Below are 56,426 nucleotides of genomic sequence, written 5' to 3'. Positions count from 1 at the left end.
CCCGCGGCCATCTGAGAAGCGCCCGCGGCCATCTCACAAGCGCCCGCGGCCATCTGAGAAGCGCCTGCGGCGCCGCGCCGCCCTGTGGGCCGGGGCCCTCGCCGGCCTGGCCGCCCTGCCCTGCGCCGGCGCGCCGGCCCAACCGGCTCCCGCCCCGGTCCCCGCCCCTGCGCCGGCCCCTGCCCCGCCGGAGGCGCCGCCCGCCGCGCCGGGTCCGGGCGGCTTCCCGGCGCTCCCGGCGACGCCCTTCTTCCGGGTCGTGCCCATGAACGAGGCCCGGGCCATCGGGTTCTTCACCAGCCTGTTCCCGGATTGCTCGGTCCAGGGGCCGGTGGTGGCCCGCCTCGTCGAGGGGCCGAAGCACGGCAGCGTGCGCTTCACGGCGGAAGCCTCGTTCCCGCGCTACGCCCCCTCGTCGCCGCTCGCCCCCTGCAACACCCGGAAGGTCGAGGGCCTGAAGATGATCTTCGAGGCCGCCGAAGGGTACGAGGGGCTCGACGCCTACCGGGTGCTGCTCATCAACCCCGACGGCTCGGCCACCACCCTCGACGTCAAGGTGTCGATCCGCTGACCTTGCCGCTGACCTCGCCGCTGACCTCCCGCAGGAGATCGTCCACGCAGGCCGGCACCGCCTGCGTGGCCGGGCCGTAGGTGGCCTCCGTGAACAGGCCGGCTGTGTCGGAGGGGGCGAGGTTGATCTCGTGGGTCGGGATCCCGGCTTCTCGTGCCCGCGCCACGAAACCCGCCGCCGGGTAGACCGCCCCGGAGGTGCCGATCGCGACGAACAGGTCGGACTCGTCGAGGGCCGCCGCGATGGCCTCGAGATGGCGCGGCACCTCGCCGAACCAGACCACGTCCGGGCGCATCCCGCCCCGCCGCCCGCAGGCCGGGCAGGCCGTGTCGACGGAGAGGTCCTCCGCCCAGGGGCGGCCCGCGCCGCAGGCGGTGCAGCGCGCCCGCATCAGCTCGCCATGCATGTGGATGACCGCCCGGGAGCCGGCGCGCTCGTGCAGGTCGTCGACGTTCTGGGTGCACAGGAAGAGCCGGCCGCCGCTCGCGGCAAGGCCCGCCTCCAGGCGCGCGAGCGCCGCGTGGGCGGCGTTGGGCGCCGCCTCCCGCACCCCCTGCCGGCGCAGGTTGTAGAAGGCGTGGACCTCCTCGGGCTCGTCGGCGAAGGCCTCGGGCGTGGCGAGCCGCATCGGGTCGAATCGCCGCCACAGCCCGCCCGGATCCCGGAAGGTGCCGAGCCCGCTCTCGGCCGAGATCCCGGCCCCGGTAAGCACGAAGACCTTCACGCGCGTCCCTCCCGCCCGGGTCGCGATTCGGCCGATGACTGGGACACGATTGTGTCAAAGCTCGCGCCGGCATTGTTCTGGCGGGCACGAGACCATCGCCATGCCGTCACTGTGACCTCCGTTGAGACTTTATCAATTCTTGGCATGGACAATTCCCGTCACCCATCCTAAGTGAGGATCGTGCCCGCGCGCATGGCCGCGGGCGACTGATTCCGAACAGATCGCTTCAGGACATTCAATGACGCGCCACCGCGCGAGACCGTCATTCACGGTCGAGATCAAGCGCAGCCGCACCTCACCCCTGCCCGACGGCGAGCGGCCCCAGAGCGAGCGCCCCGCCAGCAAGCCCCCGGCGGGCTTTTCAAAGCCCCCGGCGGGATTGCCCAATCCGGCAGCGGGCCTCTTCAAGGCCCCGGCAGGCCCCTCGAAGCTGTCGGCGAACGCGCCCGCTCCGAGCGAGCCCGAGAGCCGGCCTCCCTCCCCCGGCCGCAACCTCTGGGCCGGGACCGGCCTCCTGGAGGAGGCCGCCGCCGCGACCCAGTCCGGCCGCTTCGACCCGCCGGACCTCCCGATCTTCGGCAAGGCTCCCGCCGACAAGGTGGCGGCCGACAAGGATGCCGCACCGCAGGCCACCGCCAAGCAAGCCGCGGCGAAGCAGAGCACGGCCAAGCGCGTCCTGCCGAGCCTGATCGCCCCGCCGGAGCCCGAGCCCGAGCCGGAGGTCGCGCCCGAGCCCGAGCCCAAGCTGCCCCGGGTCCGCCGCTACCGCGCCGCCGAGCCGGCGCCCCGCCGCACCGCCGGCCCGCGCCCGGCCTTCGTGTGGCCCGAGGACTGGCCCGACGAGGCCCCGATCCAGACCCCCGCGCCGATCACCGTGCCGCCCCGGTCCCAGGACCGGATCGAGCTTCCGAAGACCGAGGCTGCGCCGCAGGCCTCGGACGATGGTGAGACTCGGGATGGCGAGAACCGGGCCGGCGAGATCCGCCCGCGGGTGAAGCGCCGCGCCGGCGACGAGGACCTGCGCATCGGCCAGCGCTGGAAGCGCCGGCTGCCCCGCGTGTGCTGGTAACGGACCGGATCGCGAGTCGGGACGATCGTCTCGCGGGGCTGGACGGTCCGCCGTACCGGCTCGTCATCCTCGATTTCGACGGCACCCTCGCCGACACCTTCCCGTGGTTCGCCCGGGTGCTCCCCGGCGTCGCCGACCGCTACGGCTTCCGCCGTCCGGCCGCGCACGAGGTCGAGTCCTTGCGGGCGCTGGAGGCGCGGGCGGTGCTGCGGCATCTGGGCGTGCCGGGCTGGAAGCTGCCGCTGATCGCCCGCCACATGCGTGCCCTCGCCGCCCGCGACGCGGCGGAGCTCGCGCCCTTCCCGGGAATCCCCGCCCTGCTCGCCCGCCTGCGGGCCGGCGGACTCACCCTGGCGCTCGTCAGCTCGAACCGCGAGGATGTGGTGCGCCGGGTGCTCGGGCCGGGCGGCGCCGGCCTGATCGACCGTTACGCCTGCGGCGCGGCCCTGCTCGGCAAGGCGCGGCGGTTCCGGGCCGTGGCGCGGGACAGCGGCCTCTCCCCGGACCGGATCCTGTGCCTCGGCGACGAGCTGCGCGACCACGACGCCGCGACGCGGGCGGGGCTCGCCTTCGGGGCGGTGACCTGGGGCTACACGCGGGCAGAGGCCCTCGCCGCGGCGGGGCCGACCCACCTGTTCTCCACGCCCGAAGCGGTGGCGGCGGCGCTCCTGCCCGGGATGGCGTGACGCCCACTCGTCGGACTCTGATCGGAAGCCTGGTTGATGGGCTCTCGAAGATTTCGCACCCACCGCGTCATTCCAGGCTCCGCTGTCACGGCCCCGGAATGATACCGCCGCGCCTTCGAACGGACTCGTCCGAAGGCGCTGGCTAAGCCCGAATGGGCGCCGGCGCTGATGCGCCGGACGCTTTCGCATCGACGTGTCGATGCGAAAGCGCGGTGGTATGACCTGGCAGGTGTCAGCCGGATGAGATCAAGTGAACGTCAGTAATGCGGCACCGTCCGGTGCTCGATCAGCGGTGCCTCCATGCGGAAGTGCAGGCCGGTCGGCTTGAAGTCGAAGCCGATATCGGCGCCGCACTGCATGGTGAGCACCCGTTGCAGCAGGGTCGAGCCGAAGCCCTTGCGGGTCGGCTCCGCGGTGCGCGGGCCGCCGCGCTCGGTCCAGTCGAGCCGCAGGCGACGGCCGGTCTCGCCCTGGTCGACGGCCCAGGCCACGGTGATGCGCCCCTCGGGCACCGAGAGGGCGCCGTGCTTGGCGGCGTTGGTGGTCAGCTCGTGGATCGCCATGCCGGTCGGCACCGCGAGGTCGGCGGTGAGCTCGACATGCGGGCCTTCGAGGGCGATGCGCCGGCCGGCCTCGTCGTTGTAGGGGCCGAGCTCGTTCTCCAGCATCTCCTGGAGCGAGGCCATCTGCCAGTAATCCTCCGTCAGGAGGTTGTGGGTCTTGGCGAGCGAGATCACCCGGGCCGAGAAGCCCTGGTAGAACTCGTCGACGCTGGTGGCCGACCGCGCCGAGGCGCCGAGCAGCGCCTGCACGGTGGCGAGCGTGTTCTTCACCCGGTGGTGCAATTCGCGGATCAGCAGGGCCTGGCGCTCGGCGGTCTGCTGGCGCTCGTGCAGGAAGGCCGCCGCCTCGCGCTGGCGCCGCCGCGCCCGCACGGCGAAGCGGGTGGCGGTGACCAGGGTGGCGGGGTGGAACGGCCGTTCCAGCAGGGTGACGTTGCCGAGGGAATCCATCAGCCGCGCATCCGGCGGGGTGCCCCGCAGGGTGAGCAGCACGAAGGGATAGTCCGACCACGGCTCCTGCCCGGCCAGGTAGGCGGCGAGCCCGTGCCGGTCGGAGGCGCGCAGGGCCTCCTCGGTCAGGACCGCGCAGCTGCCTGCATCGAGCCGGGAGACGAGGGCCGGCAGGTCGGCGCAGATCTCCGAGCGCAGGCCGGCCTCCTCCAGGATGCTGCCCGCCACCGCGGCGTCGCGCCCGGCGGGGGCGAGGATCAGGACCGGGGGATCACTCTCTCTCATGCTTGTCCCGGTTTGGCCGATCCCGCTCCGCGTCCTCGCGCTCGGCCAGGAGGCGGCCGGGCGCGCCGTGATAGCTCGGCACGCCCGTGAGGACGCCCCGGAAGCCCGTCAGCGGCTCGCCGACACGCAAACCGTCGCCGTCGATCCGAAGTTCCCGGATGGTGTCCTCGTGCGGCCCCACCCTCTTCTTGACGACCGACACCGCCCGGCGCAAGTGCCCATCCGCCTCGAAGAACCGAAACAGCATCACGGTGTCGCTGAGGTAGGTGAGATCGACCACCGTCGACATCTGCCCGACGAGCCCGTGCTGGGCCAGCACGAGCAGCGTCGTCACGCCCTGCTGGTTCAGGTAGGTCAGGATCTCGTGCATCTGGAGCAGGAGGTATTGCTCGCCCGGCATCGCGTTCTGGTAGCCGGTGAGCGAGTCGATCAGCACCAGGCGCACGCCCTCGCGCTCGACGGCGTCGCGCACTATCGCGGCGAGTTCGCCTGGCGAGATCTCCGCCGGGTCGATCTGCTTGACCTGCAGGCACCCGTCCGCGACCGCCGCCGTGATGTCCATGCCGAGGCCGGCGGCCCGGCGCATCAGGATCCCGACCGGCTCGTCGAAGCTCAGGATCAGCCCGCGCTCGCCGCGCGCGAGCGCCGCCGTCACGTAGGCGAGCGCGGTCGAGGACTTGCCGACCCCCGAGGGGCCGAGCAGCATCGTGCTGGTGCCCCGGTCGAGCCCGCCGCCGAGCAGCGCGTCGAGGCCCGCATTGGCGCTGCCGAGGCGGTCGGCCTCGTAAGGGTGGCCGTGCTCGGCCGCGATCAGCCGCGGGAACACCGTCAGGCCGCCGCGGCGGATGACGTAGTCGTGATAGCCGCCGCGGAAATGCGTGCCGCGCATCTTGATCACCCGCAGGCGCCGGCGCTCGCCGCCATAGAGGGGGGCGAGCTGCTCGAGCTGGATCACCGCGTGGCAGAGGCTGTGCAGGTTGAGGTCGTCCTGCTCGGCGGTGAGGTCGTCGAGGAGGAGCGCGGTGGTGTCGTGGATGAGGAGGTAGTTGCGCAGGGCCAGCACCTGGCGGCGGTAGCGCAGCGAGCCCTGCGAGAGCAGGCGGATCTCCGACAGGCTGTCGAACACGACCCGCTGCGGCTTGACCCGGTCGATCTCCGCGATGGCCAGCCGCACGGTCTCGCCGAGCTCCAGGTCGGAGGAATGGACGAGGCTCTGCTGCTGGCGCGGGTCGAGGCTGAGCTCGGGCGGCACCAATTCGAAGATCTCGATGCCGTCGAGCGACCAGCCGTGGCGGGAGGCGACGGAGACGAGCTCGCGCCGGCTCTCCGAGAGGGTGATGTAGAGGCAGCGCTCGCCGAGCCGCGCCCCGTCGAGGAGGAATTGCAGCGCCAGGGTGGTCTTGCCGGAGCCTGGCCGCCCCTCGACCAGGTGGGCGCGGTTGGCCGCATAGCCGCCCTCCAGGATGGAGTCGAGGCCCGGCACGCCGGTCGGGACCGGGGCCGCATCGTCGGTGGGGGAAAGGACGGGATCGGGCATGGCGGGCAGGCTGACTGTCTCGGCGGGCTGGTCTTCGAATCGGCGGCGCCGGCTCGCGGTACCCGGTGGGGGCTGTCGGCAGGGACACCCGGCTTGTGGCAAAGAATTGCGGCGAGAACAAACGGGTCTGAGCGCCCGGGGCTGTGCGTTCAGGGGGCGAGACGCGGCCCCGCGTCCGCAGCGGGAAAAAGCGCGCCGAAAAGCGCATCCCGGCTCTTGACGCGGCGGGGGTTCGCACGCATGTGGCCTTAGTCCGTGGGCGGCCGACGAATCGGCCGCGCGCGGCGTCACCGGAATCCTTCATCCCCCATGCCCAGCGACAGTAGTCGACGGACCGTGCCGCCTCGGTACCGCCTCGCGTGACCCGCGCCTGATCGCTGATCGGGCTCGCCCGCGACCGGCGCCGATGCGGCCGGTCGAACGAGGTGAGCCATGACCCTGATGACGACGGGCGCCCGCTCCGGCGCCACCGCCACCCGCGACCGCAGCGTCGTGACCGTGCTTCTCCTGATGCTGGCCCTGGTCTTCGGACCCGCCATCGGCCTCCACGTGGCCGTCAACCTGCTCGGCGCCGGGCCTGCCCCGGACGGCCTCGTCTCGGCCGTCTCCGCCGAGGCGCCCCGGGGCGGCCGGGGCTGACCCCGAGGGGGTGCAGGCCACCCCCATCATGTCGGGCCGGCCCCCATCCACTCAGGCCGGCCCGCGCCCCCGCAGGATCAGGACCGCGCCGGCGAGCAGCAGCGCGGCCCCGATCCACGTCTGAAGGCCGAGGGAGCCGTCCGGACCGAGGCCGCCCTTGCGGCCGGTCAGGCCCATCGCGTCGCCGGCGATTCCCGCCGCGAGCTGGCCCGCCACCACCATCGCCACCGTGACGGTCGCGCCCTGCTGGCGGTAGCCGTAGAGGCTCGCGGCCACGACCAGCGTGCCGAGCAGGCCCGGCACCAGGAACCAGGGCTCCGCCCGCTCCGCCAGGCGCAGCGGGAAGGCCGGGCCGCTGCGCCAGACCTCGACGAGGCCGAGCAAGGACAGCCCGACCAGCGAGTTGCACAGGAGCGCCCCCGTCAGGCCGGTCCCCCGCGCCACGATCGCCCCCATCACGGCGTTCTGGATCACCAGAGCCGCTCCCGCGACGAGGCAGAGGAGCGCCGCGCCGGTCATCGGGCGGCCCCGGCGGGGCGGGGCGAGGGGATCGGGACGGATGGCATCGGGGACAATGGCATGGCGCGGCTCCTGTCGGGCCGCGATCATCTCCCATGATGGACGTTTGTCAAATATAGGAAACAGAACGGGGCAACCGGAACGGCGCGTGGAGCGCCCCGGCCGGGATCAGGAGATCAATCCCCGCCGCAGGGCCACCGCCACCGACTGGGCGCTGTTGAGCGTGCCGAGCTTGGTCCGGGTGGTGCGCAGGTGGTGCTCGACGCCCTTGGAGGAGATCGCCAGGATCTCGCCGATCTCCCAGCTCGTCTTGCCTTCGGCCACCCATTGCAGCACCTCGCGCTCGCGCGGCGACAGGCGGATCTCGGCGCCGGCCTCCGACCGCAGCAGCACGAGCTGGGCGAAGGCGTAGGTCGCCACGAGCTGCAGCGTGCCGAGATCCTCCGGCGAGACCTCGACCCGCGCGCCCGAGAAGCTGAACGCCGCGAGCTGACCGTCCAGGGTCAGGAGCGGCACGGTGACCCCCTGGCGCAGGCCGTGCTCCCCGGCCTCGTGCATGATGCGCAGGGCCGCCGGGTCCTCGCGGTACTGGTCGGCGATCTCGGACCAGGCGAAGGGCGCGCTCGCCCCGGCGAGGTGGCGCACCGTCGCGTCCCGGAAGAGGTAGCCGCGGGACAGGTAGCGGGTCTTCCAGTCCGGCGGCATCGCGTCGAGGAGGGAGTGCTCGTATTGCTGGCGCGGCGGCGCGCCGATGACCGGCAGGGTTCCGGCCAGCGCGTGCTCGATCCCGAAGCGGCCGAGGAGCCGCAGCAGGAGATCGGAGACGTCCTGCGCGCTCGCGGTCCGGTCAAGGGAGCGCAGGAAGGCGAGGGTCAGATCGAGGCGCTTCCGGCTCATGCAACCTGCCTAACGCGGAGAGCATTCAGAAACATCTGTGATTGTAGCCGCGGCACGGCGGCAGAGAGGCATGATGTCGCGGATTTCCGGGAGGGCGGCAAGACCTGACCTGCAAGACCTGCCCCGCAAGACCTGCCCCGCAAGGTCTGCCCGACTAGACTTGCCCAGCCTGCCCGCGCCGCGGGGGGATGCCGGCCCGGGCCCGCGGCGCCCGTTTCCGGCATGGTTCGCCACAAAGGCCGCCGGTTTCTGGGTCGGACATCGCCGGCATGGAAACCCGCCATCACGAGAATCTGGCACGAGAAGCTGGCACGAGAAGCTGGCACGGGAATCTGGGCGGACGACGCGGCGGCCTGCCCCAGTCGATCCGCCCGACCTGTGCAGCGGTTGCGGACCGAATCGAGGGCTCGGCTCGAGATCTCTGCGTCAGGCGAGCCGCAGCGCAGCGATGATCCGGCGAGGGAGCGGGGAAGGATTGAGCAGGACGGCCTTGCGGCGCCCGTGACCGCCCGCCATCTACCGGACGCGCCTGCGGTTGGGCGCTCTTCGGAGAAGATCATGCCGCACCACGACACCACCGCCCTCTCGGGCACGATCCAGCACGTCTTCGCGCACCGCTTCACCCTGGAGGCGGACGGCGCGGTCCATCTCGCCGATCTCGGGCCCAAGGGGGCGGAGGCCTTCCCCCTCGCCGCCGGCCTGCAAGTGACCCTCGAGGGCGAGCGCCGCCCCTCGGAGATCAAGGTCGCGCGGATCGCGGCCGAGGGCCGCGCGCCGGTCGAGATCCATCACAAGAAGCCGCATCACCCGGGCAAGGCCAAGTCCGATCCCAGATCCGGCGCGCCGGTCGATCCCGCCGCCGCCCTCGCCGCCGTGACGGCGGCGGGCTGGACGCCCGCGGGCGAGCCGCGGCGCAAGCCGAAGCACGTCGAGGTGCTGGCGCGACAGGACGGCGGAGCCTGGACCGAGCTCCACGTCGACGCCACCGGGACCATCACCAAGGAGAAGGCGCCCGGCGCCGACACGTGGGGCGCCGCCCTCGCCTGACCTCGCGGGGGTCGCGCGACGCGCGGCCCCTCACCCCCGTCCGACCGGCTCCATGCCGGTCCGCCGGATCGCCGCCGCGGCCTGCGCCGAGACGAGGTGGGCGATCAGCCGCTCGGCCGGTGCAACGGCCTGCGCGCCGGCGACGATCGCCGCCGTGAAGGTCTGGACGAGCTGGACCTCGTCGGGGAGCGGCCCGACCACCTCGATCCCCGGCACGTCGACGAGTTCGCTCACCGGCCCGAGGGCGAGGTCGGCCTCCCCCGCCGCCAAGGCGGCGGCGGATTCGGTGCCCCGCGACAACACCCGCTTGCGCACGGTCTCGGCGATGCCGAGACGCGGCAGCACGCTGTCCTGGATGAACAGCCCGCTGGTGCTGCCCGGCATCACGACGAGGCGGGCCGCCCTCAGGGTGCGGGCGAGGGCCGCCGTGGTGCCGATCTCGGGATGCGGCGCCCCCGCCCGCACCGCGGCGGCCAGCGGCGCGGTGGCGAGCTCCGCCGCCGAGCCTTCGACGATCCGGCCTTCTCCCGTCAGCTCGTGCAGGCCCTCGTTCGAGAGGATCACCACGTCGACCTGCGCGCCATGCGCGAGCTGGTGCCGGATGGTCCGCGGCCCCTGCCCCTGCGAGGCGCCGGACAGGGTCCGGACCCTCAAGCCGGTCGCGCGCTCGAAATCCGGCAGCGCCGCCTCGTAGGCGAGCGCGAAGCCGCCCGAGATCATGACGGTGAGGTCGGCGGTTTCGTTCGAAAAAATCATGCTGTCGACCGCCTGATGCGTTCCGATGATGGGCCGTTCACGAATAGCCGCGGGACCGCCCCTCCCGCACATCGCAGCGATCCCGGGCTCGCCCGGCGATCGCCTGGAGAGGGGAACCGCGCTCCATCCGGAAGCGCAGTGGCGCAGGACGGCACGCAGGCACAAGCCACCTCCTATTCCCGGACCGGCGCCAAATCCTCTAAGGCCTTCCCCGGACAAGCGATCAGGGGGGACAACCATGGGACCGGAGGAACGGACACGGGAGCGGGGCTTTCCGCGCTGGCGCCTCGCCCGCGGCGCGGTGGTGCTGCCGGACGAGCGGCCGCCGCTCGGGCAGGTGGTGGTGCTGGCGCTCCAGCACGTCGTGGCGATGTTCGGCTCGACGGCCCTCGCCCCGCTGCTGATGGGCTTCGATCCCAACCTGGCGATCCTGTTCTCCGGCATCGCCACGCTCCTGTTCTTCGTCGTGGTCGGCGGGCGGGTGCCGAGCTATCTCGGCTCCAGTTTCGCCTTCATCGCGGTGGTGATCGCCGCCACCGGCTATGGCGGCAGCGGGCCGAACCCCAACCTCCCCGTCGCCCTCGGCGGCATCATCGCCGCCGGCGCCGTCTACGCGCTGATCGGGATCGCGGTGATGCGGGCCGGCGATGCCTGGATCGGCCGGCTGATGCCGCCGGCGGTGACCGGGGCGATCGTCGGGGCGATCGGCCTCAACCTCGCGCCGATCGGCGTGAAGGGCATCTCGGGCTCCGGCCTCGATGTCGGGATCGGGCTGTTCACGATCCTGGCGGTCGGCCTCGCCGCCTCCTACCTGCCGGGATCCGCGCGGCGCCTGCCGCTCCTCATCGGGGCGGTGGCCGCCACCCTGCTCTACGGCGTGCTGGCCAACGGCCTCGGCCTCGCCGAATCCTACGGTCTCAAGCCGCTCGACCTCGCGCGGATCGCCGAGGCGCCGTGGTTCGGCTGGCCGCATTTCTCCACGCCGGTCTTCGAGGCCTCCGCGATCTGGCTGATCGCCCCCGTCGCCCTGGTGCTGGTCGCCGAGAATCTCGGCCACGTGAAGGCGATCGGCGCGATGACCGGGCGCAACCTCGATCCGTATCTCGGCCGCGCCTTCCTCGGCGACGGGCTCGCCACGATGCTCTCAGGGGCGTTCGGCGGCACCGGCGTGACGACCTATGCCGAGAACATGGGCGTGATGGCGGTGACCCGGATCTACTCGACCCTGGTCTTCGCCGTCGCCGGGCTGGTCGCGATCCTGTTCGGGCTGTCGCCGAAATTCGGCGCCGCGATCCTGGTGATCCCGGGGCCGGTGATCGGCGGCCTGTCGGTGGTGGTGTTCGGGCTGATCGCCGCCGCGGCGGGGCGGATCTTCGTCGAGAACCGGGTCGATTTCTCCCGCACCCGGATCCTGCTCACCGTCGGCACCGCCCTGGTGCTCGGCGCCGGCGACTTCACGGTCAGCCTCGGCAGCTTCAAGCTCGGCGGGATCGGGACGGCCACGGCGGCCGCGATCCTGCTCTACCACCTGCTGCGCGACGATCCGGCCTGACCCGGACAGCAGACCCGAACACCGCAAGGCTCGACCACGATGATCGAGCAGCGTCCGGTCGCGGGCCGACCGGACGCTGCTTCTTTCCGACATCCCCGGACCTTGCCGCCTCGCCAGCAACGGAACCAGACGAGATGTTTGCGCCGTGTCAGCACATGATCGGCATGTCGGCGAGAAGGTCCGCGATGATCCGCAGCAGAGATCGGCCGTTCATATCGACGATCAGTTTATCTTGTCTGTGAAATTCACAATGACTTAAAGTCAATCGCGCATCGTGGACATGACCGTATTCGACTGGAGCTCCGGATCATGGTGACGACGACAGCGGCCCAGAGGACGGCAGCAGCGCGATCCGCGACATCGTCGAAGAATTCGGCCATCGGCAGGGCCGTGCCCAAGGGAAAGACCGCGGCGAGAGCCGGCAGGCGCGCGACGCCGGCCTCGTCTGCCAGGCTGAGACCCGCCGCAACGGTCAATTTCAGCGCCGCCGCGACGGCGCGGCTGGCCGAACTGGTTTATGGAACCCGTTAAGGTCCGGCACCGCGTCGCTCGACGACCGAGCGAAGGATCGTCGCGGATGCGTGCGCGTCGCGGCTGAAAGGCCTGGGCGTCCCGCTCGACAGACGCTCCCCCTCGCGCGAACCATCCCGGGCCGCCTCCCCGAAGCTCGATCGGATCGGACGGGCCTCGATACCCGCATGACAGATTCGAGAAAGCTCGCGTCTCGGCTGGATCAGATCAGCCCCAGTAGCCGCCCGGCCACCGCCATGCTCTAATCAGGCCTTTCTCCGCCCTATCCGGAGCGACAGGAGGCCGGCATGCAGCCAGGATTGCGCTTGCAGCAGGATCCGTCCCGTAAAGCCGCCGCGGTCACCGGCCCACCGGCGGGCGCCGGGGCGGACCTCCTCACCGATCCCCTGGCCGGTTCCCTGGTCGCCCCCCTCGCGGGCGATCTCGTCGCCGGGCTGATGCGCCGCCACGAGGTCGCGGCCGAGCGGCTGATCGGCTGGCTGCGGGTGGGGATCGGGGCCTGCGTCTTCGTCACGGTGATCGCCGCCAGCCACCTGCTGCACGAGCTGGCCGGGGTGTCGCTCGGCCTCTTCGAGCACAATGCCTGGATCGCCGCCCTGGGCTTCCTGGCCATCGGCGCGGCCAGCATCGCGCTCGCGGTGCCGCAGCGCTGGCGGCACGCCTACGCCTACCTGTTCATGGTGCTGGATGTCGGGCTGGTGCTCGCCATCACGGTCCTCGCCCTCGGCGAGCGCGGCCTGCCCGGCAACGCCCTGCCCTCCGCGCCGATCGTCTGGGCGATCCCCCTGGTCCTGGCGGTCGGGGCTTTGCGCTACGACGTGAAGGTCCAGCTCTCCGCCGTCGCGCTCCTCACCCTCGGCCTGCTCGGCATCGCGGCCGGGCTCGGGCACCGCCTGGTCCTCGATCCGGCCTCCGCCGGCACGCCGGCCTGGACCCAGCTGGTCTCGATGCCCGTCAACGTGATGCGCCTCGCGCTGATCCTGCTCGCAGGCGCCGCCACGGCCCTCGGCATCGTGCGCTCGCGCCGGCTCCTCGCCTCCGCGGTCCGGGACGCGGTCGGGCGGGCCAGCCTGTCGCGCTTCCTGCCGGCCGAGATCGTGCCCCGCCTCGCGGCGGGGGACGCCGCGCTCCGCCGCGGCCGCCGCCAGCGGGCGGTCATCGCCTTCGTCGACATCCGCGACTCGACCGGGATGGCCGAGGGCATGGACCCGGAAGGGCTGTCGCGGTTCTTCACCGCCTTCCGCACCCGCATCCTGGCCTGCGTGCGCCGGCATCACGGCTTCGTCGACAAGTTCATCGGCGACGGCGCGCTGATCCTGTTCGGGGTGCCGGACGAGGGCGGCGACGACGCGGCCCGGGCGCTCGCCTTCGCGCAGGACCTCGCCGGCATCGTCGAGGCCTGGAACGAGACCCGGGAACTGCCCCGCGCGGTGCGGATCGGCATCGGCATCCATGTCGGCGAGGTGTTTTGCGGCATCGTCGGCGACGAGGAGCGGATGGAGTTCACGGTGCTGGGCGATGCGGTGAACGTCGCCTCGCGCCTCGAACAGGCGACCAAGCGCTACGGCGCGGTGGTGCTCGCCTCCGAGGCCGCCGTCGCCGGCTCGTCGGACCCGACGGCCTGGCGGGAGGTCGGCCGCGAGCCCCTCGCCGGCCGCACGCAACCGATCACGATCTTCGCCCCCGTCCTGCCCGCGTGAGGCTCCGGACGACGAAGGCCCCGCTTGCGGCGGGGCCTTCGTCTCTCTCTCTCGGGTTTCCGTGACGGGGCCGGGGGTTACTCCGGCGGGCGGGCCGGCCGCAGCCGCACCGCCTGGGCCAGGCGGATCAGCTCGCGGGCGGTCAGGCCGCGGCTGTCCTGCTGCGACCAGATCTCCCCGACCGGCCGCCCCCCGGCCGGGCCGGGCCGGGCCTCGCCGCCGCGCGTCTCGCAGGATCGATCGGACCGGCGGGGCTGCCCGCCCATGAACCGGTAGGCTCTCGCTGCCGTTCTCATGCGTGCTCCCATGCGAACTGGGCGCATGGTTAGCGAAGCGTGGCCGTTTCCGGAATTCTTGAACTTGCGCGGCGGCGCACTACCCGCCCCAGCGGCCCGCCGCCTCGGGCGAAAGCCCCCTGTCGCAGGGGCGAATGTGTGGGCCATCAGCCGGCGACGCGGTTCCTGTTCCCCGCTGCGCCGACCCTCCCGCAACCACCCGGCCCACTGAGCCTCACAGGCTGGCGGGGAGAACTGGTCCACCGCCAACTCGTCGTCACGAGCTCCCTCACGGTCCAGCCTGTCGGCGGAGCCGGAGCGCCACAGGGTACGTCCACGAGGGAGACCTGTCGTCTAACAGGTCGGGATCGCGGGGCAAGGGGCGGTTTGACGCCCTCCGGGGCCGCCGCCCGACGCCGCGAGCCCGATCCATGCGCATCAAGCATGACCGTTGTGCGCTGCAATCGATTGCTGTGTGCGATGCAGCATGAGAGAACGGCGTCGCACCGCAGCGATGGCGTCGCGGCGGTGCAGCCCTCTTTGGGCGTTTCCTCCCTAGACTTCGGGCCGCCTCGCAAGGGCGGCCTTTTTTTCTGTTGCGCGCCTGCCCGGCGCGGCGACACTGGCCGGCCGCGGGCGGATGTCCGGGCATGCGCGAGAGGTCATCGATGGAACGCCCACGGAGCGTCGGCATCGCCTGGTACGAGCCGGGCGACTATCCCCGGATCCGGGAGGCGATGGCGGAGTCCGGCCTGCCCGAGAGCTACGCCGCCTGGCAGATGTCCGCGATCCAGGTCGAGCGCGAGGTGTCGCGCAGCGGGGTGGCGGTGGCCCGCATCCGGATCGAGCCCGATACCTTCCTGGCCTGGTGCCGCGCCAGGGACGTCGCGCCCGACGCCAAGGCGCGGGCCGCCTTCGTGCGCGAGACGCACGAGGCCGGCGGGGATTGAGCCGACCGCCCTAAGCGGCCTCCCCGGTCCGATCGACGCGTGCCAGCGCCGCCGCGAGCGCGGCCTCCGTCTCCGGCCGCGGCCGCACCAGGGGCAGGCGCAGGTCGGGCGCGCTCCTCGAGTGCAGGAGCGCGAGGGCGAGCTTGACCGGGCCCGGGTCGGTCTCGAGGGACAGGGCTGCGATCAGCGGTCCCAGCCCGGCCTGGATGTCCCGGGCGCGGGCATGGTCCCCGGCCCGGATCGCCCGCTGCAGGGCGGCGCAGGGCCCCGGCACCAGGTTGGCGACGACCGAGACGCAGCCCTGCCCGCCCATCGCGCCGTGGGCAGCGGCCGTGGCGTCGTCGCCGGAGAGGAGCAGGAAGCCCGGGCCCGCCGCCCGCCCGATCGCGCTGAAGGAGGCGAGGTCGCCGGTGGCATCGACGATCCCGGCGATGCCCGGCAGCGCGGCGAGGCGGGCCACGGTCTCGGGCAGGAGGTCGGTCCCGGCGCGGGCCGGGACCCTGTGGAGGAGGAGCGGCCGGTCGGCCGCGGCGGCGATGGCGGCGAAGTGCCGGGAGAGACCCTCCTGCGTCGGGCGGTTGTAGAAGGGCGTGACCGCCAGGGTGGCGGCGGCCCCGGCGGCCTCCGCCGCCCGCGTCCGGGCGATGGCCGTGCGGGTGCCGTTGCTGTCCGTGGCGGCGATCACCGGGATCCGGCCCCCGGCCGCCGCGAGGACGACGCGCAAAATCCGATCGCGCTCCGGCTCGGTCAGGGTCGGCCCCTCGCCGGTGGGACCGCCGACCACCAGGCCCTCGGTGCCCGCCGCGACTTGGCCGGCGACGAGGTCGCCGAGCGCCCGTTCGTCGAGCCGGGTCCCGCCCGCGGCGAAGGGCGTGACGAGGGCGGTGAGCGCGCCGCCGAGCGCCGGTGCGCGCGTCACGGGGCGAGGACCAGAATGGTGTCGGCGAGCCGCACCGCGTCGGGCCGGCGGCCGGTCTCGGCGGCGGCGTAATGCAGCGCGTCCCGGCAGGTGCGGAAGAGGCCGCCGCCGAGGCCGTGCGTCTCGACGGCGATCCAGTGGCCCTCGGCGCTCCGGCCGACGAGGAAGGCGAGCGGGAGACGGGCCGGGCTCAAGGCCGGCGCGGGGACAACCACGGGTTGGGACATCGCGGGTTCGGGGTTCGCGCGGCCGTCCAGCGGCCGCACCCTCACGGTGTCCCGATCGGCGTCAAGGATCGAGGCGGACGGACCCGTCCCGGCATCAGGATCCCGTAGGGTTTCGCCGTGAGGCCCCGCGCGCTCTCCCAGGCGGCGACGCCCCCGCGGAGGACCGCGAGGGCGAGGACGAGAGCGACGAGGAGGCGGATCGGGCCCCTGCCCCGCTTGGTTCCGGTCATGGGGTCATGGTCAGGACGACGCCGTCACGGCCTTGAGCTCGAACCGGCGGATCTCGCCGACCACCACCAGGTAGCACAGGCCCGCCACCAGGGCGTTGAGGCCGACGAAGACCAGGGCACCGTTGAACGAGCCGGTCTCACGGACGATGTAGCCGATGACGATCGGCGTGGTGATGCCCGCGAGGTTGCCGAAGGTGTTGAACAGGCCGCCGCTCAAGCCGCCCGATTCCTTCGGCGAGGTGTCCGAGACCACCGCCCAGCCGAGCGCGCCGATCCCCTTGCCGAAGAAGGCGAGCGCCATCAGGCCGACCACCAGGGCGTCGGCCTGGACGTAGTTGCAGCCGATGATCGCCATCGAGAGCAGCATGCCCGACACGATCGGGATCTTGCGGGCGGCGGTGAGAGAATAGCCGCGGCGCAGCAGCTGGTCGGAGATCACGCCGCCGAGGATGCCGCCCAAGAACCCGCACAGGGCCGGCAGCGTCGCGGCGAAGCCCGCCTGCAGGATCGACAGGCCGCGCTCCTTCACCAGGTAGACCGGGAACCAGGTGAGGAAGAAGTAGGTCAGCGTGTTGATGCAGTACTGGCCGACATAGATGCCGAGCAGCATCCGCTCGCCGAGCAGCTGGCGCAGGGTGCGGCCGGCGCGGGAAGCGGTCTCGGCCGGGCGCCCGTCCATGTCCATCATGGCGCCGCCGGCTTCGAGATAGTCGCGCTCGGCCGGGTTGATGGCGGGGTGCTCGCGCGGGCCGTGCACCACCTGGGTCCAGAGCAGCGCGAAGGCGATGCCGAGCGCCCCCATCACCGTGAAGACGTGGTGCCACCCGAAGGCGTGGACGATCCAGCCCATGAGCGGGGCGAACAGCACGGTGGCGAAGTACTGCGCCGCGTTGAAGAAGGCCGAGGCCATGCCGCGCTCGTTCGCCGGGAACCAGGCCGCGGTGATGCGGGCATTGGCCGGGAAGACCGGCGCCTCGGCGAGACCCACCGCGAGACGGAGCGAAAAGAGCACCGCGACGGCGGCGAAGCCGGAGAGGAAGCCGACCGCCCCCTGCATCAGCGTGAAGGCCGACCACAGGAAGATCGCCGCGGCGTAGACCCACTTCACGCCGTAGCGGTCGAGCAGCCAGCCGCCGGGGAGCTGGGCGAGGACGTAGGACCAGGCGAAGGCCGAGAACACGTAGCCCATGGTCACGGCGTCGAAGCCGAGATCCTTGGCCATGGCCGGGCCGGCGATGGCGATGGTCGCCCGGTCGGCGTAGTTGATGGCGGTGGCGGCAAACAGCATCGCCAGGATGACGAGGCGGATGCGGCTCCGCTTCGCGGCCGCAAGGCCGAGGACTGCGCTCATGGATCTCCTCCCGGGCGGCCCGGCAACCACGATCGAGCATCACGATCGTGTCCCGGTCGGCCGCGACGGCGTCTTGTTCGCGCCCCGCATTCCCGCAGGGGCGTTCCGGGACGGGACCCTAGGGGCGGCTCCGGGGCGAGGTCCAAGTCAAAGGCTGAATGGGTCGATGCGCGTGCCGCATCGACCAGAGCCTGACAGCCGATCCGGTCGCATCGATGCCGGGTTCAGGTCGCGAGCCCGTAGACCGCGTCGCCGAGGCGGCGGAAGACGGTGCCGCCTTTCGCGCGCTTCCACAGCCGGGTGTTGAGGGCCGCCACCGGATCGTGGCCGGGCAGGGTCAGGCCGCGGGCGGCGAGCCGCTCCCAGATCTCGGCGGCATGCATCGGCCGCCCGGCCTCGGCCAGGATCTCCTCCGCCTCCTCCATCAGCCGGCGTCCCTCCTGGCGCGCCGTCGTGCCGGCGGGGGGCTCCTCCTGCGGCCGGGCGGCCGCGGGGACGGGCTCTGCGACGGGACGCGGGGCGGGCTCCGCCCGGGGCGTTTCAGGTGAGACTCGCGGCGCCGGATCCGGGCGCGGCGGCTCCACCGGCGCGGTCCGGACCGGCTCGGCGGCGGCCGGCCGGGCGAGCCGGCGGCCGAGATCGAGGTAGAGCTCGTGCTCGGCGATGGCCCGGTCGAGGGCGGCGCGCTGGCGCCGCAACGCGTCCAGCCGGGCCTCCGTTTCCGCTTCCGACAGGAACATGCTGGCCTCTTGGAATATTCCATTCTCCCGGACGAGCGAGCATCCGTCATGGGAATACGTAGAATAGGAATATTCCACGAAAGTGCAAGCCCGTTGCCGGACCGTTCGGCCGCGATCCACTGCGCAGCGGCATCCCGCGCCCGGATCTTCCCTCCCGCACGGGGCCGCAGGAAGGGGGATGGCGCTGGAATTCTCCTCTCCCCGCCCGCTGGGCGAGGAAAATTCCAGCGTCCTTCCCTGTTTTCCGACGATGCTGCCTCACAGGGGGGAAGGCGGTGCCGGGCGAATCGCAAGCCTGACCGACCCTCGCACTGCTTCGAATGAATGCGAAACATTCCATGGGCCGGAGAAGGGCATATTCCCTTTATCGCGACGCCGGCCCGCAGGGAGGACCCCGACATTCACGATCGTCGGCGGGTCGGGACGGAACATCGCCGCTGCGCCCGACGACACCGGCGGCCCTTCGTCCCGGGCATCCCGAAGGCGCGTCCCGGAACGCCGCGCGCCGATGCCGGGCGGGCGGGCGTCCCCACCCTCCCCTCAGGCCGCTCCCGCCCCCGCGGCGGCCGCCTTGCGGCGGGCGGGCTTCGGCGGCACCAGGAGGGTGCCGGGATCGGTCGGCATCAGCTGCAGGCCGGCCTCGTCGAGGCTGATCGGCAGCTTCGGAAACACCTCCTTGACGTGGGCCACGTCGGCCTTGAACGCCTGGCGGAAGCTTCTGAGGGAGGCGTTGTCGGCGCCGAACTGCTTGTGGACGATGTCCCAGCTCAGGCGTAAGGGCCGCTGCAGGCTGCGCAGGCGGTAGCCGATCCAGAACAGCAGGTCGAGCTTGCGCGCCGAGCCCGAGAAGGCGCGGGCGGCCCTGATGTCGACCGGCAGGGCGTGCTGGACCAGGTTGTCGTAGAAATCCTGGTGGAACTGCACCGTCTTCGACCAGGCGATGCCGTCCTGGCCGCCGACGCGCCAGAGGTCGAGCTGGCGGAAGGGCGGCATGGTGATGGTCGAGGAGCGCGACTGCCCGTCCCAGAGGCCGATCTGCATCGTGCAGGCGGCCAGGCGGTGGAGCTGCTCCTTGAACTGCCGGATGGTGCCGCGCTCGCCGCCGGTGACGGCGAACCCCATCTCGCGCATGAAGCCCGACAGGCTGTCGGCGACCTCGACCGTGGGGCTGCGCTGGCGCACCGCCTCGGTGCAGAGATGCAGCAGCACCAGCCGGGCCTTGGGGCCGTAGGGGAGCCCTTGCAGCTCCATCTGGCCGGTGGCCGGGTTCTTCAGCCGCCCGGCCAGGATGCTCAGCGTGTTGCGGCCGTATTCCCGAAAGAACTCCCGTTCCTCGCCGGGATCGCGGTAGGGCAGGCCGCAGAGCGCCAGGACGGAATGGATGTGCTGGATCGTGTCCGGGGTGACGGGCTCGGCCTCGATCACCATCCGCACCGCGTCGCGCCGGCGCTGGTCGCGCCCCATGGCGGCGCGGGCATCCTGCTGGCGGCCGGCCTCCGCCCGCTCGGCGTCGCGCAGGGCCTGGCGGTGGGCGATGTGCTCGACGATGACCGCGAACAGGAACCCGCCCCGGGCCGCTTCCAGCTCGGCCAGCAGGTCCTCGTCGTGGATCGCCGCGATCCTGGCCTCGATGCTCATGCGTGACGATCTTGCCTGACGCTGAACGGCGCTCCCGCCGGTGACGGGCCGGACCGGCCCTCCTTGCCCAGCCCGCTTGCCCAAACCTTCATGCACGATTCCGATCCCGGGATTCCGGGGGTGGGGCCGGGTTATCCCAAGATTCCCACCACTCGTCCCCGTTATCCCGCCCAGATTCCGGCGCCCGCCCGTCCCGGGACCCGTGCGGGCCTGCCGGGAGCCCCGGAGAGGGCCCCGCCGCTCCGGCTTCGAGGGTGATGCCTGAACCGCTCCGGGTTTTTCGGAGGCTTGTTGGCTTGGGTCAGGCGGCCGAGGCCTGGTCGCCGACGTGAGCATAGTAGCGCGCTTCGGCCTCGGCGGGAGGGACGTTGCCGATTGGCGCGAGGAGGCGACGGTGGTTGTACCAGTCGACCCACTCCAGGGTGGCGTACTCGACGGCCTCGAAGGAGCGCCAGGGTCCGCGTCGGTGGATGACCTCTGCCTTGAACAGGCCGTTGATCGTCTCCGCCAAGGCATTGTCGTAGCTGTCGCCGACGCTGCCGACCGACGGCTCGATGCCTGCTCCAGCCAGGCGCTCGGTATAGCGTAGAGCCAAGTATTGCGAGCCGCGGTCCGAGTGATGCACCAGCCCGCTGCCCTGACCAGGGCGACGCTCGTGCAGCGCCTGTTCCAGAGCATCCAGGACGAAGCACGCGTGAGCGCTGCGTGAGGCCCGCCAACCGACGATGCGCCGGGCGAACACATCGATGACGAAGGCCACATAGACGAAGCCCGACCACGTCGGCACGTAGGTGAAGTCGCTGACCCACAAGGCATTCGGCCGGGGAGCCTTGAAGTGGCGGTTGACGCGGTCGAGAGCGCAGGCAGCGGCCGGGTCGGGGATCGTGGTGCGTACGGTCCTGCCACGCACCACCCCCGCCAAGCCCAATCGGCGCATCAGCCGCGCCACCGTGCATCGCGCGGTCACGATCCCCTCCCGGGCCAGTTGCCGCCAGACCTTCCTCACGCCGTAGACGCAGAAGTTGGCCTCGAACACGCGCTGGATCTCGATCATCAACGCGGCGTCGCTGCGCGCACGAACCGGCTGCTTCTCGGGATCGGCACGTCGGGCCGCATGCAGGTAGTAGGTCGACGGGGCGATCGGCAGCACCCTGCAGATCGGCTCGACCCCGTAGACCTCCCGGTGATCGTCGATGAAGCTGATCATGGCCGTGACCGGCGGTCGAGCTCCGCCATGGCGAAATACGCCGACGCTTTGCGCAGGATCTCGTTGGCCTGGCGCAGCTCGCGGTTCTCTCGCTCCAGCGCCTTGATCCGCTCGCGCTCGTCCGTCGTCTGCCCGGGTCGCACGCCCTGATCCCGCTCGGACTGGCGCACCCAGTTCCTCAGCGTCTCGCCCGAGCAGCCGATCTTGGCGGCAATCGACTGGATTGCCGACCACTGCGAGCCGTGCTCGCCCTCGTGCTCGCGCACCATCCGCACGGCACGTTCACGCACCTCAGGGGAAAACGGGGCTGTTCGTTTCGTCATGGCTCCATCCTCTCAGAAGTTGGAGCCTCCGAAAAACCCGGAGCGGTTCAGCCCCCTGCCTCGACCCAAGCCTGTGGGCGGCCTGTGCACGGCCCTGTGGGCCTTCCCGGGACAAGGAGGTGACCGGGCCCGGCCCGGGCCTGTGGGCGAGCCGGTGGACGGGCGGTGGATGAGCGGGCGCAGAGTTCGATACGGGGCCGGATCGCGGGATCGCGGCCTGCGCAGAGTTCGATACGCGGGGGCCTCGCGAAACCGGCCGGTTTCCGAGGGCCTGGGCGGGGCCCGACGCCGAATCCGATGCGCGGCCACGCCGAATCCGATGCGCGAACCCCCGGAATCCCCGCAGAATCCGATGCGCCTCCACGCAGAATCCGATGCCGATCCACGCAGACCCGTATGCGCGACCACCCCGTAAGCCCCTGTCGGATCGGCGGAATTCGCCCCTCCATATAATCCACATAACTGACTCTCTGAGAATCCATGACTGATAAGTCACCTATAGGCCCGAGAGAGGGTTCGTTTTGAAGAACGCTACGACGCGCCTCCGGCGCGGATTGGATCCAATCGGACATCGGTCGGGAATTTACGGAATAATTGAGGAATATCAGTCCCCTGCCCCATCCGCCGGGGCGCTTTCCCGGACGCCCGGGGGGGCCTATGAGCGGGGTCGAGGCGCCGCCGGAGGCGGCGCGGGCGGATGGCGAGCGAGCATGAGCACCCCCCGATCGCGCGGCTTCTCGGGATCATGGCGCGGCTGCGCGATCCGGACGGAGGCTGTCCCTGGGACCTGGCCCAGACCCATGCCAGCATCGTCCCCTACACGATCGAGGAGGCCTACGAGGTCGCCGAGGCGGTGGAGAGCGGCGACCCGGAGGAGCTGCGCGACGAGCTCGGCGACCTCTTGTTCCAGGTGGTGTTCCAGGCCCGGATCGCCGAGGAGGCCGGCACCTTCGCGTTCGACGACGTGGCCACCGCCATCGCCGACAAGATGGTGCGCCGCCACCCCCACATCTTCGGCGAGGTCCGCGGCCTCGATCAGGCTGCGGTGAATGCCCAATGGGCGGCGATCAAGGCCGAGGAACGGGCGGCGAAGGGCCGCCCGGCGCCGCAGGATACGCTCGCCGGCGTGCCCCTGGCGCTGCCCGCCCTCGCCCGCGCCGAGAAGATCTCCCGCAAGGCGGCCTCCGTCGGCTTCGACTGGCCGGACGCCGCGGAGGTCATCGCCAAGGTACGCGAGGAGACCGACGAGGTGGCCCAGGCGCTCGCCGGAGAAGGCCCGGAGGCGGTGGCGGAAGAAATCGGCGACCTGCTGTTCTCGGTCGCCAACCTCGCCCGCCATGCCGGAATCGATCCCGAGGAGGCGCTGCGGCGGGCGAACCTCAAATTCCAGCGCCGCTTCTCCGCGATGGAGGCCGAGGTGACGAAGGACGGGCGCAGCCTGCCGGAGGCCGGCCTCGCCGCCATGGAGGCGGCCTGGGTCGCGGTGAAGAGGCGGGAGCGCTGAAGCGGGCGCACCCAACGAGAGGCATGGCCGGCCGGGCTTGACCGGCGATCGAATAAGAGAGAACTTCTCAAGAATGAGAGATTCCCTTGCGCTGGGCCGCGCTTCCGGCCCCTCGCCCGAGCCCCAGGCCTCGGAGATCGACCTGCGCCTCGCTGCCCGGCTCGCCGCCTTGCGGCAGGAGCACGGCCTGTCCCTCGACGCGCTGGCGAGCGCCAGCGGCATCAGCCGGGCGACCCTGTCGCGGCTGGAGCGCGGCGACACCAGCCCGACCGCCTCGCTGCTCGGCCGGCTCTGCACCGTCTATGGCCGGCCGATGTCGCGGCTGCTGGCCGAGATCGAGGCCGACCCGGCCCGGCTGGTGCGCGAGGCCGAGCAGGGCGTCTGGGTCGATCCCGAGACCGGCTTTCGCCGCCGCATCGTCTCGCCCCCGGCGAAGGGTTTTTCCGCCGAGCTCGTCCACGGCACCCTGCCGGCGGGGGCGGCCATCGCCTACGAGGCGCCGCCGGTCGGCGGCCTCGAGCATCACCTCTGGATGCTGGAGGGCCGGCTCGACCTCACCCTCGACGGCGTCACCCACGCCCTCTCGCCGGGGGATTGCCTGCGCTACCTCCTCGCCGGCGCCTCGCGCTTTTCCTGCCCGGGCCCGGAGGCCCGCTACCTCATCGCGATCTGCCGGCCGTGAGATTCCCCATGTTCTCGATCGATCACCTCTCGCCCGAGGCGGCCGAGGCCGCCCTGCCCGACCTCGCCGCCCTGCTCCATGCCTGCGTGCTCCAGGGCGCCAGCATCGGCTTCGTGCTGCCCTTCACTCTCCCCGAGGCCGAGGCGTTCTGGCGCGACGGGCTGCCGGCCCTGCGCAGCGGCGCGCGCCGGCTGCTGGTGGCGCGGCAGGGGGGCCGGCAAGAGGGGCGCCAAGAAGGGCGCCAAGAGGGGCGCATCGTCGGCAGCACCCAGGTCGGACTCGCCGCCCCGCCGAACGGCCGCCACCGGGCCGAGATCACCAAGGTGCTGGTCCATCCGGAGGCACGCCGCCGCGGCCTCGGCCGGGCCCTGATGCTGGAGGCCGAGGCCGTGGCCCGGGCCGAGAGGCGCTCGCTCCTGATCCTCGACACCCGGTCCGACGATGCCGGCGAGGCGCTCTACCGTGCGCTCGGCTACGCCGTCACCGGCGTGGTGCCGGACTATGCCTGCTCGCCGGAGGGCGTGCCGGAGCCCTGCACCTTCATGTACAAGCGGCTCCAGGCCTTTTCGCGCCAGATTGGAACCTGACGGATTTTTGATGCGCCGATCGCTTGCGCGCAATCGAATCCTCGGGTCATGTCGCGCCGGGCCGAATCGGCCCTGTGAGGGGATGACCGACGATGACCCACACCACGCTCCGGCGCGCGCTCCTCGGCGCCGCGCTGATGCTCGCCGCGCCCGCCGCTGTCGCGCAGAAGGCCCTCGCGCAGGACGCGTCGTCCACCGCCGAGCAGACCATCGCGGCGATGACCAAGATCTTCGGCGACCATCCGGGCAAGCGCTCGAACCACGCCAAGGGCGTGGTGGTCGAGGGCAGCTTCACCCCCTCGAAGGAGGCCGCGACCTTGAGCAAGGCGAGCGTGTTCTCCGGCGCCGCCGTGCCGGTGACGGTGCGCTTCTCCGATGCGACCGGCCTGCCGCAGATCCCGGACGGCGCGCCCGAGGCCAACCCGCACGGCCTGTCGATCAAGTTCAAGCCCGCCGACGGCGCCGAGATGGACGTCGTCACCAACTCGCTGAAGTTCTTCCCCGTGGCGACCGGCGAGGAGTTCCGGGATCTCCTGGTGGCGATCACCAGGAGCGGCCCCGACGCGCAAAAGCCCAGCCCGGTCGAGCAGTTCATGGCGGCGCACCCGGCCGCCCCGAGGGCGCTCGCCACCGCCCGGACCCCGTCGAGCTTCGGCCGCCAGACCTACAACGGCGTCAACGCCTTCGTGCTGATCGATGCCGCCGGCAAGCGCACCCCCTTCCGCTACCGCATCGTGCCGGTGGCCGGCGAGGAGATCCTGAGCGCCGACGACGCCAAGGCCAAGGGCCCGAACTACCTCGTCGAGGAGATGCCGGCGAGCCTCGCCAAGGCCCCGGTGTCGTTCCGGGTGCTGGCCCAGATCGCCCAGCCCGGCGACGCGACCAAGGATGCGACGATTCCCTGGCCGGAGGACCGGCGGCTGGTCGATCTCGGCACCCTGACCGTGACCAAGGCGGTCCCCGACAGCGAGACCGCCGAGAAGGCGCTCTTGTTCATGCCCAACAACCTGCCGGACGGCGTCGAGGTCTCCGACGACCCGCTGATCGACGCCCGGGTGCAGGCCTACGCGATCTCGTTCGGTCGCCGCTCGCAGTGAGCGACGGGCGCGCGCGGTTCGGGCCGCGCGCCTCCCTCACGCCGCCTCCCGTGCCAGGGGCTGGATGCGGTCGATCTCCGCCCCGATCTCCCTCTGGGCGCGCCGAAGCTCGTAATCCCCCCGGAGGTTGGTCCACACCTGCGGGTTCATGCCGAAAGTGCGCCCGAGCCGGAGCGCGGTGTCGGCCGAGACCGGCGTCTCCTCCCGCACGATCCGCTCGATCCGGGTGCGCGGCACCCCGCAGGCCTTGGCGACCGCGTAGGGGGTGAGGCCGAGCGGCACCATGAACTCCTCGCGCAGCACCTCTCCGGGATGGAGAGGCGGAAGCAGGTCTTCGGTTTCCAGTTCGATCGCCATGGGGTGATCCGTTACGGTTCTTTCAAGCAGTAAAACGAGAAGATCAGAATATCTGATTCTGCTCGACGGTCTTGATACATTCCGCGTCATTCCGGTCTCCGCTGTGTGCCCCCGGAATGATCTGGAGAGGCGGAAGCGAAAGCACTCGGGCAGATCGTCGTTGCGGCAATCACGCCTCGCCGCTACTCCCACCCCCATGACCCCCTTCCTCAAGGCCAACCTCCGCTGGCTCGCGGCCGGGTTCCTGCTCCTGTTCTGCGGCTGCTTCGGCCAGACCTTCGTGGTCGCCCTGTCGGGCGGGGCGATCCGGCGGGAATTCGGGCTGTCGGACGGGGCGTTCGGGGCGCTCTATGCCGGCGTCACCCTGGCCTCGGCCGTCGCGCTGGCGGGGCTCGGCGGGCTCATCGACCGCTGGCCGGCGTCGCGGGTGGTGAGCCTCGCGGCCGGCCTGCTGGCGGCCGGCGCCGCCGGCCTCAGCCTGTCGCCGAACCTCCTCGCCCTCGCCCCGAGCCTCTTTCTGCTCCGCCTCGCCGGCCAGGGGCTGATGCTGCAGACCGCCTACACGCTCCTCGGGCGCTGGTTCTCGGCGGAGCGTGGCCGGGCGGTGTCGCTCGCCGCCCTCGGGCTCAATGCCGGCCAGGCCTGCCTGCCCCTCGGATTCGTCACCGCGACCGCCCTCCTCGGCTGGCGCGGCGCCTGGCTCGGCATCGCCCTGCTCCTGGTCCTCGTCGCCCTGCCCCTCGCCCGGGTCCTGGTGCGGCGCGAGCGGGTGCCGGAGGCGACGACCCGCTCCGGCCCGGCTCACGGGGCGACGCGGGCGCAGGCCCTCGCCGACCCGTTCCTCTACGGGCTGCTCGCGGCGATGCTGCCGCCCTCCTTCATCAGCAACACGATCTTCTTCCACCAGGTGCATCTCGCCGAGAGCCGGGGCTGGTCGCCGGAGGTGCTGGCCGCCGCCTTCCCGCCCTACGCGGTGGCGGCCTTCCTCTGCCTGCTCGTCGCCGGCCGCCTCGTCGACCGGTTCTCGGCCCTGGCGCTGCTGCCCTTCTACCTGGTGCCGTTCGGCCTCGGCTGCCTGATCCTCGGCGGGATCTCCGCTCCTTCCGCCGCCTTCGCCTTCATGCTGCTCTACGGCGTCACCGACGGGATCTCGCTGACCCTGTTCGGCGCCCTCTGGCCGGAGGTCTACGGCACCCGCCATCTCGGGGCGATCCGCGGCGCCATCGTGGCGATCATGGTGCTGGGCACGGCTTTCGGCCCCTTCCTGTCGGGCCTGCTCATCGATGCCGGCATGCCCTTCGCCGGCATCGTCACCGGGATGGGGGTCTATTGCCTGGGTGTCTCGGCCGCCTTCTGCCTGGTCCGGCGCCGGCTCGCCGCGCATCTGCGCGGGCGCCGCTTCGCCGCCGCGTGACACACCGCTTGGGCCGGATCGACCGCTTCGGGGGGATCGCCCTCTTGGGCGGGATCGCCCTCTTGGGCGGATCGACCGCTTCGGCGGGATCGCCCTCTTGGGCCGGATCTACCTTCTTGGCCAAGTCCAGGACGGCGGGTCGTGGTCCGGCGCCAGGGTCTCGCCGAGGCGCTTCTCCAGGGTGATGCGGGACGCCCCCTCCCGCTCCAGGGCCGCCACCAGGGCGGCGGCATGCGACACCACCAGGATCTGCGTGCGCTCCGAGGCCCGGGCGATCAGCCCGGCGAGCGGCGCCAGCAGTTCGGCATGCAGGCTGGTCTCGGGCTCGTTGAGCACCATCAGGTCGGGAGGGCGCGGCGACAGCAGGGCCGCGGCGAGCAGGATGTAGCGCAGGGTCCCGTCCGAGAGCTCGGCCCCGCGTAAAGGACGCAGCAATCCGTGCTGACGGAGTTCGAGCGCGAAGTGGCCCTCGCTGCTCGCGACCGCGAGGGACGATCCCGGAAAGGCCTCGGCGATGGTCGCGTCGAGGGCATCCCGGTCGCCGATCTCCAGGATGGTCTGGATCGCCGCCGCCACGTCGGCGCCGCCGGCGGCGAGCACCGGCGTGCGGGTGCCGATCTGCGGCCGGCGGGCCGGCGCGTCCCGGTCGGTGCGGAAATGGTCGTAGAAGCGCCAGGCCCGCATCCGCTCGCGGAGCATCAGCACGTCGAGGGCCTCGCGGGGATCGGCGCCGTGGGTCATCAGGCTGTCGAAGGCGGGCAGGTCGCTAAGGGCCTCGATCCAGGTGCCGGTGCCGTCGCGCAGGCGCACCAGCGGCCCGCGGCGCTCGGCGAAGACGTTGGCCCGCCCGACGATCGGCCCGTTCCAGACGCTCTCCGCCTTGATTTCGGGATCGTGGGCGAAGAACGTGTCCTCGTAGGACGGCGCCGGCAGGCCGAGCGCGATGGCGTAGCCGACATCGTCGTCCGAGAAGCCGAGCTTCACCTCGACCGGATGGCGCCGTACCGTGCCCTCGACCCGGTGCGTGCCGTCGAGGACCCGGCGCCCGAACGTCTCCGGTCCCGCCCACAAGGCCGAGGCGAAGCCGCCTTCGTGCGCGAGCGACGGGATTGCCCGCCCTTGAGCGACCTCGGCGAGGAGCCGCAGGGCGCGGTAGAGGCTCGACTTGCCGCTGCCGTTCGCCCCCGTCACCACGGTCAGCCGGTCGAGGCCGAAGACGACGTCGCGGATCGAGCGGTAGCCGGAGATGGCGAGGCGGTGGATCGGCATGGAGTCTCGCCTGTTCCCTTGGGGAGCGATGCGCACGGGGCCGTGCAGCCGGGCCTTCGCAGGCCCGCCGCGCAAGGTCATGACATCTGACCGGGCGGCAGGTGGCAAGCGGACAGGGATCGCGTCAGTATTTCAAGCCCGTGTCGCAGAGCACGGTCACCGCGGTCGCGTCGGCGGGGAGGCGCCCGGAGCGCAGCAGCGCGGCGGCCGCGGCGACGTTGGCAGCGGCCGAGTAGCCGACATGCAGGCCCTCCTGCGTCGCGAGCGCCCGGCGCCAGCGTTCGACCTCCTGATCGGTCACGGCGAGGGACAGGTCCATCAGGCCCTCTGACCAGTGGGGAGGGACGCTCCCGTAGCTCGTGCCCTGGATGAGGTGGCGGGGTTTCGTCACCGCCAGCCCCGCCAGGGGCTGGCACCCGTCGGGCTCGACGGCGGCGCAGATCACGCGAGGATTGCGGGCGCGCAAGGCGGCGGCCACCCCGAGGAAGGTCGCCCCCGTCCCCACGGCGGCCAGCCAGGCATCGATCCGGCCGGAGGATTGCGCCCAGATTTCCGGCCCGGTCGTCTCCGCATGGGCGCGCACGCCGTCCGGAGCATGGAACTGGTCGACGTAGAAGCCTCCCCGCTCCGCCGCGAGGCGTCGGCCGCCGCATTCACGTCGGCGCCGGTGACCTGCCCGGGAGCACCGTCCACCTGGGCTACCAGCACGACCTCGGCCCCCAGGGCTTCCAGCATCCGCGCCCGCTGGGGACTGTTCCCGGACGACATCGTGACCACGAGCGGATGGCCCAAACCCGCGCAGGCCACGGCGAGGCCGGCGCCCATGTTGCCGCTGGTCATCTCCACGACGGGCGCACCCGGGGCCAGCCGCCCGTCCGCGCGCGCGGCGAGGATGATGGCGCGGGCCGCCCGATCCTTGACGCTCCCGCCGGGCTGCATGAACTCGGCCTTCGCCAGGATGCGGCCGGGTCCCCGGTGGACGCGGTCGAGGGCGAGCAGCGGCGTGTTGCCGATCAGGCCGAGGGCGGACGGCGTGACCGTCGCGGCCGGGGACGCTTGGCGTGGCGACGATGGATCCATCGCGCAACTCTAGCAGGCCCGTCGTTCCATCGGGAGAGGCGTGGTTCCGCCGAGGGACGGGAGGTCGACCAGGGTCCGCCCCTGGGATCGCCTCATCCTCCGGCATCGGCGGTTCCGGCCCTTCGACGCCCCCGGGACGGTGGGGGCGCCTCCGTCACGGGTTCGCGCACGAGTTCGCGCGGGACGCCCTACGCAACTCCCTTCAGCCGCCGCGCCGCGCCGAACCGGTTGAGGAAGCGGGGCTCCTTCTCCGGCGCGACCCGGACCACGAGGTGCATGGCGCCGGAGGCGTCCTCGCGGCGGTCCAGGACCTCGGCGTTCTCGTAGAGCCAGTGCAGCTCGGCGCCCTGCGCCGGCTCCAGGATCACCGCGAAGCTCGTGCGGGCGGCGGCGATCCGGGCCTCGATCCGGCTCATCAGGCGGTCGATGCCCTCGCCGGTCAGCGCCGAGAGCAGCACGGGCTTCGGCCCGTCCTTGCTCCCGTTCGGCCGGCTCAGGTTGAGCAGGCGCTCGCGCTCGGCGTCGTCGAGGAGGTCAGCCTTGTTCCAGACCTCGATGATGCGGTCGGCATCGGGCTCGATGCCGAGCTCGGCGAGCACCTCCGCCACGTCGGCGCCCTGCGCCTCCGCGTCCTCGTGGGCGATGTCGCGGACATGGAGCAGGATGTCGGCCTCGATCACGTCCTCCAGCGTCGCCCGGAAGGCGGCGATCAGCATGGTCGGCAGGTCGGAGATGAAGCCGACCGTGTCGGACAGGATCGCGGTCTCGCCGTGCGGCAGCTTGATCGCCCGGGCGGTCGGGTCGAGGGTCGCGAACAGCATGTTTTCCGCCAGGACCTCGGCCCGGGTCAGGCGGTTGAACAGGGTCGACTTGCCCGCATTGGTGTAGCCGACGAGCGCCACGATCGGGTACGGCACCCGGCGCCGCGAGCGGCGGTGCAGGCCGCGGGTGCGGGTGACGGTCTCGAGCTCGCGCTCGATCCGGGTCATCCGCTCCTGGATCATTCGCCGGTCGGCCTCGATCTGGGTCTCGCCCGGGCCGCCGAGGAAGCCGAAGCCGCCGCGCTGGCGCTCGAGGTGGGTCCAGGACCGCACCAGCCGGCTGCGCTGATAGGCGAGATGCGCGTGCTCGACCTGGAGCGTACCCTCGCGGGTCGAGGCGCGCCGGCCGAAGATCTCCAGGATCAGGCCGGTGCGGTCGATGACCTTGACGCCCCAGGCCTTCTCCAGGTTGCGCTGCTGCACCGGCGAGAGAGCGCAATCCATCACCACGAGGCGGATCCCGTCGGCCTCGATCCGCCCGGCGATCTCCTCCACCCGGCCCTTGCCGAGGAAGGTCGAGGGCCGGATCTGCTGGACGGTGACGAGGAGCTTGTCGGCCACGTCGAGCTCGATCGCGGCAGCGAGGCCCACCGCCTCGTCGAGGCGCGCGAGGGCTGGGCGGGGTTCGCCGCCGGCATCACGCCTTGTCTGGTAGGGGCCGATCACCAGCGTGCGGGTCTCGGCCGCGATCGCGGCCTCCGGCTCGGCCTGGCGCTGCAGGCGGATCTCGCCCGGTATCCGCGGTTCCATCGTGTCTCCGGCTGCTCCCGTATGGTCGGGAGTCCATCGGACAGAGGTTGGATGGCGGCTCGGGAGAATCAAGCGGCAGGGCGCGCCCGCGGCCGGGATTTGATGGCGTCGGCGAACGAAAAAACAGGCTGCGAAAAAACAGGCCGCCAAAAGACAGGCCGCCAAAAGACAGGCCGCCAAAAGACAGGCCGCATCGTGCGGCCTGGACACTGGCATGGGGACGACGGCACGGGCGCGTCCGCGGGGCGCACGGGCCCGCGGCTGAGTGCACCTCACGAAACTCCCGCTGCGCCGCCGCCACAGCGAGCGACGACGGTAATCGGGGGTTTTGTGAGAGACACTTAGTCGCGCAGGCTTGGCCGCGCGCCTCTTCCTTCGGGCGGGTTCAGGCCTTCTCGGCCCCCTCCTCGCCCTGCTCGAACAGCTGCACGGGATGGCCCGGCATGATCGTCGAGATCGCGTGCTTGTAGACGAGCTGCGAGTGGCCGTCGCGCCGCAGCAGCACGCAGAAGTTGTCGAACCAAGTCACGACACCCTGCAACTTCACGCCGTTGACCAGGAAGATCGTCAGCGGAATCTTGTTCTTGCGAACGTGGTTGAGGAAGGTGTCCTGCAGATTCTGAGCGCGTTCGCCCGCCATTCTTCTTGTCCTTTGAACCCGCTGCCAGTCCCGGTTGACGGGTCGGTCCGTGTTGTTGTGCTGCGGGAGGCGCGGCGCGCCGCCCGGGGAACCGGCCGCCCCATTACACGGTGAAGCTCGCCCGGGCGCAAGTGCAGACTGGCCGCAGGGGAAGTCCCCGGGCCGCCGAACCTGCCGCATCCGGCCGTGCCCGCGATCCTGTCGCGCTCCGGCCACAGGCCGCCCTAGCAGAAAGGCCCGAGCTTGGCACTCACAAATGTGCGGCCGGGCCGGTCCCGATCGCGGGTCTTCGTCCGGCGGGCGGTCGTCAGGCGCCGATGCCGAGGGACTTGAGCTTCCGGTGCAGGGCCGAGCGCTCCATGCCGATGAACTCGGCGGTGCGGGAGATGTTGCCGGAGAAGCGGGCGATCTGCGCCACCAGGTACTCGCGCTCGAAGATCTCGCGCGCCTCGCGGAGCGCCAGGCTCATCAGCTTCTCGCCGCCGGCGCCGCTCGGGGTGGTGGGCACGAGCGCCCCGACCTCGCTCGGCAGCATCTCGGTCGTGACCTCGGTCTCGGGGTCGCCCTGCGTCAGGATCATCAGCCGCTCGACGTTGTTGCGCAGCTGGCGGACGTTGCCGGGCCAGTCGTGCGACTGCAGCACCGCCATCGCGTCGGCGGCGATGCGCCGCTGCGGCAGGCCGGTGGCGGCCGAGATCTGCTCCATGAAGAACGCGATCAGCTCCGGCACGTCCTCGCGCCGCTCGGCGAGCGAGGGCACCCGGATCGGGACGACGCTCAGGCGGTGGAACAGGTCCTCGCGGAAGCGCCCGCCGGCGATCTCCTCGGCGAGGTCGCGCGACGAGGACGAGATGATCCGCACGTCGACATAAACCCTCGTGGTTCCGCCGACGCGCTGGAAGTTCTGGTCGACGAGGACCCGCAGGATGCGGTTCTGGGTCTCGCGCGGCATGTCCGCGACCTCGTCGATGTAGAGGCTGCCGCCATGCGCCTCCTCGAGCGCCCCGACCCGCCGTGGCTTGCCGTCCTGGGCCTCGACCCCGAACAGCTCGGCCTCCATCGTCTCGGGGGTGATCGTGGCGGCGTTGATCACCACGAAGGGGCCGTTCGCCCGCGACGAGGCGGCGTGGATGGTGCGGGCCGAGAGCTCCTTGCCGGAGCCCGGCGCGCCCGAGATCATCACCCGGGCATTGGTCGGGGCGACGCGCTCGACGGTCTGGCGCAGCTGGTTGGCCGCCACGGAGGCGCCGACGATGCGGCTCGCCTGGCCGGAGCGCGCCTTGAGGTCGCGCACCTCGCGCTTGAGGCGCGAGGCCTCCAGGGCCCGCTCGGCCACCAGGATCAGCCGGTCGGCCTTGAACGGCTTCTCGATGAAGTCGTAGGCGCCCGCCTTGATCGCCGAGACCGCGGTCTCGATGTTGCCGTGGCCCGAGATCATCACCACCGGCAGGTCCGGGGCCTGGGCCTTGATCACGTCGAGCACCTGCAGCCCGTCGAGGCGCGAGCCCTGGAGCCAGATGTCGAGGAAGACGAGGTGCGGCCGGCGCGCCTCGATCGCCGCCAGCGCCTCGTCGGAGGAGCCGGCGGTACGGGTGCGGTGGCCCTCGTCGTCGAGGATGCCGGCGACGAGCTCGCGGATGTCGGCCTCGTCATCGACGATCAGAATGTCGGCGCTCATGGCTTCAGGGCCTCCCCGCGATGCGGGTGGCAGGCCTGACGGCCCCGCGGCACCCCGTGCTGTGGCGAATGTGATGATGACGATGGCTGTACCGGCGGCGCCGGGTCCGGCAAGGGGCGGGCCGCCTCACGCCGCGGGCTCCGGGGAGATCTCCGGAGAGGTCTTCGGGCTCTCGGCCGGCCGTGCGGACCGGCTCGCGCCGCCCGGCGGCTCGTCGCGCCGCACCTCCCTGAGGACCCGCATGCGCACCTGCCCGCCGCGCCCGCGCGGGTTGTCGTTCAGCTCGATGCCGCCGCCGTGCTCTTCCAAGACCTTGCTCACGATCGCCAATCCGAGGCCCGTGCCCCCCTCGCGGGTGGTCATATAGGGTTCGAGCAGCCGCTGGCGCCCTTCCTGCGGGAATCCCTTGCCGGTATCGGTGATCTCGATCACCGCGGCCTCGCCCTCCTCGTAGAGGCGCACGGCGATCAGGCTCTCGCCCCGGACGTCCTCCGGCACCGCCTGCACCGCCTCGACGGCGTTCTTGAGGATGTTGGTGATCGCCTGCGACAGGAGCCGCGTGTCGAAGGCGGCGCTGATGCGGTTGATGCCCTCCTCCAGCGTGAAGGTCACGTCGGGATGGGCCACCCGCATCATGAACAGGTTCTGCTTGACGATCTCGGTCAGGTCGTTCCGGGCGATGGCCGGCTTGGGCATCCTGGCGAAGGACGAGAACTCGTCCACCATCCGCTTGATGTCGTCGACCTGGCGCACGATCGTGGCGACGCACTGCTCGAACACCTCCTTGTCGGCGGTGATGACACGCCCGTACTTGCGGCGGATACGCTCGGCGGAGAGCTGGATCGGGGTCAGGGGGTTCTTGATCTCGTGGGCGATGCGGCGGGCGACGTCGGCCCAGGCCGAGGTGCGCTGCGCGCTCACCAGGTCGGTGATGTCGTCGAGGGTGACGACGTAGCCGCGGTTGCCGTCCTGCGACTGCTCGCTCGTGGTGCGCACGTCGATGGTGCGCTCGCGGCCGTTGCGGGCGATCTGGATCTGCTGCTGGGTCGGGCGGGCGCGCGAATCCCCCGGCAGGGCGCCGAGCTCCGGCATCACCGCCTCCAGGGGCTGGCCGACGAGGTCGGCCGCAGCGCGCCCGAGCATCCGCTCGGCGGAGGGGTTGGCGATGGTGATGACCCCGCGCCCGTCGACGCCGATCACGCCCGCCGGCACCCCGGCCAGCACCGCCTCGGTGAAGCGGCGGCGGCTGTCGATCTGCTCGCTCTGCTCGATCAGGGTGGCACGCTGGCGGCTGAGCTCCTGGGTCATCTTGTTGAAGCTCTCGCCCAGGTGCTGCAGGTCGCCCTCCGTCTTCCGGAACGGGACCTGGGCGTAGTAGTTGCCCGACGCCACCTGGTCGGCGGCGTTGATCAGCCGGCGGATCGGCGCCACGAAGCGGTTGGCGAAGTTGAGCCCGAACCACACCGCCGAAAGCAGCGCGATCAGGGCGATCAGCGCGAACATCGTCGCGAAGGCGATCTGCACGCTGCGCCGCCCGGCATCGATGGTCAGGAACTCGGTCGCGGCGGCCCGCGACACCCCCGGGAACTCGACCGCGAGCCGCGTCACCTCGCGCTCGACCAAGAGGAAGGCATCGTCATAGGCCGGCAGCTTCATCAGCGTGCCGAAGACCCGTCCCTCCCGCGGCAGCAGGCAGGTGGCGTCGGCGGATTTCGCCGCCTCGTCGAAGTCGCTGGCCGAGGGCAGCGGCGGGTCCTTGAGGATGTCGATATTGGCCCGCGCCACGGTCTCGGTCGGCGAGCGCATGATCCGGGCGATCGGCAGGCCGAGCGAGGCGGCCCGCGCGGTGAGGAAGTTCTCGAACCAGGCCCGCTCGACGTCGAAGGCGGGGCGCGCCCGGGTGAGGTCGTCGGAGAGGATGCGGGCCTCGCGGGCGAGGCTCTGGCACTGGTTGGTCAGGTAGGCATCGGCCACGTCGACCGACATCAGCACGACGTTGCGCATCCGGTCGGAGAACCAGGGCGACAGGCCGCGCTCCAGGGTGATCGACGCCACCACGGCGAGCAGCACCGTCGGCAGGGTCGCGATCAGGCTGAACAGGCCGACGATGCGGGTGTGGAGCCGGGCCGCCGCCGCGTTGGTCCGCCGGGCGCGCAGGAAGACCCGCGCCTCCCAGGCGATGACCACGACGAGCAGCAGCACCAGGGCGACGTTGCTGAGCAGCAGCGCCACCACCACGGTGTGGGTCGGCGCGATCGCGGTGGCACCGACCAGGATCAGGAAGGTGGCGAGCGCCAGCGCCAGGGCGACGATGACCGCGAGTGCCCCGAACCAGCCCGGACCCCGCGGCGCGGCGTCCTGAGCCGGCCCGGGCGGGCCCGGCCTGGTCGTGTGGCCGGCCGCGCCGGAGGGGGGCGCTGGAGCCCGGGGGCGACGTGTGAACAGCATCCGTGGTGCAAGGCCACTACAGTGTGGCGAAATTAATACGGATGCGGGCGCGACGGCAATCGGGGCCGGCGGTCACGCCGTCCGGCCCGAGCGATGGAGCCCCGATCGGTGGCCCTTGATCCAGGCGATCCTTGGTCCAGGCGAGCTTTGGATCGGGCGACCTCCGGGTCGAGGCCTCAGGCGGCCTGGTTCGAGCGCGGGCGGCGGACCACCGGCTTCTGGCCGAGCCCGATGCTCTTGGCGAGCTCAGAGCGCTGGGCGGCATAGTTGGCGGCGACCATCGGATAGTCCGGCGGAAGGCCCCATTTCTGGCGGTACTGCTCGGGAGTGAGCCCGCGCCCGGCCAGGTGGCGCTTCAGCGTCCGGTACCGGCGCCCGTCCTCCAGGCTGATCAGGTAGTCGGGCGTGACGGTCTTCTTGATCGGCACCGGCGGCGTCAGCCGCTCGGGCTCCGCCGGGACGGCCGAGCCGAGCCGAGCCACCGCCTCATGGACGCTGCGGATCAGGCTCGACAGCTCGCCCACCGGCACGCTGTTGTTCGACACGTAGGCCGACACAATATCGGACACCAGGCCGATCATCTGAGGCGTTTCGACGTGGTCAGCTGAACTCATTGCGATCCTCGAGAAGTGCGGCCCCCGTCACAGGTGATGGATGTTACGCCAGTCTCCGTCAACCGCAAGGTCTCTCGATCAACACAAGAGTCGGCACTGCATTAGCTCTGTCCTGTTCCCCAAGGTCATGAAGATTGACCGATGCGGCGGATCGCGGTCTGGAGCAGCGTCCCCGGCGGAGCGCGGTCTGCGTGAAAAAATCCTTGTTGTTCATAGGCTTGCCGGAACAGTCGAGGCCCCCGGCAGGTCAATCGCGGGATGTTCGGCCCGTCGCGGTCATCACCTTATCATTGATATAATCAACGATCCGATACGCTGCAGGCCCTTCGAGCGGCCCGCTGAGATCCAATCCAGGCACCCACTGTGCGGGTGACGCGCAGCGCCATGATCGGTCGAGACCGTGATGCGGCGTCGGAAGATCGGCCTAGGTCACCCTGCCCCGTGATCGCGCCATGTCTTCGCAAGACGAGCCGTGATGTCCCCAGGTAAGGAGACATATTTTCTACTTGAGGTTGTGCGGCTTGACAACGCCAGCAACCGCTCTTCACTCAAGGATGTCGTTGTGAAAATGGGGCCGGAACCGCATCGGCGCCGGCGCCGGCGGGATCGTCCGGCGTTTCGGGCGGCGGAGGCGCGCGCGGCGGGCGAGACCAAAACGGGCCAGGGCGGCCCGTCTGCCCTCCGGTCTTGCCGGATTATCCTGGCCCGCCCCCTGGCCTGCCGGACAATGCGTCGCAATGCCGCAAGATGACGGACCCTTTGTCCACGGACGCGTCCGCCTCAGCGCGGGGTGCGAAAGACCTGGAGGTCGAGGTCGCGGACCTTCTTGCGCAGGGTGTTGCGGTTCACGCCCAGGAGCTCCGCGGCGCGGATCTGGTTGCCGCGGGTCGCCGCCAGCGCCGCGCCGATCAGCGGGCCCTCGATCTCGCGCAGGATGCGGTGATAGAGGCCGGGCGGCGGCAGGGTGTCCCGGTAGCCCGAAAAATACTCCGACAGGTGCCGCTCCACCGCCGCCGACAGGCCCTCGGATTCCGTCCCGCCCTTGCGCCCCGTTCCCCCCTGCGCGGGGGCGGCCAGCGGCAGGGTGTCGAGCTCGGCCTCGATCACCGGGCCGGTGATCGTCTCCTGCGGGTAGAGCGCCGCGAGGCGCCGCACCAGGTTCTCGAGTTCGCGCACGTTGCCGGGCCAGCGGTAGCGCTTGAGCTTCTCCATCGCGTCGCCGTCGAGCTGCTTGCGCGTCAGGCCCTCGCGCTCGACCAGCACGAAGAAGTGGCGCACCAGGTCCGGCACGTCCTCGGAGCGCTCGCGCAGCGCCGGCAGGCGCAACGGCACGACGTTGAGGCGGAAGAACAGGTCCTCGCGGAAGATGCCCTGCTGGATCGAGACCCGCAGGTCCTTGTTCGTCGCCGCGATGATGCGGACATTGGTCTTGATCGGCACGCGGCCGCCGACGGTGGTGTACTCGCCCTGCTGGAGGACGCGAAGCAACCGGGTCTGGGCCTCCATCGGCATGTCGCCGATCTCGTCGAGGAACAGCGTCCCGCCCTCGGCCTGCTCGAAGCGGCCGGCCGAACGGGCGGTGGCGCCGGTGAAGGCCCCCTTCTCGTGGCCGAACAGCTCGGATTCGATCAGGTCGCGGGGAATCGCCGCCATGTTGACCGGCACGAACGGCCCCGACCGGCGCCGGCCGTAATCGTGGAGCGCGCGCGCCACCAGCTCCTTGCCGGTGCCGGACTCACCCGTGATCATCACCGTCAGGTCGGTCGGCATCAGCCGGGCGAGCGAGCGGTAGATCTCCTGCATCGCCGGGGAGCGGCCGACGAGGGGAATGTCCTCGTTCTCGGGCGCGGCGCCGGGCGCCGCGCTGCCGCGCGGGCGCGACAGGGCGCGGCCGACGATCGCGGTCAGCTCCTTCAGGTCGAAGGGTTTGGGGAGATACTCGTAGGCGCCGCGCTCGGAGGCGCGGATCGCCGTCATGAAGGTGTTCTGCGCGCTCATCACGATGATCGGCAGGTCCGGCCGCACCCGCTTGATCCGCGGCAGGAGATCGAAGGCGTTCTCGTCGGGCATCACCACGTCGGTGATGACGAGGTCGCCCTCGCCCTGCGCCACCCAGCGCCACAGGGTGGCGGCGTTGCCGGTCGAGCGGACCTCGTAGCCGGCGCGCGACAGCGCCTGGTTGAGCACGGTGCGGATGGCGGCGTCGTCGTCCGCCACGATGATGTGTCCGTTCGGCATGCGCTCACTCGGTCTCGGCGGAGGATTCGCGCCCGTCGCGGGCGTGCGACATCGGCAGGAGGACGCGGAAGGTGGTGCGGCGGGGGGCGGGGTCGCACTCGACGATGCCGCCATGGTCGCCGACGATCTTGGCGACGAGCGCCAGGCCGAGGCCCGACCCTTGCGCCTTGGTGGTGACGAAGGGGTCGAACAGGTCCGGCAAGAGCTCGGCCGAGACGCCCGGGCCGTTGTCGCGCACCGCCACTTCGATCGGCAGGCTCACCCGCTCGCGCGAGCCCGGCACCTGGAGGCGCAGGCCGGTGCGGAAGGCGGTCGAGAGGATGATCTCGCCGTCGACCGCGTCGGCGCCGATCGCCTCGGCGGCGTTCTTGACGAGATTCAGGATGACCTGGATCAGCTGGTCGCGGTTGCCGAGCACCGGCGGCAGCGACGGGTCGTAGTTCTCGACGAAGCGGATGTGGCGGGCGAAGCCCGACTGGGCCGAGCGCTTCACCTGGTCGAGGACGCCGTGGACGTTGACCGGGCCGCGCTCGACCGGGCGCTCGTCGCCGAACAATTCCATCCGCTCGACGATGCGCACGATCCGGTCGGATTCGTCGCAGATCAGCCGGGTCAGCAGCCGGTCGTCCTCGGCGGCCGACTGCTCGAGGAGCTGGGCGGCGCCGCGGATGCCGGCGAGCGGGTTCTTGATCTCGTGGGCCAGCATCGCGCCGAGCGCCACCATCGAGCGGGCGGCGCCCCGGTGGGTGAGCTGGCGGTTCATCTTGTCGGCGATGGTGCGCTCCTGGAGCATCAGCACCACGAGGTCGTCGTCGAGATGGGTCGCGAACACGTCGACGCTGCGCTCGATGCCGGTGCGCGGCGAGGCCAGCTCGACCCTGTACTCGCTGACGCTGGCCCGGCGCCGCCGCACCTCGTTGACGAGGGCGATGATCGGCGAGGAGAACGGGATGATGTCGCGCAGGCGCTGGCGCTGCATCATCCGGCGCGAATAGTCGAAGAAGTGCTCCGCCGCCATGTTGACCTGGAGGATGCGCTCGTCCGGGCCGATGGTCAGGACGGGCAGCGGCAGAGCGTTGATGATCATCTCGCTCGTTGGGGCGCTCATGAGCGACGCCTTCCGGGTGCGGGCGGCAGGGGGTGCGGACGCATCGCTCATCCTCATGCGGCCTGATGCTGAGGCCGTGCGGCCTGCTGCTCGGGCCGTGCGGCCGGTGCCTCGAAGGCGCGCCGCAGGAGCCGCGCGGCCTCGTCCGGGTCGGTGGTGGTGAGAAGCCGGGTCCGCTCGGGGGCAGAGAGCCCCCCGGCATGGTCGGCATAGGCCGCCAGGTGCTTGCGGGCGTGGCGCACGCCCATCCGGGCGCCGTAGAGGGCGATGAGCCCGTCGTAATGCTCGGCCGCCAGCTCCGCCCGCGCCGCGGCGTCGGGCTCCGCGAGAGCCTCCCCGGCGAGCCCCGCCGCCACGGCGGCGACGAGCCAGGGCCGCCCGACCGCCGCCCGGCCGATCATCACGGCGTCGGCGCCGGATTCGCGCAGGCAGGCCCGGGCATCGTCGAGGCCGGCGATATCGCCGTTGGCGACGAGCGGGATCGTCACGGCCTCGCGCACCGCCCGGATCGCCGCCCAGTCGGCGCGGCCGGTATAGAATTGCTGCCTCGTGCGGCCATGCACCGTGACGGCGGCGTAGCCGAGCCGTTCGGCCCGCCGGGCGAGGTCCGGGGCGTTGCGGGTGGCGTCGTCCCAGCCGAGCCGCATCTTGACGGTGACCGGCACCGCCACCGCCTCGCGCACCGCGGCGAGCAGGCGCTCGGCATGGTCGAGGTCGCGCATCAGCGCCGAGCCGGCCTGTCCGCCGGTCACGGCCTTGGCCGGGCAGCCCATGTTGACGTCGATCGCGTCGGCCCCGTTGGCCTCGGCGAGGCGCGCGCCTTCCGCCATCCAGCGCGGGTCGCAGCCGGCGAGCTGCACCACATGGGGCAGCACGCCCTCCCCCTCGGCGCGCAGCCGCGCCTCCTCGGTGCCGCGGGCGAAATCCTCCGCCGCCACCATCTCGGACACGGTCGCGGTGGCGCCGAGCCGGCGGGCGATGCGGCGCATGTGCAGGTCGGTCACGCCCGAGAGCGGCGCCAGCAGGGCCCCGCGCGCCAGCAGGGCGCCGGCGGCGAGACGCCCGGTTGGCAGCGCTGCCGGCCCGGCCCCCGGTGCTGCGGCGCTCAAATAATGGTCAGTCGTCATTGTGCACAGCAAATAGCCAAAACCGGCTCGGACGCAAGCGCGTTCGGGGGGCGTTCCCCGAATTGCCCGCGAATTGACCGCCGGGTGACCCTCGTCGGGCCGGTGGCCCGTGTCGCGGTGGCGTTCCGCGCCGGCTCTCGCCCGGGCGCGGCAGGATAGCGGGGCCGCGCGGCGGAATGGAAGCGGTGTCGGCCAGGCTTTGCTGCGCTGCGGGATGAGCGCTGAGCGCGGGCAGAGGGGCGGCTGTCGCTTGCCTGCGCCGGCCGTCGATGACATGGCACATCCATGAATTGCAGAGAGATATTATGTATCGATCTCGAATTTCGAGGTCGATCGCGTCCCCTCTCCCGTGTGGAACAGGGTCAGGGGATCGAGGATCCGGCGTGAAGGTGGAGACGGCCCCGGGTTGAACCCTGAGCGTCCCGCTGCCGGCACGGCTCTCAGCGCTTCACACTGAAGCGCCACCCTGCGTGATCTTCGAATCGCCTGGGGAGGGGGTCTCGCGACGTCCTTGTATTGAGAGGATCGCGGATGGGGGTGTCGTCATGCGTCATGCGCAACCCCAGATCCCGGATCGCGCAAGCAGGCGGATGTGGCGCCGGAAGAACCTGCCCTCCCCTCCTTCCCACGCGGCACCGCCCTTCCCCTGGTGCATTTGCCTCGCTGGGCCGCCGCCGCTAAGGAGCGGGCATTCCGGGAGCGACCTCTTTGACACTTCCCCAGATCGCCGCGGTGGTCGTCGCCGCGGGGCGCGGCATCCGCGTCGGCGGCGACACGCCCAAGCAGTATCGCCGCGTCGGCGGCCAGGCGGTCCTGACCCGGACCCTGGCGGCTCTCGCGGCCCATCCGGGCATCACGCGGATCCAGGTGGTGATCGCCGCGGACGCCGCCGCCTTCTACGACGAATGCCTCGGCGACCTCGAACTGGGGGCACGGGCCAAGCTCGCCCGGCCGGCCGAGGGCGGCGCCACCCGCCAGGCCTCGGTCCGGGCCGGGCTCGAGGCGCTGGCCCGGGAGGGTGCGCCCGACCTGGTGCTGGTGCATGATGCCGCCCGCCCCTTCGTCGACGGGGCGCTCATCGACCGGGCGATCGCGGCGGCGGAAAGCCACGGCGCCGCCGTGCCCGGCGTGCCGGTGAGCGACACGATCAAGGTGGTCGAGCCGGACGGCCGGGTGCGCGAGACGCCGAAGCGGGAAGAGTTGCGCGCGGTGCAGACCCCGCAGGCGTTCCGCTTCGCCCTCCTCGCCGAGGCGCATGGGCGGGCCGCGGCGCAGGGGCACGACGGCTTCACCGATGACGGGGCGCTCGCCGAATGGGCCGGCCTGCCGGTGGCGGTCTTCCCCGGCGACCTGCGCAACCGCAAGATCACCCAGGCCGCCGACCTCATCGAGGCCGACCGCGCCTTCTTGCCGGAGCCTCGCTCCGGTCGCGAATCCGGGGATGATTCCGCCATGACCCTTCTGACCCGCCTCGGCACCGGCTTCGACGTGCACGCCTTCACGGAGGGCGACCACGTGTGGCTCGGCGGCGTGCGCATCCCGGCCGATCGCGGCGTGCTCGCCCATTCGGACGGCGACGTGGTGCTGCACGCCCTCACCGACGCGATCCTGGGCGCGCTCGCCGACGGCGATATCGGCGTCCACTTCCCGCCGAGCGATCCGCGCTGGCGCGGCGCCTCCTCCGACCAGTTCCTGGCCGACGCGGTGCGGCGGGTGACCGAGCGCGGTGGGGTGATCGATCACCTCGACATCACGGTCCTGGCCGAGGCGCCCCGCATCGGCGCCCATCGCGAGGCGATCCGCAGCCGGATCGCCGAGATCGCCGGGGTGCCGCTCTCGGCGGTCTCGATCAAGGCGACCACGACGGAGAAGCTCGGCTTCGTCGGCCGGGCCGAGGGCCTCGCCGCCCAGGCCGCCGCCACGATAAGGTTGCCCGCGGCGACCGTCCGGCTGCCGGAGGCGCGTCCGTGATGTTCGATGCCGCCCTCGTCACCCGCGCGAGCGTGCTGATCGCCGCCTATCGCGAGCGCCAGGCCCGCCTCGTCACCGCCGAATCCTGCACCGGCGGCCTCGTCGCCGCCCTGCTGACCGAGGTGGCGGGCTCCTCCCTGGTGCTGGAGCGCGGCTTCGTCACCTATTCCAACGAGGCGAAGGCCGAGATCCTCGGCGTCGACTTCAACCTCATCTCGGCCCATGGCGCGGTGAGCGAGCCGGTGGCCCGGGCGATGGCCGAAGGGGCGCTCGCCCATTCGCGGGCCGACGTGGCGCTCGCCATCACGGGCGTCGCGGGTCCGGGCGGCGCCACGCCGACGAAGCCCGTGGGCCTCGTCCATTTCGGCCTCGTCGCCGCCGGCCGGGCGACCCGGCACATCGAGCGCCGCTACGGCGATCTCGGCCGCTCCGAGGTCCGGCGTTGCGCCGTCGAGGACGCGCTCGGCTTCCTGGAGATGGCGCTCGAGAAGGTGTGAGGCGCGGGGCGGCGGTCGGTTCCTCGACCTCTCGCGACAACTTGCGGCCACGAGGTCCCGGTTCGCTGGGCGCGAACGTCGAAATGCGAGAGCCTGTCCGATAGGGCGGACCGACTTGTCACCCTCGGCGGTTATGGGTCCCGGGTTCCGCTTTCGCGGCCCCGGGATGACGCGGAGGGTGGCAATTCGGTTGGCTGACCCGACAATCTCCGAGACGGGTCGAGGGCTTCACACGTCGAGATTGGCCACGTTCAGGGCGTTCTCCTGGATGAACTCCCGGCGCGGCTCGACCACGTCGCCCATCAGCTTGACGAACAGGTCGTCGGCGTCGGTCGTGTCCTTGACCTTCACCTGGAGGAGCGAGCGCACGTCGCGGTCGAGGGTGGTCTCCCAGAGCTGCTGGGCGGTCATCTCGCCCAGCCCCTTGTAGCGCTGGAGCTGCAAGCCCTTGCGGCCGAGGGCCATCATGCCCTCGAACAGCGCGACCGGCCCGTGCAGCATCGTTTCGTCGCCCCGGCGCACCAGGGTGACGGGGGCGCCGTAGATCTCGCTCAGGTTCTCGGCCCGCTCGTCGAGGCGGCGCGCCTCCTGCGAGTGGATCAGCGCCTCGTCGAGCACCGCGACCTGGCGCACGCCGCGCAGGGTCCGCGACAGCACGTAGCCGCCGTCCTTGGCCTCGCCCTCCCAGCCCTGCTCGATCTCGTCCGCGATGGTGTTGAGGCGCCGGGCGATCTCGTCGGCCACCACCTCGGCCTCGTCCGGGTTGCCGGCCACCGACGGGCGCAGGGCGCCCGCGATCGCCGCCTGCTCGACCACGACGCGGTCGTAGCGCGAATGCATCCCGTGCAGGACCTGGCGCACGCCGCGCGCCTCGTCGACCAGGGCCTTGAGCTGCGGCCCGCCGAACTCGGTGCCGGTGGCGAGCTTGAGCACCGCCCCGTCGACGCCGCCGTCGATCAGGTAATCCTCCAGCGCCCGGTCGTCCTTGAGGTAGATCGAGGTCTTGCCCTTCTGGGCTTTGTAGAGCGGCGGCTGGGCGATGTAGAGGTGGCCGCGCTCGATCAGCTCCGGCATCTGGCGGAAGAAGAACGTCAGCAGCAGGGTGCGGATATGCGAGCCGTCGACATCCGCATCGGTCATGATGATGATGCGGTGGTAGCGCAGCTTGTCGGGATTGAAGGCGTGGGCGCCGTCCCGGCCGATCCCGGTGCCGAGCGCGGTGATCAGCGTGCCGATCTCCTGGCTCGACAGCATCTTGTCGAGCCGCGCCCGCTCGACGTTGAGGATCTTTCCGCGCAGCGGCAGCACCGCCTGGAAGGTGCGGTCGCGGCCCTGCTTGGCCGAGCCACCGGCCGAGTCGCCCTCGACCAGCAGGATCTCGCATTTCGACGGGTCGCGTTCCTGGCAATCCGCGAGCTTGCCGGGCAGCGAGGCGATGTCGAGCGCGCCCTTGCGGGTGGTGAGATCGCGCGCCTTGCGCGCCGCCTCCCGCGCCGCGGCGGCGAGCGCCACCTTCGCGGCGATGACCCGCGCCTCGTTCGGATGCTCCTCGAGCCAGGTGCCGAGCGTCGCGTTCATCACGCCCTCGACCGCCGGCCGCACCTCCGAGGAGACGAGCTTGTCCTTGGTCTGCGAGGAGAATTTCGGGTCGGGCACCTTCACCGAGACCACCGCGGTCAGCCCCTCGCGGCAATCCTCGCCGGTCAGCGCGACCTTCTCCTTCTTGGTCACCCCGCTCGCCTCGGCGTAGCCGGTGATCTGGCGGGTCAGCGCGGCCCGGAACCCGGCCAGGTGGGTGCCGCCGTCACGCTGCGGGATGTTGTTGGTGAAGCACAGCACGTTCTCGTGGAACGTGTCGTTCCACCACAAGGCGACCTCGACGCCGATGCCGTCGCGCTCCTGGCGCAGGACGATCGGCGCCTCGATCTGCGGCTCCTTCGCCCGGTCGAGGTAGCGCACGAAGGCTTCGACCCCGCCCTCGTAGACGAGCTCGTCGCGCTTGTGCTCGGCGTGGCGGGCATCCGTCAGAACGATGCGCACGCCGGAATTGAGGAAGGCGAGCTCGCGCAGGCGCTTCTCCAGCGTCGCGTAGTCGAACTCGATCATCGTGAAGGTGTCGGGCGAGGGCAGGAACGTCACCTCGGTGCCGCGGCGGTCGCCGGCCGGGCCGACGACGGCGAGCGGCGAGACCGCGTCGCCGTGGCGGAACTCCATCGCGTGCTCCTGGCCGGCGCGCCAGATGCGCAGGCGCAGCCAGGTCGAGAGGGCGTTCACCACCGAGACGCCGACGCCGTGCAGGCCGCCCGAGACCTTGTAGGAGTTCTGGTCGAACTTACCGCCGGCATGCAGCTGGGTCATGATGACCTCGGCCGCCGAGACGCCCTCCTCCGGGTGGATGTCGGTCGGGATGCCGCGGCCGTTGTCGGAGACCGTGCAGGAGCCGTCGGCGTTGAGGGTGACGGTGACGAGGGTCGCGTGGCCGGCCAGAGCCTCGTCGATGGCGTTGTCGACGACCTCGTACACCATGTGGTGCAGGCCCGAGCCGTCGTCGGTGTCGCCGATATACATGCCGGGCCGCTTGCGCACCGCGTCCAGGCCCTTGAGGACCTTGATCGAGTCGGCGCCGTAGGTGTCGGGGGTCAGATCGCGGGCGGGTTCGGCCATGTCGGTTCCTGGTGCGGGCGGGCGCGCGTCGCAGGGGCGCGGCCGGCGCCGGCGCCGATCTTGCGATTCGGCGCCGTCTGGGTCTCGTCGTGTCTCAAGGATCCCGGGCCGTGGCGGCCACGACCCCGTGCCTCCCTGATGTAAGCATTCCGCCTTGAAATTGCATCGGTTTTCGGCGCCGCAGGGGCACTTTTTCGGCGCCGCGGCGGGGGCTTTCCGGGGCCCGGCGGGGGTGGGCCGGACACCCCGTCCACCCCTGCCGGAAGATCACCGGGGTTACGTTTCGCCGCACCCCGTTAAGGATCCGCGAACGGGCCCTGTCAGCCCTTGAGCGAGCCCCGGCTCGCCTCCTCGAGCCGGGCCGCCGCCGCCGGGTCGAGGGCGAGGCGCACGCCGCCCAGGATCTCGTCGAGCTGCGCCACCGAGGTGGCGCTGGCGATCGGCGCGGTGAGGCCGGGCCGCGCCACGAGCCAGGCGATCGCGACCTGGGCCGGACTGGCGCCGTGATCGCGCGCCACCGCGTCGAGGAGGTCGAGGAAGGCGAGGCCGCGCGGGTTGAGGTAGCCCGAGACCCGGGCCTCCCGGGCGCGGCCCGACGCGGCGCCCGCCTGCCGGTACTTGCCGGTCAGGAAGCCCGCCGCGAGGGAGAAGTAGGAGATCACCCCGATTCCCTCCTCCCGGCACAGGGGCTCCAGCTCCGCCTCGTAGCCGGCCCGCTCGGCCAGGCTGTACTCGGGCTGAAGGCACTCGTAACGCGGCAGGCCCTCGCGGGCGGCCACAGCCAGCGCCTCGCGCAGGCGGGCGGCGGAATAGTTGGAGGCGCCGATCGCCCGCACCTTGCCGGCGCGGATCAGCCGGTCATAGGCCGCGAGCGTCTCCTCGAGCGGTGTCTCCGCGTCGTCGAGATGGGACTGGTAGAGGTCGATCCGGTCGGTCTGGAGGCGGCGCAGGGATTCCTCGACGGCCCGCTCGATGGAGGAGGCCTTCAGGCCCTTGCGGCCGTCTCCCATGTCCATGCCGACCTTGGTGGCGATGACCATGCGGTCGCGGGCCCGGCTCGCCTTGAGCCAGCGCCCGATCACGGATTCCGATTCGCCGCCCTGATGGCCCGGCGCCCAGCGCGAATAGACGTCGGCGGTGTCGATGAAGGTGAAGCCGGCCTCCAGCAGCCGGTCGAGCAGCGCAAAGGAGGTCGCCTCGTCGGCGGTCCAGCCGAAGACGTTGCCGCCGAAGCAGAAGGGCGGGACCGAGAGGCCGGAACGGCCCAGGGGACGCAGGTCCATGGCGGAATTTCCTACTGAATGAAGGGGTTCGACAGCCGCTCCTGGCCGATCGTGCCGGTCGGGCCGTGGCCGGGGATGAAGGCGACGTCGTCGCCGAGCGGCAGGAGCTTGGTCTTGATCGAGGCGATCAGGGTGCCGTGGTCGCCCCCCGGCAGGTCGGTGCGGCCGACCGAGCCCCGGAACAGCACGTCGCCGACCTGCGCGAAGCGGGCGTCCCGGCTCACCAGCACGACGCTGCCCGGGGAGTGGCCGGGACAGTGCAGCACGTCGAAGGTCAGCTCGCCGACCGTCACCGTGTCGCCCTCGTTCAGCCAGCGGTCGGGGGTGATCGCCTTCGCACCGCCGAGGCCGTAGGCCGCCCCGGTCTCGGGCAGGCTGTCGAGGAGCGGCTTGTCGGCGATGTGCGGCCCCTCGACCGGCACGTTCAGCGCGTCGCGCAGGTCGGCCGCGCCGCCGGCATGGTCGATATGGCCGTGGGTGAGCAGGATCTTCTCGACCGTGACCCCGGCCTTGGCGATCGCCGCCTGGATCCGGTCGAGATCGCCGCCCGGATCGATCACCGCGGCCCGCTTCGTCGCCTCGCACCACAGGAGGGTGCAGTTCTGCTGGAACGGCGTGACCGGGATGATCGCGGCGCGGGGCGTGCTCGGCATGGTCGGCCTTGGATGAGACGAAGGTGGCTCCTTGTAGCCCGGAAGCGGGCGGTGCGGCACCCCGGGGCCACCGCTCTCGCTCCAGCCACCAGTCCTCTCCCGCCACGAAGGCCCGCGGGCCCGGCCGCCCGTTCCGATGCAGCCTGCGCACCCCGGCGCCAGTCGCGGTCGCGGAACGCCTCCGTGAGGCGGGCGGCCTCCTCCGGCCGTCGGGCGCCCGTGCAGGGCACGAGGCTCGCCGGCGCCAGGACGCGGGCCGGCCACGCACCATCCCCGTCCGCGGGCGGGGCGCCCGCAATATGCCGCCCCCGCCCGGTTCCCGTCGCGCGATCGTGCGCGCCACCCCCTTGGCGGGCGGCCCGGCCTCGCGTTAACGTTGCGGCGTGCGGCGGGAGCCCCCCGCCCGGTGCGAGACGACCAGGCTTGATGCGACCGATCTGTCCGGTGCCCGTGCGGGCCGGACCGGGCGCCTGAGGACCGCCGACCCGACGGCCCGACACGCGGCCCGGCCAACCCGTCGCGGGTGCCTCCCCCCGGAGGAGACGCGATGACGAGTTCGCCCACATTCTCCCACGGCTTCGCCGCCGCCCGCCCCATCGTGCGGCGGATCGGCATCCAGGACCTCAAGACCGCCCTGTCGCGGGGCGTCGACGACTTCCTGGCGATGCCGACCCACGTGCTGTTCGTGGTGCTGATCTATCCCATCGCCGGCGTGCTGATCGCGGCGGCGACCTTCGAGCGCGACCTGATCCCGATCCTGTTCCCGCTCGCCGCCGGCTTCGCGCTGATCGGGCCCTTCGCGGCGCTCGGCCTCTACGAGCTGAGCCGGCGGCGGGAATGGGGCCTGTCCACCGCCTGGACCGACGCCTACGCACCCCTGCGCGGCCGCTCGGCCAAGGCCGTGACGGCGATCGGCGTGGTGCTGGCGCTGATCTTCCTCGCCTGGCTCTCCGCCGCCATGGGCCTGTACTGGGCGCTCTACGGCAGCGTCACCGAGCCCTCGCTGCTCGCCTTCCTGGACGACGTGCTGACCACGCCGCGGGGCTGGGGCCTGATCCTCGCCGGCAACCTCGTGGGTGCGGCCTTCTCGCTCCTGGCGCTCGCCGTGAGCGCGGTCTCGATCCCGCTCATCATCGACAAGGATGCGGATGCCGGCACCGCGATCGAGACCTCGATGGCGCTGATGCGCGAGAACCCCGGCACGATGCTCGCCTGGGGCGCCATCGTGGCGGGGATGCTCGTCATCGGCATGCTGTCGCTGTTCGTCGGGCTCGCCGTGGTGCTGCCGGTGCTCGGCCACGCCACCTGGCACCTCTACCGCCGGGCGGTGGCGTGACGGTTGCTCCGTCAGCGTAGCGGTCACTCCGTGATCGCCGCGTAGGTGAGCACCCGCAGCTCGCGCCGGATCGGCCAGGTCGAGGACGGCATGAGCTGCGTCAGCAGGATCACGAACAGGTCCTCGGCCGGGTCGATCCAGAACGCCGTCGAGGCCGCCCCGCCCCAGGCGACCTCGCCCGGGGTGCCGAGGATCTGCGCCTTGGCCGGGTCGAGCATCACCGAGAAGCCGAGGCCGAAGCCGATGCCGCTGTAGCTCGATTCCGAGAAGCGCGGCTGGCCCATATCGGCGAGGTCGCCGCGCAGGTGGTTGGCGGTCATCAGCGCCACGGTCTTGCGGCCGAGGAGCCGCACGCCGTCGAGCGCCCCGCCCCCGAGGATGAAGCGGCAGAACCGGGCGTAGTCGGACGCCGTCGAGACGAGGCCGCCGCCGCCCGACGGCACGGTGCGGGGACGGGCGTAGCGGCCCTCGCGGGCGTCGTCGATCAGGGTCAGGCGGCCGCCCTCGCCGAGCGCGTAGTTCGAGGCGAAGCGGGCGATCTTCTCCGGCGGAACGTGGAAGTCGGTATCGACCATGCCGAGCGGCCGGATGATCCGCTCGCGCAGGAAGGCGTCGAAGGGCTGGCCAGAGATCACCGCCACGAGGTGGCCGAGCACGTCGGTGGCGATGCTGTAGTTCCACTCCGCCCCCGGCTGGGCGAGCAGCGGCAGGCGTGAGGCCTTCGCCACCACCTCGGCGAGCGAGGTCTCGGCGGTCTGGAAATCGACGCCCTCCTCCCGGTACATCCGGTCGACCAGGGTCGCGTCCATGAAGCCGTAGGAGAGGCCCGAGGTGTGGGTGAGGAGATCGCGAAACGTGATGTCGCGCTCCGCCGGCACGGTCTCGGGCTTGGCGCGGCTGCCGCCGACGAGCACCCGCATGTCGCGGAACTCGGGCAGGAAGCGGGTGATGGGGTCGTCGAGCTGAAACAGGCCTTCCTCGTACAGCATCAGGATCGCCACCGAGGTCAGCGGCTTCGTCATCGAGTAGATGCGCACGATGGTGTCGTGCTCCATCGGCAGGCCGCGGGCGAGGTCGCGCAGGCCCTCCTGGCGGGAAAACACCACTTGGCCGCGCCGGGCCACGGTCACCGACAGGCCCGGCAGCTTGCCGGCCGCGACGTAGCCCCGCATCCACGGGACGATCCGCTCCAGCCGCTCCGACGAGAGGCCGACGGCCTCCGGGTTTCCGATCTCAGCCTGCACGCCGTGCCTCCTGGTCGTGGGGGAAGGCGCGAACAGGAATGCCGACGCCGGCCCCCGTCAAGCCGCCCGTTGACCGCACCCGGCGCCTGGTGCGATGCGAGAGCGCAACGACATCTCGCGAACGAGACCGTCAACGAAACCCTGGGAGCCACGCCGCCGATGTCCCTGCCCGACAGCCTCCGCCACGCCCTCGCCCTGCCGGTGATCGCCTCGCCGATGTTCATCGTCTCGGGGCCGGACCTGGTCATCGCGCAATGCGTGAACGGCATCGTCGGCTCCTTCCCGGCCCTCAACGCCCGGCCGAAGGAGGCGCTGGACGAGTGGCTGACGCAGATCACCGGGGCGCTGAGCCAGGCCAAGGCGGCGGACCCTGAGCGGATCGTCGCGCCTTACGCGGTGAACCAGATCGTCCACGCCTCGAACGACCGGCTGGAGCACGACCTGACGGTCTGCGCCAAGCACCGCGTCCCGATCATCATCACCTCGCTGCGCGCGCCCGACGCCGTGGTCTCGGCGGTGCACGGCTGGGGCGGGCTCGTGTTCCACGACGTCACGACGGTGCGCCACGCCGAGAAGGCGCTGGAGGCCGGCGTCGACGGGCTGATCCTGGTCTGCGCCGGGGCCGGGGGGCATGCCGGCACGCTCTCGCCCTTCGCCCTCGTCGGCGAGGTGCGGCGCTTCTACGGAGGACCGCTGATCCTGTCCGGCGCGATCACCACCGGCGACGCGATCCTGGCCGCCCAGGCGATGGGCGCGGATCTGGCCTATATGGGCACCCGCTTCATCGCCACGCAGGAAGCGAACGCCGCGCCGGCCTACAAGGAGATGATCGTCGGCACGACCGCGGCCGACGTTCTCTACACCCCCTACTTCACCGGCGTGCCGGGCAACTACCTCAAGCCCAGCGTGACCGCCGCCGGCCTCGACCCCAACGCGCTGCCCGAGGTCGACAAGACCAAGATGAATTTCGGCTCGGGCACCACCAAGGCCTGGCGCGACATCTGGGGCGCCGGCCAGGGCGTCGGCACCATCGACGACGCGCCGGCGACCGCCGTGGTGATCGACCGGCTGAAGGCGGAATACGCGGCGGCGCGGGCACGGCTCGGGTAGCGCGCATCCTACCCCCGCGCCCGGCGCTTGTCCGCCGGGCACGGTCCTCGCATCCTGGCGCCCGCTCCCCCGAGTGCAGCGTGAGGACCCGCGATGACCACCAACCTTTCCGTGAACGGCAACCGGCTGTGGGACACCCTGATGGTGTCGGCCGGCATCGGCACCGGGCCCCGGGGGGGCTTGCGGCGCCTGACCCTGACCGAGCCGGACCGGGTGATGCGCGACCAGCTCAAAGCCTGGGCCGAGGAGGGCGGCTATCCGCTCACCGTCGACGGGCTCGGCAACATGGTGCTGCGGCGGGCGGGCACCGAGCCCGACCTGCCGCCGGTGGTGATCGGCAGCCATCTCGACACGCAATGGGCCGGCGGGCGCTTCGACGGCATCCTCGGCGTGCTCGCGGGGCTGGAGATCCTGCGCACCCTCGACGACCTCGGGATCGCGACGCGCCGCAGCATCGAGGTGGTGAACTGGACCAACGAGGAGGGCGCGCGGTTCTCGCCGCCGATGCTCTGCTCCCTCGCCTGGTCCGGCCAGGCGACGCCGGACTGGGTCGAGAACCGGCGCGACCGCGACGGGATCCGCTTCGGCGACGCCCTCGACGGCATCGGCTATCGCGGCTCGGCGCCCGTCGGCGGGCGCACCATCGACGCCTATTTCGAGTTGCACATCGAGCAGGGCCCGGCCCTCGACCGGGCCGGCGTGCCGGTCGGCATCGTGACGGGCGGCTATCCGAGCTGCGGCATGCGCATCGCCGTCGAGGGCGCCACCGCCCATACCGGCCCGACCCCGATGAGCGAGCGCCACAATGCCCTCGTCGGCGCCGCCATGGTGGCGGTGGCGGTCAACGACATCGGCTGGGCCCATGCCGACACCGACGCCAAGGCCACCGCCGCCCGCCTCGACCTGGTGCCGAACCTCCCCGGCACCCTGTCGGAATACGCCGAGCTCTTCATCGACATGCGGGCGCCCAAGCTCGAGACCCTCGAGGCCATGAAGGCCAGCTTGCGCGCCGCCCTGCCCGACTGCGCCGCCCGCTCGCTCACGCAGATCTCCATCGCCGAGGAATGGGGTTTCGGCGTCTTCTCCTTCGACGACGGGCTGATCGGCACCTTGCGCGAGACCGCCGGGCGGCTGGAGATCCCGACCATGGACCTGCGCTCCCAGGCCGGCCACGACGCCTACCACGTCGCCCGGGTCGCCCCCGCCTGCATGATCTTCACCCCCTGCCGGGACGGCATCACCCACAACGAGGCCGAGGACATCGCCCTGGAGCCGACCCTGCCGGGCGTGAACCTGCTGCTCCACGCCGCCCTGGCGCGGGCCAACCGGTAGGCGCGATCGGGCGGTCGCAAGATCGCCCGACTTGTCTCGCCCGACTTGCCTCGCCCGACTTGCCTCGCCCGACTTGCCTCGCCCGACGATGCGCGTCGGCGTGCCCGCCCTCGGAACGTCGATGCGGATTCCCGGATGCGCGGCCTCGGCCGCGCCGCGCTCGGCCGGGCGCCGGCGGCGGCGTGAGAAGGGTGTCGGGTGGAGCGCGCAGGGCCGCACTCCGTGCCGCGAGCGCGCCTCGGCCGACCGAAGTATCCGATTCCTTCTCGGGCTTCGTGTATAAGCTTGGCATCTGGAACAAGAGACGCGGTTCGGAGCGTGCCGCTGCCCCTCGAGGCGGCGGCATCTCTTCTCTGCCATTTTGGCGGTGATGGCGAAAACGTCACGTCCCTATTGCTAATGATCATGGAATTGATCATTATGAAGACACACGCCTGGCGCGATTACATGAAATGTTTGCGCCTGTCCGGGTCGCTGGCCGAAACAACGGCATCATCGGCATGACGGACGAAAGGGTTTTATTGAATTCTATTATCAATCTTGTAAATATTGCGCTATTTATGATAAATATAATGTGATAAAATCGCGAAACGGAACTTACATTTGATTTTTTTATGAGGAAATACAATCATACCAGTCAAATTTACAAATATGTATAGTTTATGTAAAAGCAATAAATTCGAAAATTACCGACAAAATGCACATATTGATTACGATCTCGCACGCCGCGATGCGAAGCACATCTCTGATGACAACGAGGAGGATGCTGAGATGAAACATCATCACGCTTCTTCACCGTACGCGCGTCTCGCAGCACTGGCGATGATCGATTGGCCGTCGCGACGACGTCGCTTCCGGTTCGCCGATTGGCCGCATCCTGCGGTGCTCGCATTGTGCCTCTTCTTCATGGGAAGTTTCGTCGCGCATGCCCAGGAGCTGTTTTCGCCGCTTCCCGCGAACCAGCTGCAGGATGCAACGCCCGCTCAACAGCAGGCGATCGAGAAGCTTCGACAGCGTGCCACCACCCAATCGCTCGATCTCGTGCGTGTCGACATCAATGCACTGCGCAACGACAGCCTGCAGGTGTCCGTCCCCAACGCCGCCTCCTTCAAGATCGACAAACGCAATGAAGAAACCAGGAGTCCGGGCGATTTTACCTGGTACGGAACGTTGAGCGGAGTGCCCGGTCAAGCGACGCTGATCGTCCACGGCGACAACATAACTGGATCCATACAAGATCAAGGCACGCTCTACCGGATAGAGCCGGTCGGCAACGGGGTGCACGCACTGATCAAAGTCGACGAAAAACGCTTCCCGCCCGAGCATCCGCCAAGTTTTCAGCAGAAGGAGCGACGTGGCGATATCCAGGCTCCCACCGTTGCCCAGGACTCGCCGGCCGGCGACGCTCGGACCAGGATCGACATCCTGGTTGCCTACACGGCCTCCGCACGGGGGGCCGTCTCGGATATCAACACCACCATCCAGTTGGCGGTGGCCGAAGCCAATCAGTCATACATCAACAGCCGCATCAACATCAGGCTTAACGTCGTCGATTCTCTCGAGCTTGCCTATTCTGAAGCCGGGAAAAGCTTCGATACGATACTGGCAGATTTTGCTTCCAATGCGACCATAAAAAATAGAAGAAATACCTCAAAGGCCGATATGTCGATCATGATCGTCAACCAAAGCGATTATTGCGGGCTCGCCGACGCGATCATGGCAACAGAAGCGACGGCATTCGCCATCGTTCATTACGATTGCGCGACTGGGTACTACTCCTTCGCGCATGAGCTCGGTCACCTGCAGGGCGCCCGGCACGATCCGGCCACCGACTCGACGAACACGCCTTTCGCGTATGGGCACGGCCTCCAGCATCTCTCGCCCACGCCGGCCTGGCGGACGATCATGGCCTATGCCTGCTCCGGCGGCTGTCCGCGGCTCCAGTACTGGTCCAATCCCGACGTGCAGTATAACGGCATCGCGATGGGCAGTACGGCATCCAACAACAATGCCAGGGTGCTGAATGCGACTGCCGCCACCGTCGCGGCATTCCGCAACGCAGGGTATCCGGAGGAGAACATCGATCGTCCTGGCCTGGATTACCGGAATTTCAGCCTGGCGCAGGCCGATCCGGGCCTCTGCTTGAATGCCTGTGACGGCGAGGCGCAATGCAAGGCGTGGACGTATGTGCGGCCCGGCGTCCAGGGCCCGCAGGCCCGCTGCTGGCTCAAGAGCAACGTGCCGCCGGCCGTGGCCAATTCGTGCTGCACGTCCGGAGCCAAGAACATGGAATACAGCCTGGATCGTCCCGGCCTGGATTACCGCAGCTTCGACCTGGCGCAGGCCGATGCGAACCTGTGCTCGAATGCCTGCAACGGCGAGGCGCAATGCAAGGCGTGGACGTATGTGCGGCCCGGCGTCCAGGGACCCAAGGCGCGCTGCTGGCTCAAGAACAAGGTGCCCGCCGCCATGGCCAGCTCGTGCTGCACGTCAGGCGTCAAAGGCCTGGAATACAGCACGGATCGCCCCGGCCTGGATTATCGCAACGTCGTCCTCGCACAGGCCGACGCGAATCTCTGCCTGAGCGCCTGCAACGGCGAGGCGCAATGCAAGGCGTGGACGTATGTGCGGCCCGGCGTCCAGGGGCCGCAGGCCCGCTGCTGGCTCAAGAGCAACGTGCCCGCCCCGGTCGCCAGTGCCTGCTGCACGTCGGGACATTGAGGATCGCCGAGAGACGGTCCGCTGCCCATGTCGAGGCATGCATGGTCGTCGACTGGCCCGCGCCGCGGGGAGAGCCCAGCTCCCCGCCGCGCTCTCCGCCCGATAGCCCTGCGCGCTCCCGGCCTCGTGACAGACATCAAGGACGCGTCGCGGATTGTCGTGCAGGATGCCGGGTCTTCCTCCGCTTCGCTGCAGGCGTGCAGGCCCGTTCCGGTCCCGGAACGGGCGAGGCTTACGACGATCCGGCAGCCCGTGCGGCACGCGTGAGCCGGCTTTGTCGGGCGCCGTGTCGATCCCCTCCTCAGGCGGCCCGCACCGTGCCGAGGAAGCGGCTCACCTCCGCGGTTCAGGCGCTCGGACTGGCGCGCCAGCGCGGAACTCGACGCGAGCACCTGGGTCGCGGCCGTTCCGGTATCCTCGGAGGCACGGGCCACGCCGGCGATGGTGGCCTGTCGGGGCCGGAACGTCCCACCGATCGGCCTCCGAGGCCCATCCGGACCAATCCTGCGGCCCGGCAAGCCCGCGGCGCGGCGCCTCACCGCCCCGCTCAATACCCCTGCGCGCTCCCGGTATTCCGCCGCGGATCGTTGGCGCCGTAGTACCGGAACGCCCCCACCGGCTGGCCGCCCAGCGTCGGCGCGCCGATCAGGATCGCCGCGAGGTGGTTGGCCGGCTGGGCCGGGCCGAGCTTGTGGCCCATGCCTTCGAGGATCCGGCGGGTGTCCGGCGAGAGGGCGAAGCGCTCGACATTGGTCACGTCGGGCATCCACTGGTGGTGGAGGCGCGGCGCGTCGGCGGCCTCCTGAACGGTCATG

General features: G+C 71.1%; 49 protein-coding genes, 1 pseudogene and 1 other annotated feature (2 of these 51 running past the window's edge). Of the genes and pseudogenes, 20 read left to right on the top strand and 30 right to left on the bottom strand.

Features of this window, described 5'->3' with window-relative positions:
• Window positions 1-571 carry the 3' portion of a hypothetical protein gene (locus tag DA075_RS36450; protein WP_164712235.1) on the top strand. The gene continues 20 nt to the left of window position 1, outside the view, so the window shows 571 of its 591 coding nt (coding positions 21-591); the start codon falls outside the window, past its left edge; the stop codon is at window positions 569-571.
• On the opposite strand, the gene DA075_RS07115 is transcribed toward DA075_RS36450, so the two are convergent.
• Window positions 552-1,295: an NAD-dependent deacylase gene (locus DA075_RS07115; protein ID WP_099952615.1), complete on the bottom strand. Its 744-nt coding sequence runs from the start codon at window positions 1,293-1,295 to the stop codon at window positions 552-554. The two genes, DA075_RS36450 and DA075_RS07115, sit on opposite strands and share 20 nt — an antisense overlap.
• A 238-nt stretch (window positions 1,296-1,533) precedes the next feature.
• On the opposite strand from DA075_RS07115, the gene DA075_RS07110 reads away from it, so the two are divergent.
• Together DA075_RS07110 and DA075_RS07105 are read left to right on the top strand one after the other, a co-directional pair.
• Window positions 1,534-2,364 (top strand): hypothetical protein, encoded by an 831-nt coding sequence (locus tag DA075_RS07110; protein WP_099952614.1) that lies wholly within the window; start codon window positions 1,534-1,536, stop codon window positions 2,362-2,364.
• Entirely contained in the window at window positions 2,358-3,050 is a 693-nt protein-coding gene (locus DA075_RS07105; protein WP_244936602.1) for an HAD hydrolase-like protein, read from the top strand. The genes DA075_RS07110 and DA075_RS07105 overlap by 7 nt, the downstream gene beginning before the upstream one ends.
• Before the next feature lie 257 nt (window positions 3,051-3,307).
• Here the strand turns inward: DA075_RS07105 and DA075_RS07100 are convergent, their stop codons facing one another.
• Both DA075_RS07100 and DA075_RS07095 read right to left on the bottom strand, forming a co-directional pair.
• The gene (locus tag DA075_RS07100) at window positions 3,308-4,348 is read right to left on the bottom strand and encodes a sensor histidine kinase (RefSeq protein ID WP_099952613.1); all 1,041 of its coding nucleotides are present in this window, start codon (window positions 4,346-4,348) and stop codon (window positions 3,308-3,310) included.
• Complete coding sequence (locus DA075_RS07095; protein ID WP_099952612.1) at window positions 4,335-5,885, bottom strand: ATPase domain-containing protein; 1,551 nt, start codon at window positions 5,883-5,885, stop codon at window positions 4,335-4,337. Before DA075_RS07095 ends, DA075_RS07100 begins: the two co-directional genes overlap by 14 nt.
• Before the next feature lie 432 nt (window positions 5,886-6,317).
• Here DA075_RS07095 and DA075_RS07090 point away from each other — a divergent pair, with 432 nt between their 5' ends.
• Window positions 6,318-6,524 (top strand): hypothetical protein, encoded by a 207-nt coding sequence (locus DA075_RS07090; protein ID WP_099952611.1) that lies wholly within the window; start codon window positions 6,318-6,320, stop codon window positions 6,522-6,524.
• Between the two features lie 51 nt (window positions 6,525-6,575).
• Here the strand turns inward: DA075_RS07090 and DA075_RS07085 are convergent, their stop codons facing one another.
• Both DA075_RS07085 and DA075_RS07080 read right to left on the bottom strand, forming a co-directional pair.
• Entirely contained in the window at window positions 6,576-7,043 is a 468-nt protein-coding gene (locus tag DA075_RS07085; protein WP_164712234.1) for a DMT family transporter, read from the bottom strand.
• Window positions 7,044-7,211: 168 nt separating this feature from the next.
• Complete coding sequence (locus DA075_RS07080; RefSeq protein ID WP_099952609.1) at window positions 7,212-7,940, bottom strand: autoinducer binding domain-containing protein; 729 nt, start codon at window positions 7,938-7,940, stop codon at window positions 7,212-7,214.
• A gap of 558 nt (window positions 7,941-8,498) precedes the next feature.
• On the opposite strand from DA075_RS07080, the gene DA075_RS07075 reads away from it, so the two are divergent.
• Window positions 8,499-8,987, top strand: coding sequence for a hypothetical protein (locus DA075_RS07075; RefSeq protein WP_099952608.1), 489 nt, complete (start codon window positions 8,499-8,501; stop codon window positions 8,985-8,987).
• A 30-nt stretch (window positions 8,988-9,017) separates the two neighbouring features.
• Here DA075_RS07075 and DA075_RS07070 read toward each other — a convergent pair whose 3' ends face one another.
• Window positions 9,018-9,743 (bottom strand): substrate-binding domain-containing protein, encoded by a 726-nt coding sequence (locus tag DA075_RS07070; protein WP_164712233.1) that lies wholly within the window; start codon window positions 9,741-9,743, stop codon window positions 9,018-9,020.
• Window positions 9,744-9,981: 238 nt separating this feature from the next.
• Between DA075_RS07070 and DA075_RS07065 the strand changes: the two genes are divergently transcribed.
• Window positions 9,982-11,295: a solute carrier family 23 protein gene (locus DA075_RS07065; RefSeq protein WP_099952606.1), complete on the top strand. Its 1,314-nt coding sequence runs from the start codon at window positions 9,982-9,984 to the stop codon at window positions 11,293-11,295.
• A gap of 818 nt (window positions 11,296-12,113) precedes the next feature.
• Window positions 12,114-13,526: an adenylate/guanylate cyclase domain-containing protein gene (locus DA075_RS07060; protein ID WP_099952605.1), complete on the top strand. Its 1,413-nt coding sequence runs from the start codon at window positions 12,114-12,116 to the stop codon at window positions 13,524-13,526.
• A 77-nt stretch (window positions 13,527-13,603) separates the two neighbouring features.
• Here DA075_RS07060 and DA075_RS07055 read toward each other — a convergent pair whose 3' ends face one another.
• Window positions 13,604-13,822: a hypothetical protein gene (locus DA075_RS07055; protein ID WP_123834182.1), complete on the bottom strand. Its 219-nt coding sequence runs from the start codon at window positions 13,820-13,822 to the stop codon at window positions 13,604-13,606.
• Between the two features lie 647 nt (window positions 13,823-14,469).
• Between DA075_RS07055 and DA075_RS07050 the strand changes: the two genes are divergently transcribed.
• Entirely contained in the window at window positions 14,470-14,751 is a 282-nt protein-coding gene (locus DA075_RS07050) for a hypothetical protein (RefSeq protein ID WP_099952603.1), read from the top strand.
• A 10-nt stretch (window positions 14,752-14,761) separates the two neighbouring features.
• Here DA075_RS07050 and dapA read toward each other — a convergent pair whose 3' ends face one another.
• From dapA to DA075_RS07015, 6 genes are all read right to left on the bottom strand, one after another.
• Window positions 14,762-15,670: a 4-hydroxy-tetrahydrodipicolinate synthase gene (dapA, locus tag DA075_RS07045; RefSeq protein ID WP_099952602.1), complete on the bottom strand. Its 909-nt coding sequence runs from the start codon at window positions 15,668-15,670 to the stop codon at window positions 14,762-14,764.
• A complete protein-coding gene (locus DA075_RS07040; protein WP_099956463.1) occupies window positions 15,667-15,897 on the bottom strand; it encodes a hypothetical protein in 231 nt (76 codons plus the stop codon). The genes dapA and DA075_RS07040 overlap by 4 nt, the downstream gene beginning before the upstream one ends.
• A 240-nt stretch (window positions 15,898-16,137) precedes the next feature.
• On the bottom strand, window positions 16,138-17,478 hold the full coding sequence (locus tag DA075_RS07030) for an MFS transporter (RefSeq protein ID WP_099952600.1): 1,341 nt from the start codon (window positions 17,476-17,478) through the stop codon (window positions 16,138-16,140).
• A gap of 224 nt (window positions 17,479-17,702) precedes the next feature.
• A complete protein-coding gene (locus DA075_RS07025; RefSeq protein ID WP_099952599.1) occupies window positions 17,703-18,218 on the bottom strand; it encodes an HTH domain-containing protein in 516 nt (171 codons plus the stop codon).
• Between the two features lie 540 nt (window positions 18,219-18,758).
• Complete coding sequence (locus DA075_RS07020) at window positions 18,759-19,856, bottom strand: replication protein RepA (protein WP_099952598.1); 1,098 nt, start codon at window positions 19,854-19,856, stop codon at window positions 18,759-18,761.
• A gap of 301 nt (window positions 19,857-20,157) precedes the next feature.
• A protein-coding gene (locus DA075_RS07015; RefSeq protein ID WP_099952597.1) for an IS3 family transposase occupies window positions 20,158-21,386 on the bottom strand; the annotation gives its coding sequence in 2 pieces (ribosomal slippage) (window positions 20,158-21,092 and window positions 21,092-21,386; 1,230 coding nt in all).
• Window positions 20,989-21,105 (bottom strand) — a sequence feature (AL1L pseudoknot). It overlaps the preceding gene by 117 nt.
• Window positions 21,387-22,083: 697 nt before the next feature.
• On the opposite strand from DA075_RS07015, the gene mazG reads away from it, so the two are divergent.
• From mazG to DA075_RS06995, 4 genes are all read left to right on the top strand, one after another.
• On the top strand, window positions 22,084-22,890 hold the full coding sequence (gene mazG, locus DA075_RS07010) for a nucleoside triphosphate pyrophosphohydrolase (protein ID WP_099952596.1): 807 nt from the start codon (window positions 22,084-22,086) through the stop codon (window positions 22,888-22,890).
• A gap of 73 nt (window positions 22,891-22,963) precedes the next feature.
• On the top strand, window positions 22,964-23,572 hold the full coding sequence (locus DA075_RS07005) for a helix-turn-helix domain-containing protein (RefSeq protein ID WP_099952595.1): 609 nt from the start codon (window positions 22,964-22,966) through the stop codon (window positions 23,570-23,572).
• Between the two features lie 8 nt (window positions 23,573-23,580).
• Window positions 23,581-24,159: a GNAT family N-acetyltransferase gene (locus DA075_RS07000; RefSeq protein ID WP_099952594.1), complete on the top strand. Its 579-nt coding sequence runs from the start codon at window positions 23,581-23,583 to the stop codon at window positions 24,157-24,159.
• A 92-nt stretch (window positions 24,160-24,251) separates the two neighbouring features.
• Window positions 24,252-25,256: a catalase family peroxidase gene (locus DA075_RS06995; protein ID WP_099952593.1), complete on the top strand. Its 1,005-nt coding sequence runs from the start codon at window positions 24,252-24,254 to the stop codon at window positions 25,254-25,256.
• 36 nt (window positions 25,257-25,292) lie between these two features.
• Here the strand turns inward: DA075_RS06995 and DA075_RS06990 are convergent, their stop codons facing one another.
• Entirely contained in the window at window positions 25,293-25,613 is a 321-nt protein-coding gene (locus DA075_RS06990; RefSeq protein WP_099952592.1) for a HigA family addiction module antitoxin, read from the bottom strand.
• A gap of 196 nt (window positions 25,614-25,809) precedes the next feature.
• Here DA075_RS06990 and DA075_RS06985 point away from each other — a divergent pair, with 196 nt between their 5' ends.
• The gene (locus DA075_RS06985; protein ID WP_099952591.1) at window positions 25,810-27,027 is read left to right on the top strand and encodes an MFS transporter; all 1,218 of its coding nucleotides are present in this window, start codon (window positions 25,810-25,812) and stop codon (window positions 27,025-27,027) included.
• Between the two features lie 108 nt (window positions 27,028-27,135).
• On the opposite strand, the gene DA075_RS06980 is transcribed toward DA075_RS06985, so the two are convergent.
• The 11 genes and pseudogenes from DA075_RS06980 to dusB form a co-directional block, all read right to left on the bottom strand.
• Window positions 27,136-28,296 (bottom strand): AAA family ATPase, encoded by a 1,161-nt coding sequence (locus DA075_RS06980; protein ID WP_099952590.1) that lies wholly within the window; start codon window positions 28,294-28,296, stop codon window positions 27,136-27,138.
• A 124-nt stretch (window positions 28,297-28,420) separates the two neighbouring features.
• Window positions 28,421-29,098 (bottom strand): pyridoxal-phosphate dependent enzyme, encoded by a 678-nt coding sequence (locus tag DA075_RS06975; RefSeq protein WP_276330933.1) that lies wholly within the window; start codon window positions 29,096-29,098, stop codon window positions 28,421-28,423.
• A pseudogene (locus DA075_RS38095) lies at window positions 29,032-29,376 on the bottom strand (pyridoxal-phosphate dependent enzyme); the annotation flags it as partial. The gene DA075_RS06975 and the pseudogene DA075_RS38095, both read right to left, overlap by 67 nt.
• 188 nt (window positions 29,377-29,564) lie before the next feature.
• Window positions 29,565-30,947 carry a GTPase HflX gene (hflX, locus tag DA075_RS06970; protein WP_099952589.1) on the bottom strand — a complete coding sequence of 461 codons (1,383 nt, stop codon included), beginning with the start codon at window positions 30,945-30,947 and terminating at the stop codon, window positions 29,565-29,567.
• A gap of 385 nt (window positions 30,948-31,332) precedes the next feature.
• Window positions 31,333-31,587 carry an RNA chaperone Hfq gene (hfq, locus tag DA075_RS06965; RefSeq protein WP_048429571.1) on the bottom strand — a complete coding sequence of 85 codons (255 nt, stop codon included), beginning with the start codon at window positions 31,585-31,587 and terminating at the stop codon, window positions 31,333-31,335.
• Window positions 31,588-31,894: 307 nt separating this feature from the next.
• Window positions 31,895-33,265: a nitrogen assimilation response regulator NtrX gene (gene ntrX / locus DA075_RS06960; RefSeq protein ID WP_099952588.1), complete on the bottom strand. Its 1,371-nt coding sequence runs from the start codon at window positions 33,263-33,265 to the stop codon at window positions 31,895-31,897.
• A 126-nt stretch (window positions 33,266-33,391) separates the two neighbouring features.
• Window positions 33,392-35,713, bottom strand: coding sequence for a sensor histidine kinase NtrY-like (locus DA075_RS06955; RefSeq protein ID WP_099952587.1), 2,322 nt, complete (start codon window positions 35,711-35,713; stop codon window positions 33,392-33,394).
• A 176-nt stretch (window positions 35,714-35,889) separates the two neighbouring features.
• A complete protein-coding gene (locus DA075_RS06950) occupies window positions 35,890-36,327 on the bottom strand; it encodes a Ros/MucR family transcriptional regulator (protein ID WP_099952586.1) in 438 nt (145 codons plus the stop codon).
• A 780-nt stretch (window positions 36,328-37,107) separates the two neighbouring features.
• Window positions 37,108-38,565 (bottom strand): nitrogen regulation protein NR(I), encoded by a 1,458-nt coding sequence (gene ntrC, locus DA075_RS06945; RefSeq protein WP_099952585.1) that lies wholly within the window; start codon window positions 38,563-38,565, stop codon window positions 37,108-37,110.
• 4 nt (window positions 38,566-38,569) lie between these two features.
• Window positions 38,570-39,730, bottom strand: coding sequence for a two-component system sensor histidine kinase NtrB (locus DA075_RS06940; RefSeq protein ID WP_414468057.1), 1,161 nt, complete (start codon window positions 39,728-39,730; stop codon window positions 38,570-38,572).
• Window positions 39,727-40,800, bottom strand: coding sequence for a tRNA dihydrouridine synthase DusB (gene dusB / locus DA075_RS06935; RefSeq protein ID WP_099952584.1), 1,074 nt, complete (start codon window positions 40,798-40,800; stop codon window positions 39,727-39,729). The genes DA075_RS06940 and dusB overlap by 4 nt, the downstream gene beginning before the upstream one ends.
• Before the next feature lie 708 nt (window positions 40,801-41,508).
• On the opposite strand from dusB, the gene DA075_RS06930 reads away from it, so the two are divergent.
• Both DA075_RS06930 and DA075_RS06925 read left to right on the top strand, forming a co-directional pair.
• Window positions 41,509-42,771 carry a bifunctional 2-C-methyl-D-erythritol 4-phosphate cytidylyltransferase/2-C-methyl-D-erythritol 2,4-cyclodiphosphate synthase gene (locus tag DA075_RS06930; RefSeq protein WP_414468058.1) on the top strand — a complete coding sequence of 421 codons (1,263 nt, stop codon included), beginning with the start codon at window positions 41,509-41,511 and terminating at the stop codon, window positions 42,769-42,771.
• Window positions 42,768-43,268, top strand: a complete 501-nt coding sequence (locus DA075_RS06925) for a CinA family protein (RefSeq protein ID WP_099952583.1) — start codon at window positions 42,768-42,770, stop codon at window positions 43,266-43,268. The genes DA075_RS06930 and DA075_RS06925 overlap by 4 nt, the downstream gene beginning before the upstream one ends.
• A gap of 228 nt (window positions 43,269-43,496) precedes the next feature.
• Here the strand turns inward: DA075_RS06925 and gyrB are convergent, their stop codons facing one another.
• The 3 genes from gyrB to DA075_RS06910 form a co-directional block, all read right to left on the bottom strand.
• Window positions 43,497-45,932 (bottom strand): DNA topoisomerase (ATP-hydrolyzing) subunit B, encoded by a 2,436-nt coding sequence (gyrB, locus tag DA075_RS06920; protein WP_099952582.1) that lies wholly within the window; start codon window positions 45,930-45,932, stop codon window positions 43,497-43,499.
• A 320-nt stretch (window positions 45,933-46,252) separates the two neighbouring features.
• Entirely contained in the window at window positions 46,253-47,215 is a 963-nt protein-coding gene (locus DA075_RS06915; RefSeq protein WP_099952581.1) for an aldo/keto reductase, read from the bottom strand.
• Between the two features lie 11 nt (window positions 47,216-47,226).
• A complete protein-coding gene (locus DA075_RS06910) occupies window positions 47,227-47,868 on the bottom strand; it encodes an MBL fold metallo-hydrolase (RefSeq protein ID WP_099952580.1) in 642 nt (213 codons plus the stop codon).
• Between the two features lie 547 nt (window positions 47,869-48,415).
• Here DA075_RS06910 and DA075_RS06905 point away from each other — a divergent pair.
• On the top strand, window positions 48,416-49,204 hold the full coding sequence (locus tag DA075_RS06905) for a DUF2189 domain-containing protein (protein WP_099952579.1): 789 nt from the start codon (window positions 48,416-48,418) through the stop codon (window positions 49,202-49,204).
• Window positions 49,205-49,227: 23 nt separating this feature from the next.
• Here the strand turns inward: DA075_RS06905 and DA075_RS06900 are convergent, their stop codons facing one another.
• On the bottom strand, window positions 49,228-50,448 hold the full coding sequence (locus DA075_RS06900; protein ID WP_164712232.1) for a serine hydrolase domain-containing protein: 1,221 nt from the start codon (window positions 50,446-50,448) through the stop codon (window positions 49,228-49,230).
• Between the two features lie 159 nt (window positions 50,449-50,607).
• Here DA075_RS06900 and DA075_RS06895 point away from each other — a divergent pair, with 159 nt between their 5' ends.
• The 4 genes from DA075_RS06895 to DA075_RS06885 all read left to right on the top strand — a co-directional run bounded on the left by DA075_RS06895 (window position 50,608) and on the right by DA075_RS06885 (window position 55,611).
• Window positions 50,608-51,558 (top strand): NAD(P)H-dependent flavin oxidoreductase, encoded by a 951-nt coding sequence (locus DA075_RS06895; RefSeq protein ID WP_099952578.1) that lies wholly within the window; start codon window positions 50,608-50,610, stop codon window positions 51,556-51,558.
• 93 nt (window positions 51,559-51,651) lie between these two features.
• Entirely contained in the window at window positions 51,652-52,890 is a 1,239-nt protein-coding gene (locus DA075_RS06890; protein WP_099952577.1) for a Zn-dependent hydrolase, read from the top strand.
• 318 nt (window positions 52,891-53,208) lie between these two features.
• Window positions 53,209-53,394 (top strand): hypothetical protein, encoded by a 186-nt coding sequence (locus tag DA075_RS35810; protein ID WP_123834180.1) that lies wholly within the window; start codon window positions 53,209-53,211, stop codon window positions 53,392-53,394.
• Between the two features lie 267 nt (window positions 53,395-53,661).
• The gene (locus DA075_RS06885; RefSeq protein WP_164712231.1) at window positions 53,662-55,611 is read left to right on the top strand and encodes a PAN domain-containing protein; all 1,950 of its coding nucleotides are present in this window, start codon (window positions 53,662-53,664) and stop codon (window positions 55,609-55,611) included.
• Between the two features lie 547 nt (window positions 55,612-56,158).
• Here the strand turns inward: DA075_RS06885 and ggt are convergent.
• Window positions 56,159-56,426: the 3' portion of a gamma-glutamyltransferase gene (gene ggt / locus DA075_RS06880; RefSeq protein ID WP_099952575.1), read on the bottom strand. 1,469 nt of this gene lie beyond the right edge of the window; the window shows 268 of its 1,737 coding nt (coding positions 1,470-1,737); the start codon falls outside the window, past its right edge; the stop codon is at window positions 56,159-56,161.

It is taken from the genome of Methylobacterium currus (genome assembly GCF_003058325.1).
GTDB lineage: Bacteria > Pseudomonadota > Alphaproteobacteria > Rhizobiales > Beijerinckiaceae > Methylobacterium > Methylobacterium currus.
The sequence above is the reverse complement of the archived record's forward strand: the minus strand, read 5'-3'. Positions and strand labels throughout refer to the sequence as shown.

Excerpts from the sequence above, each read along its gene's own strand:
- DA075_RS07110 (WP_099952614.1), top strand. The coding sequence starts at position 1,534 with ATGACGCGCCACCGCGCGAGACCGTCATTCACGGTCGAGATCAAGCGC.
- DA075_RS07100 (WP_099952613.1), bottom strand. The coding sequence starts at position 4,348 with ATGAGAGAGAGTGATCCCCCGGTCCTGATCCTCGCCCCCGCCGGGCGC.
- DA075_RS07095 (WP_099952612.1), bottom strand. The coding sequence starts at position 5,885 with ATGCCCGATCCCGTCCTTTCCCCCACCGACGATGCGGCCCCGGTCCCG.
- DA075_RS07090 (WP_099952611.1), top strand. The coding sequence starts at position 6,318 with ATGACCCTGATGACGACGGGCGCCCGCTCCGGCGCCACCGCCACCCGC.
- DA075_RS07085 (WP_164712234.1), bottom strand. The coding sequence starts at position 7,043 with ATGACCGGCGCGGCGCTCCTCTGCCTCGTCGCGGGAGCGGCTCTGGTG.
- DA075_RS07080 (WP_099952609.1), bottom strand. The coding sequence starts at position 7,940 with ATGAGCCGGAAGCGCCTCGATCTGACCCTCGCCTTCCTGCGCTCCCTT.
- DA075_RS07075 (WP_099952608.1), top strand. The coding sequence starts at position 8,499 with ATGCCGCACCACGACACCACCGCCCTCTCGGGCACGATCCAGCACGTC.
- DA075_RS07070 (WP_164712233.1), bottom strand. The coding sequence starts at position 9,743 with ATGATTTTTTCGAACGAAACCGCCGACCTCACCGTCATGATCTCGGGC.
- DA075_RS07065 (WP_099952606.1), top strand. The coding sequence starts at position 9,982 with ATGGGACCGGAGGAACGGACACGGGAGCGGGGCTTTCCGCGCTGGCGC.
- DA075_RS07060 (WP_099952605.1), top strand. The coding sequence starts at position 12,114 with ATGCAGCCAGGATTGCGCTTGCAGCAGGATCCGTCCCGTAAAGCCGCC.
- DA075_RS07055 (WP_123834182.1), bottom strand. The coding sequence starts at position 13,822 with ATGAGAACGGCAGCGAGAGCCTACCGGTTCATGGGCGGGCAGCCCCGC.
- DA075_RS07050 (WP_099952603.1), top strand. The coding sequence starts at position 14,470 with ATGGAACGCCCACGGAGCGTCGGCATCGCCTGGTACGAGCCGGGCGAC.
- DA075_RS07040 (WP_099956463.1), bottom strand. The coding sequence starts at position 15,897 with ATGTCCCAACCCGTGGTTGTCCCCGCGCCGGCCTTGAGCCCGGCCCGT.
- DA075_RS07030 (WP_099952600.1), bottom strand. The coding sequence starts at position 17,478 with ATGAGCGCAGTCCTCGGCCTTGCGGCCGCGAAGCGGAGCCGCATCCGC.
- DA075_RS07025 (WP_099952599.1), bottom strand. The coding sequence starts at position 18,218 with ATGTTCCTGTCGGAAGCGGAAACGGAGGCCCGGCTGGACGCGTTGCGG.
- DA075_RS07020 (WP_099952598.1), bottom strand. The coding sequence starts at position 19,856 with ATGAGCATCGAGGCCAGGATCGCGGCGATCCACGACGAGGACCTGCTG.
- mazG (WP_099952596.1), top strand. The coding sequence starts at position 22,084 with ATGGCGAGCGAGCATGAGCACCCCCCGATCGCGCGGCTTCTCGGGATC.
- DA075_RS07005 (WP_099952595.1), top strand. The coding sequence starts at position 22,964 with ATGAGAGATTCCCTTGCGCTGGGCCGCGCTTCCGGCCCCTCGCCCGAG.
- DA075_RS07000 (WP_099952594.1), top strand. The coding sequence starts at position 23,581 with ATGTTCTCGATCGATCACCTCTCGCCCGAGGCGGCCGAGGCCGCCCTG.
- DA075_RS06995 (WP_099952593.1), top strand. The coding sequence starts at position 24,252 with ATGACCCACACCACGCTCCGGCGCGCGCTCCTCGGCGCCGCGCTGATG.
- DA075_RS06990 (WP_099952592.1), bottom strand. The coding sequence starts at position 25,613 with ATGGCGATCGAACTGGAAACCGAAGACCTGCTTCCGCCTCTCCATCCC.
- DA075_RS06985 (WP_099952591.1), top strand. The coding sequence starts at position 25,810 with ATGACCCCCTTCCTCAAGGCCAACCTCCGCTGGCTCGCGGCCGGGTTC.
- DA075_RS06980 (WP_099952590.1), bottom strand. The coding sequence starts at position 28,296 with ATGCCGATCCACCGCCTCGCCATCTCCGGCTACCGCTCGATCCGCGAC.
- hflX (WP_099952589.1), bottom strand. The coding sequence starts at position 30,947 with ATGGAACCGCGGATACCGGGCGAGATCCGCCTGCAGCGCCAGGCCGAG.
- hfq (WP_048429571.1), bottom strand. The coding sequence starts at position 31,587 with ATGGCGGGCGAACGCGCTCAGAATCTGCAGGACACCTTCCTCAACCAC.
- ntrX (WP_099952588.1), bottom strand. The coding sequence starts at position 33,265 with ATGAGCGCCGACATTCTGATCGTCGATGACGAGGCCGACATCCGCGAG.
- DA075_RS06955 (WP_099952587.1), bottom strand. The coding sequence starts at position 35,713 with ATGCTGTTCACACGTCGCCCCCGGGCTCCAGCGCCCCCCTCCGGCGCG.
- DA075_RS06950 (WP_099952586.1), bottom strand. The coding sequence starts at position 36,327 with ATGAGTTCAGCTGACCACGTCGAAACGCCTCAGATGATCGGCCTGGTG.
- ntrC (WP_099952585.1), bottom strand. The coding sequence starts at position 38,565 with ATGCCGAACGGACACATCATCGTGGCGGACGACGACGCCGCCATCCGC.
- DA075_RS06940 (WP_414468057.1), bottom strand. The coding sequence starts at position 39,730 with ATGAGGATGAGCGATGCGTCCGCACCCCCTGCCGCCCGCACCCGGAAG.
- dusB (WP_099952584.1), bottom strand. The coding sequence starts at position 40,800 with ATGACGACTGACCATTATTTGAGCGCCGCAGCACCGGGGGCCGGGCCG.
- gyrB (WP_099952582.1), bottom strand. The coding sequence starts at position 45,932 with ATGGCCGAACCCGCCCGCGATCTGACCCCCGACACCTACGGCGCCGAC.
- DA075_RS06915 (WP_099952581.1), bottom strand. The coding sequence starts at position 47,215 with ATGGACCTGCGTCCCCTGGGCCGTTCCGGCCTCTCGGTCCCGCCCTTC.
- DA075_RS06910 (WP_099952580.1), bottom strand. The coding sequence starts at position 47,868 with ATGCCGAGCACGCCCCGCGCCGCGATCATCCCGGTCACGCCGTTCCAG.
- DA075_RS06905 (WP_099952579.1), top strand. The coding sequence starts at position 48,416 with ATGACGAGTTCGCCCACATTCTCCCACGGCTTCGCCGCCGCCCGCCCC.
- DA075_RS06895 (WP_099952578.1), top strand. The coding sequence starts at position 50,608 with ATGTCCCTGCCCGACAGCCTCCGCCACGCCCTCGCCCTGCCGGTGATC.
- DA075_RS06890 (WP_099952577.1), top strand. The coding sequence starts at position 51,652 with ATGACCACCAACCTTTCCGTGAACGGCAACCGGCTGTGGGACACCCTG.
- DA075_RS06885 (WP_164712231.1), top strand. The coding sequence starts at position 53,662 with ATGAAACATCATCACGCTTCTTCACCGTACGCGCGTCTCGCAGCACTG.